At 39.6% G+C, this 43293-nt stretch carries 44 protein-coding genes (1 of these 44 cut by a window edge); 25 read left to right on the top strand and 19 right to left on the bottom strand.

The window, feature by feature from the left end:
• Positions 1-370: 370 nt before the first annotated feature.
• Complete coding sequence (locus CD126_RS01525; RefSeq protein WP_103369925.1) at positions 371-1249, top strand: hypothetical protein; 879 nt, start codon at positions 371-373, stop codon at positions 1247-1249.
• Positions 1250-1267: 18 nt separating this feature from the next.
• Positions 1268-1888, top strand: a complete 621-nt coding sequence (locus CD126_RS01520; protein WP_049406555.1) for a hypothetical protein — start codon at positions 1268-1270, stop codon at positions 1886-1888.
• A gap of 203 nt (positions 1889-2091) precedes the next feature.
• Here the strand turns inward: CD126_RS01520 and CD126_RS01515 are convergent, their stop codons facing one another.
• From CD126_RS01515 to CD126_RS01505, 3 genes are all read right to left on the bottom strand, one after another.
• Positions 2092-2580 (bottom strand): hypothetical protein, encoded by a 489-nt coding sequence (locus CD126_RS01515; protein WP_049406557.1) that lies wholly within the window; start codon positions 2578-2580, stop codon positions 2092-2094.
• A 90-nt stretch (positions 2581-2670) separates the two neighbouring features.
• Complete coding sequence (locus CD126_RS01510) at positions 2671-2898, bottom strand: hypothetical protein (protein ID WP_049406559.1); 228 nt, start codon at positions 2896-2898, stop codon at positions 2671-2673.
• A 78-nt stretch (positions 2899-2976) separates the two neighbouring features.
• A complete protein-coding gene (locus CD126_RS01505; protein ID WP_103369924.1) occupies positions 2977-3891 on the bottom strand; it encodes a hypothetical protein in 915 nt (304 codons plus the stop codon).
• A 415-nt stretch (positions 3892-4306) separates the two neighbouring features.
• Between CD126_RS01505 and CD126_RS01500 the strand changes: the two genes are divergently transcribed.
• The 7 genes from CD126_RS01500 (at position 4307) to CD126_RS01470 (ending at position 11638) form a co-directional block, all read left to right on the top strand.
• Complete coding sequence (locus tag CD126_RS01500; protein WP_049406564.1) at positions 4307-5332, top strand: hemolysin family protein; 1026 nt, start codon at positions 4307-4309, stop codon at positions 5330-5332.
• A gap of 15 nt (positions 5333-5347) precedes the next feature.
• Positions 5348-6418, top strand: a complete 1071-nt coding sequence (locus CD126_RS01495) for an NAD(P)H-dependent flavin oxidoreductase (protein WP_103369923.1) — start codon at positions 5348-5350, stop codon at positions 6416-6418.
• 166 nt (positions 6419-6584) lie between these two features.
• Complete coding sequence (locus CD126_RS01490; RefSeq protein ID WP_103369922.1) at positions 6585-7433, top strand: DUF72 domain-containing protein; 849 nt, start codon at positions 6585-6587, stop codon at positions 7431-7433.
• 12 nt (positions 7434-7445) lie between these two features.
• Positions 7446-8270 (top strand): sulfite exporter TauE/SafE family protein, encoded by an 825-nt coding sequence (locus CD126_RS01485; RefSeq protein ID WP_103369921.1) that lies wholly within the window; start codon positions 7446-7448, stop codon positions 8268-8270.
• A gap of 17 nt (positions 8271-8287) precedes the next feature.
• Positions 8288-9622 (top strand): bifunctional metallophosphatase/5'-nucleotidase, encoded by a 1335-nt coding sequence (locus tag CD126_RS01480; RefSeq protein ID WP_049406572.1) that lies wholly within the window; start codon positions 8288-8290, stop codon positions 9620-9622.
• Between the two features lie 156 nt (positions 9623-9778).
• Positions 9779-10708: a lipoyl synthase gene (gene lipA / locus CD126_RS01475; RefSeq protein ID WP_002472238.1), complete on the top strand. Its 930-nt coding sequence runs from the start codon at positions 9779-9781 to the stop codon at positions 10706-10708.
• Positions 10709-11248: 540 nt separating this feature from the next.
• Positions 11249-11638: a YutD family protein gene (locus tag CD126_RS01470; RefSeq protein WP_049406574.1), complete on the top strand. Its 390-nt coding sequence runs from the start codon at positions 11249-11251 to the stop codon at positions 11636-11638.
• Between the two features lie 129 nt (positions 11639-11767).
• On the opposite strand, the gene CD126_RS01465 is transcribed toward CD126_RS01470, so the two are convergent.
• The gene (locus CD126_RS01465) at positions 11768-12034 is read right to left on the bottom strand and encodes a DUF3055 domain-containing protein (protein ID WP_002472197.1); all 267 of its coding nucleotides are present in this window, start codon (positions 12032-12034) and stop codon (positions 11768-11770) included.
• Between the two features lie 233 nt (positions 12035-12267).
• Between CD126_RS01465 and CD126_RS01460 the strand changes: the two genes are divergently transcribed.
• The 3 genes from CD126_RS01460 to CD126_RS01450 are packed head-to-tail and all read left to right on the top strand — an operon-like array spanning position 12268 to position 14455.
• Positions 12268-12690 (top strand): DUF86 domain-containing protein, encoded by a 423-nt coding sequence (locus CD126_RS01460; RefSeq protein ID WP_002472273.1) that lies wholly within the window; start codon positions 12268-12270, stop codon positions 12688-12690.
• Positions 12691-12705: 15 nt separating this feature from the next.
• Entirely contained in the window at positions 12706-13491 is a 786-nt protein-coding gene (locus tag CD126_RS01455) for a TIGR01457 family HAD-type hydrolase (RefSeq protein ID WP_049406580.1), read from the top strand.
• 1 nt (position 13492) lies between these two features.
• On the top strand, positions 13493-14455 hold the full coding sequence (locus CD126_RS01450) for a 2-hydroxyacid dehydrogenase (protein ID WP_049406582.1): 963 nt from the start codon (positions 13493-13495) through the stop codon (positions 14453-14455).
• A gap of 58 nt (positions 14456-14513) precedes the next feature.
• Here CD126_RS01450 and CD126_RS01445 read toward each other — a convergent pair whose 3' ends face one another.
• Positions 14514-14756: a NifU family protein gene (locus CD126_RS01445; RefSeq protein ID WP_002472275.1), complete on the bottom strand. Its 243-nt coding sequence runs from the start codon at positions 14754-14756 to the stop codon at positions 14514-14516.
• A 104-nt stretch (positions 14757-14860) separates the two neighbouring features.
• Between CD126_RS01445 and CD126_RS01440 the strand changes: the two genes are divergently transcribed.
• Positions 14861-15196, top strand: a complete 336-nt coding sequence (locus CD126_RS01440) for a YuzD family protein (protein WP_049406584.1) — start codon at positions 14861-14863, stop codon at positions 15194-15196.
• 163 nt (positions 15197-15359) lie between these two features.
• Here CD126_RS01440 and CD126_RS01435 read toward each other — a convergent pair whose 3' ends face one another.
• The gene (locus tag CD126_RS01435) at positions 15360-16424 is read right to left on the bottom strand and encodes an NAD(P)/FAD-dependent oxidoreductase (protein ID WP_002472195.1); all 1065 of its coding nucleotides are present in this window, start codon (positions 16422-16424) and stop codon (positions 15360-15362) included.
• 475 nt (positions 16425-16899) lie between these two features.
• Between CD126_RS01435 and CD126_RS01430 the strand changes: the two genes are divergently transcribed.
• The 6 genes from CD126_RS01430 (at position 16900) to CD126_RS01405 (ending at position 23097) form a co-directional block, all read left to right on the top strand.
• Positions 16900-17148, top strand: coding sequence for a YuzB family protein (locus CD126_RS01430; protein ID WP_002472271.1), 249 nt, complete (start codon positions 16900-16902; stop codon positions 17146-17148).
• A gap of 426 nt (positions 17149-17574) precedes the next feature.
• A complete protein-coding gene (locus tag CD126_RS01425) occupies positions 17575-17934 on the top strand; it encodes a HesB/IscA family protein (RefSeq protein WP_002472257.1) in 360 nt (119 codons plus the stop codon).
• 375 nt (positions 17935-18309) lie between these two features.
• Complete coding sequence (locus CD126_RS01420) at positions 18310-19518, top strand: NAD(P)/FAD-dependent oxidoreductase (RefSeq protein WP_049406589.1); 1209 nt, start codon at positions 18310-18312, stop codon at positions 19516-19518.
• An 88-nt stretch (positions 19519-19606) separates the two neighbouring features.
• Positions 19607-21085 carry a M17 family metallopeptidase gene (locus CD126_RS01415; protein ID WP_049406590.1) on the top strand — a complete coding sequence of 493 codons (1479 nt, stop codon included), beginning with the start codon at positions 19607-19609 and terminating at the stop codon, positions 21083-21085.
• Positions 21086-21378: 293 nt separating this feature from the next.
• On the top strand, positions 21379-22695 hold the full coding sequence (locus CD126_RS01410) for a Na+/H+ antiporter family protein (protein ID WP_049406592.1): 1317 nt from the start codon (positions 21379-21381) through the stop codon (positions 22693-22695).
• A gap of 24 nt (positions 22696-22719) precedes the next feature.
• A complete protein-coding gene (locus CD126_RS01405; RefSeq protein WP_049406594.1) occupies positions 22720-23097 on the top strand; it encodes a PaaI family thioesterase in 378 nt (125 codons plus the stop codon).
• Between the two features lie 98 nt (positions 23098-23195).
• On the opposite strand, the gene pbp4 is transcribed toward CD126_RS01405, so the two are convergent.
• The 10 genes from pbp4 to CD126_RS01355 all read right to left on the bottom strand — a co-directional run bounded on the left by pbp4 (position 23196) and on the right by CD126_RS01355 (position 32395).
• A complete protein-coding gene (pbp4, locus tag CD126_RS01400; protein ID WP_103369920.1) occupies positions 23196-24431 on the bottom strand; it encodes a penicillin-binding protein PBP4 in 1236 nt (411 codons plus the stop codon).
• A 201-nt stretch (positions 24432-24632) separates the two neighbouring features.
• Entirely contained in the window at positions 24633-25781 is a 1149-nt protein-coding gene (locus tag CD126_RS01395) for an FAD/NAD(P)-binding protein (RefSeq protein WP_049406599.1), read from the bottom strand.
• A 231-nt stretch (positions 25782-26012) separates the two neighbouring features.
• On the bottom strand, positions 26013-26369 hold the full coding sequence (locus CD126_RS01390; protein ID WP_002472212.1) for a Na+/H+ antiporter subunit G1: 357 nt from the start codon (positions 26367-26369) through the stop codon (positions 26013-26015).
• Positions 26347-26640, bottom strand: coding sequence for a Na+/H+ antiporter Mnh1 subunit F (gene mnhF1 / locus CD126_RS01385; protein WP_002472263.1), 294 nt, complete (start codon positions 26638-26640; stop codon positions 26347-26349). Before mnhF1 ends, CD126_RS01390 begins: the two co-directional genes overlap by 23 nt.
• Positions 26637-27116 carry a Na+/H+ antiporter subunit E gene (locus tag CD126_RS01380; protein ID WP_002472207.1) on the bottom strand — a complete coding sequence of 160 codons (480 nt, stop codon included), beginning with the start codon at positions 27114-27116 and terminating at the stop codon, positions 26637-26639. The genes mnhF1 and CD126_RS01380 overlap by 4 nt, the downstream gene beginning before the upstream one ends.
• Before the next feature lie 2 nt (positions 27117-27118).
• Positions 27119-28615: a Na+/H+ antiporter subunit D gene (locus tag CD126_RS01375; RefSeq protein ID WP_049406601.1), complete on the bottom strand. Its 1497-nt coding sequence runs from the start codon at positions 28613-28615 to the stop codon at positions 27119-27121.
• Positions 28602-28949 carry a Na+/H+ antiporter Mnh1 subunit C gene (gene mnhC1 / locus CD126_RS01370; protein ID WP_002472192.1) on the bottom strand — a complete coding sequence of 116 codons (348 nt, stop codon included), beginning with the start codon at positions 28947-28949 and terminating at the stop codon, positions 28602-28604. Before mnhC1 ends, CD126_RS01375 begins: the two co-directional genes overlap by 14 nt.
• Positions 28949-29389 carry a Na(+)/H(+) antiporter subunit B gene (locus CD126_RS01365; protein WP_002472218.1) on the bottom strand — a complete coding sequence of 147 codons (441 nt, stop codon included), beginning with the start codon at positions 29387-29389 and terminating at the stop codon, positions 28949-28951. Before CD126_RS01365 ends, mnhC1 begins: the two co-directional genes overlap by 1 nt.
• Complete coding sequence (locus tag CD126_RS01360) at positions 29382-31787, bottom strand: Na+/H+ antiporter subunit A (RefSeq protein WP_103369919.1); 2406 nt, start codon at positions 31785-31787, stop codon at positions 29382-29384. The genes CD126_RS01365 and CD126_RS01360 overlap by 8 nt, the downstream gene beginning before the upstream one ends.
• A 224-nt stretch (positions 31788-32011) precedes the next feature.
• Positions 32012-32395: a kinase-associated lipoprotein B gene (locus tag CD126_RS01355; RefSeq protein WP_103369918.1), complete on the bottom strand. Its 384-nt coding sequence runs from the start codon at positions 32393-32395 to the stop codon at positions 32012-32014.
• Positions 32396-32460: 65 nt separating this feature from the next.
• Here CD126_RS01355 and CD126_RS01350 point away from each other — a divergent pair, with 65 nt between their 5' ends.
• From CD126_RS01350 to CD126_RS01325, 6 genes are all read left to right on the top strand, one after another.
• Entirely contained in the window at positions 32461-33057 is a 597-nt protein-coding gene (locus CD126_RS01350) for a peptidylprolyl isomerase (RefSeq protein ID WP_049406607.1), read from the top strand.
• A gap of 253 nt (positions 33058-33310) precedes the next feature.
• The gene (gene ygs / locus CD126_RS01345) at positions 33311-33691 is read left to right on the top strand and encodes a S1 domain-containing post-transcriptional regulator Ygs (RefSeq protein ID WP_049406610.1); all 381 of its coding nucleotides are present in this window, start codon (positions 33311-33313) and stop codon (positions 33689-33691) included.
• A 570-nt stretch (positions 33692-34261) separates the two neighbouring features.
• Positions 34262-35395: an NADH-dependent flavin oxidoreductase gene (locus CD126_RS01340; protein ID WP_103369917.1), complete on the top strand. Its 1134-nt coding sequence runs from the start codon at positions 34262-34264 to the stop codon at positions 35393-35395.
• A 641-nt stretch (positions 35396-36036) separates the two neighbouring features.
• Entirely contained in the window at positions 36037-37581 is a 1545-nt protein-coding gene (pruA, locus tag CD126_RS01335; protein ID WP_103369916.1) for an L-glutamate gamma-semialdehyde dehydrogenase, read from the top strand.
• Between the two features lie 193 nt (positions 37582-37774).
• On the top strand, positions 37775-38968 hold the full coding sequence (locus tag CD126_RS01330) for an ornithine--oxo-acid transaminase (RefSeq protein WP_002472246.1): 1194 nt from the start codon (positions 37775-37777) through the stop codon (positions 38966-38968).
• A gap of 242 nt (positions 38969-39210) precedes the next feature.
• The gene (locus CD126_RS01325) at positions 39211-40455 is read left to right on the top strand and encodes a Glu/Leu/Phe/Val family dehydrogenase (protein ID WP_002472277.1); all 1245 of its coding nucleotides are present in this window, start codon (positions 39211-39213) and stop codon (positions 40453-40455) included.
• 284 nt (positions 40456-40739) lie between these two features.
• Here CD126_RS01325 and argF read toward each other — a convergent pair whose 3' ends face one another.
• The 3 genes in view from argF to CD126_RS01310 are tightly spaced (at most 27 nt apart) and all read right to left on the bottom strand, a layout consistent with a single transcriptional unit that may run on beyond the window.
• Entirely contained in the window at positions 40740-41747 is a 1008-nt protein-coding gene (gene argF, locus CD126_RS01320; protein WP_049406619.1) for an ornithine carbamoyltransferase, read from the bottom strand.
• A gap of 27 nt (positions 41748-41774) precedes the next feature.
• Entirely contained in the window at positions 41775-43148 is a 1374-nt protein-coding gene (gene argH / locus CD126_RS01315) for an argininosuccinate lyase (RefSeq protein WP_103369915.1), read from the bottom strand.
• Positions 43141-43293 carry the end of an argininosuccinate synthase gene (locus CD126_RS01310; RefSeq protein ID WP_002472274.1) on the bottom strand. Its footprint extends 1050 nt past the window's final position, so only the last 153 of its 1203 coding nucleotides appear in the window; its start codon lies off the right edge, out of view — the gene reads right to left on this strand; its stop codon occupies positions 43141-43143. Before CD126_RS01310 ends, argH begins: the two co-directional genes overlap by 8 nt.

Below are 43293 nucleotides of genomic sequence, written 5' to 3'. Positions count from 1 at the left end.
AGATGTGTATAAGAGACAGGTCCTACTCTGCAATATATTACAAAAGATTATTGTCATGTAAGGGTGCATAAGCCTAACACGATAAACTCTAATAATGTTCTTATTGAGTCAAATTTAGATAATTTAAAGTTAGTTTATCCTTATAAGTTTGAACAGATCTCATTAGCATGGTCTGAATTTAGTGAATCATTACTTAAGTAGATTTTTTAACCAGCCGCGTTGCCAAACTTGCAACGTGGCCTTTTTACATACTCAAGAAACGTAAATAAAACGCATTCATTTTACTGAAAATATAGTATAATAATCGCAAAGGATCATACTTTGATTGGGCCACGAAAATATAATACTTTTACTGAAAAGAGATGAGTGAATGAATAAAAAATATATTGTGTCTGGACTCCTCGTCACATCACTACTGCTCGCGGCTTGTGGAAATGATGGCAGTTCAGATAGTAAAGGTCAACACGGTTCGAAGTCAACTAACAACGAGAAGCACGAGAGTCATCACAACGAGAAACATCATGAGAAAAAGAACGTGCATCGCTTTGCGAAGAAGAAAGACAACAGTAACTCAAGTTCTAATTCGCATCAAGAGAATACACAATCGGCTGAGTATTATGCTAAAGTGTGGCTGACAGTATTTGGGCCATCAGATGTTGTTGAGTTCATGCACAGTGACGTTTCCGGTAATAAGATGAATCCGTTCGATGATGTGGATAGCGCATCTTATCCAGACGGTATGCAGCTCATCGTAGCGACTCCACGAGCACGAGGAATTATCCATTATACGAACAACAATGATGGAACGATAACTGTTTATGGTGTGCCGAATCACTTCCAAGATCGCCGTTGGATGGACGATGACTATAGTAGAAAGGAATCACAACGTATTCTGAATAACGGTGAAGTGTTTAAATTGAAGCATCCTTCGCAAGCGCAAATTGATAAGTATGCGGCGTTGTTCACTAATCTGAAGGGTAATGATGGTTATGGTCATTACAAAGCGAAAGATAATGATTCGTCAGATAGTGATACGAAAGTGACGCGTAGTAATGTGATAGATAAAGTAGAGGACTATGAAGGCCATGCTTTAAATACCGATAAGTACATTTTCAAAGAGCCTGAAAAGACTGATGGTGATAATTGGGGCTTCTCATATACGGATAAAGCAGGGAACTTGCGTGGTTCGTATATTATTGATGAAGATGGCAATGTGACGAAATATAATGAGGATGGAGAAGAAATTTAAAGTAAAGGGGATGGGAAGATGAAAGTGAGAACGCTCGTATGTTGTGGGCTGATTTCGGCGACGATATTGTCAGGTTGCGGGTTCAATCATTCAAATGATGAGGATTCTGACACGGCTTCTCACGCTAAGAAGACGGAGAAGCATAGCTCACAGTCGAAGTCAGACCATACATCTAAGGACGATCATGCGACATCTCATGGTAAAAGTGAAAATCATCAAGCGGATTATGATGATAAAGCGCTCATTGCAATGACGCTTCATGCGCGCAATGTCGATCGTTATATGATTACGGCGAAAGAGTTAAAAAGAGGTAAATATGAGTTGCAATATCAAGGGTTAAAAGGTAAGGATAAATATAAATCGATTTCTGAGTTGCAACTACACAAAGCTAATATCGAACATACGCCAGATGGTATGAAAGTGTATGTCGTGCAGCCTAATAAGGGACCTTATCGCTCATATATCGCAGTCAGTCAGAAAGAAATTATCTTATTTGGTAGTCAGAGTCCGTTTAAATTTGAAGATATGCATAAGGGCGGAATAAAATTTAATACCAAGCGTATCGTCCATAAATACCATAAAGCGAAAGATTTAGATGAAATGAAAGATAAGATTAATATTTCTGACCAACCAGAGTGATAGGTCATCGAAAGCAGTGGAAGGTTTAAAGGAAAGATGCTCGCAAGTAACGACTGAGAAGATTTGTAAACAACTTAAAGATAAGTTTAAAAAGCGCAACTCTAAGCTAGTGATAACTTTGAGTTGCGCTTCTTCTTTATAACTTTTTGTTAATCTTTTAGTAGCATTAAAAAATATTTTCGCTAAGATAATAGGGTGTGTACTTAGGCATACTTATTTAAGGCTTTGAGTTCTTCTGATAAAGTACTTACTATACATGCAGGCATAGTATCATCAACATGTTTGAATTGAATGTCATCATCTAGTTTATTATTAATCGAATCAATTACTTCATTAATATTTTGTTTAGAAAGTTTTTTATTATGCCTTTTCGTAGTGTAGTCTTGATATTTATTTAAATCGATTTTAGATATATTAGAACGTTGGTTTTTAGGTACGACGTATCCGTGGTCTTGCTTATAAGCAAAAAATCTAAGTTGAGTTGTTGGCATTTCTTCATTTGTAAGTAAATCTTCTAACATAGATGCGTGCTTTTCACCTAAAATTTCATCATATTCTAAATTAAATTCATCTAGTTCGATAGCAACATTACTAGTCAGCATTTCACCTAAATATAAGTATTGTTCTAAATGTTTCGTGTAAGTAGATTCATCTATGTTTTTAACATTACCAATTTGATTTATATTTTTCATGAAATCGTGATTGACTTCATAGATTTCGGTAAGGATATGATCAAGTTTTTTATAGTCTTTATTCTTTAAATCATTTTTATCAATGTTGTTTTAATACTCTTTATAGTATTTTTCAAGATCTTTCTGATGCTTTTTATCAATAGCTATTACCTCTTTATAAGAGGAGGGAACGTCTTGATTGTTTACAGCCAACTGACTTATAAACCTTTTCGCAGTTGTTGGATAATCAGATTTCTTTTTAATAGGTAATTCGCAGCCGGTAAGAATGATTAAAGTTGTAAGCATCAAAATAGCTATCAGTTTGAAATTTTTGTACATGATATTTACCTCGTTTGAAATCATTTTGGTTTCGTTTTATTTTTGAGCCATTGTTATTATCGTAGGGAGTCGGAAAGATTATTTACCCTGCGCTTCTGCTTGCTTTAATTTTTCTTTATATTCATCTTGATACTCAAACATTTCATCTTCAGCACCAATTGCGGTATAAAGATGTGAATTGACACTGTCTTTAACGTGAGCTATTTTAGAATCTTTATCTAAATGTTTATTTATCTTATCGATTGCTTTGTTCGTTCTATCTGCAGACTTTGTCTCAACAGATTTATCAGTAACAACTTTACTATAACGATCTAAACTCATTTTTGGTAGTTGTTTCAATTGATCTTTAGTTGCCTCTTTGCCTTCACCTTGACGTCCGATAAAGTTGGCCATTGTATTCTGTGGATTATTATTGCCATCGGTAATAATTGTGCTTATATAATCTGATGTCTTTTTATCAAATAAGTCTTCAAAATCAAGAGACTCGTATTTCCCTCCGATGATTAACATTGTGAAATCATAATAGTAGTATTCTTGTAACATTAACTTTCTAATGATTTTTGGATCTAATCCTTTAATGTCACGCAGTTTACTTTCATAATCATGGTTCGCTTTATCGACTTGATAAATATCTTTAATAAATTGATCTATTTGTTTATTTTCAGTATCTTTAATTGGATATTTACCCATACCATCCTTATATTTCTTGTAAGCTTTCTTTAGTTCTTTATCTCGACGTCTAAAGTCCTTGTTATCACCATCAGGGTCATCGATTTTAATATTACTTGCATGGGCACCTCTATACATATCTTCAAAGAATGTTTTAGCGTGCTCACGATAGTCTTTTTCGATTTTTTGTTGCTTTTTCTTATCAGCTTTCTTCTTCGCTTCTTGTTTCTTCTCCTCTTTCACCTTGTCTTCGTGACTTTGACAACCTGTGAGTAATAGAGTTGAGCAAAGTAATGTTGAACCGAGTAACTGTAACTTCTTCATAATATAACCTCCTGTAGAATCTTCGATGTGCTGTGCAATGCTTGTAGATTTATGCTAAGACGAGATACGTTCGCATGCACTTTTAATATTATAAGATATGAATATTCAGTAAAATCACTGTTATGTATATGTAATGACCCACTATCACAATGCATCACACAATTCACACTGACATAGGTTACGATATCACACCCTATTCATGAATGAAATAGTAAATTTATTATAAATTAACTTATCTTTTAACGAAGCGAACCATTAAGCATTCGGTTTTTGAGACTCGCCCTATTTATAAAAGGGTAGATTAAAAATATGGCTATATTGCAGTTCAAGGTATTTTACTTGAAGATGATTTATCCTATAGTATTAACGTAAGATGATTCAACAAATTAGACATACATAAAGGGGTTGTAGATCTATGGTTATATCGATTATCATCTTGTTATTTGCCTCGTTCTTCTTCTCGGGAAGTGAGACGGCGTTAACGGCGGCAAATCGCATGAAGATTCAGACGGCTGCGAATGAGGGTGACTCTAAAGCTCAGAAACTCGTGAATCTGCTGAATAAGCCGAGTGAATTTATAACGACGATTCTCATCGGAAATAATATCGCGAATATCATTCTTCCTACGTTGGTAACGATTCTTGCTGTGCGACTTGGCCTCAATGTAGGTATTGCAACAGCAGTGACGACGGTGGCAATTATCATCATCTCTGAAGTAATTCCGAAGTCTGTCGCGGCGACATATCCTGATCGCATTGCGCGCTTGGTCTTCACACCAATCCAGTTTTTCGTCATTATTTTTAAACCCATAACGAAGATCTTGAACGCGTTAACAGATGGTATCAATCGTTTACTTTCAAGAGGCGAAACGACGTCTCAACATTATTCTAAGGAAGAAATTCGTCAGATGGTGACCATTGCGGGTAGTGAAGGTGCTTTTAACGAGATGGAAAGAAATCGTATTCAAGGTGTGATGGACTTTGGCAAACTAAAGATTACGGATATCAATACGACACCACGAATTAATGTGACAGCCTTTTCCAAAGAGGCGAGTTACGAAGAAGTTTATGACACGGTCATTTCACATCCTTATACACGCTATCCAGTGTATGATGGCGATATCGACAATATTGTCGGCATCTTTCACTCGAAGTATTTGCTCGCTTGGAGCCGTAATTTAGATAAGCAGTTGCTGGACTATACATCTCAACCCCTATTTGTGAATGAACATAACCGAGCTGAATGGGCTTTGCGTAAAATGACAATCACGCGCAAGCATCTCGCTATCGTTCTTGATGAATATGGTGGAACTGAAGCTATCTTGTCACATGAAGATTTAATTGAAGATATGCTTGGTATGGAAATTGAAGATGAAATGGATGAAGAGGAACAACGTAAATTAGAGCGTAACGTTAAGTCGTTTCAAAGAATGAAGAAATAGAAAGAGGGCGTAATGATGAAACTTCAAACGCGTATCACGGAACAATGTGGAATTAAATATCCGATTATTCAAGCCGGTATGGCAGGGAGTACGACACCTGAGCTTGTCGCCACTGTAAGCAATAGTGGTGGTTTAGGTATGATTGGTGCAGGTTATATGACGCCAGAACAGCTTAGTCAAGAGATTATCGAAATTCAAGAACTGACGGATTTGCCGTTCGCAGTGAATTTATTTGTGCCATCAGATGCGATTTATGATCCAGATGAAGTTGAAGAGATGCAAGAACATTTGGCACCGTTACGTGAACGTTACCAAGTGAGTGAACCTGAAGTGGATATGGATGCAGAAGAACGCAATTTCAACAGCGCAATTGAGTTAATGATTGAGAAACAGGTGCCTGTGGTGGCTTTCACGTTCGGTATTCCGTCACAGTCCACGATTCAACGTTTGAAAGAATCAGGTGCGACGCTAGTAGGTACTGCGACGACGGTAGAAGAAGCGGAAGCGCTAGAAAGTGCAGGAATGGATGCGATCGTAGCGCAAGGAAGTGAAGCAGGTGGCCACCGCGGTTCGTTTACCGTAGATGAAGCAGACCAACCGCCATTGATTGGTACGATGTCATTAGTCCCGCAAGTGGTAAATGCAGTCAACGTGCCCGTTATTGCTGCGGGTGGTATGATGGACGGTCGTGGTCTGGTGGCGAGTTTAGCCCTTGGCGCAGAAGCGACGCAATTCGGTACAGCTTTTTTAACTACTGAAGAGAGTGGGGCTTCAGCGCTTAAAAAGCAAGCGATACTCGACAGCAATGAAACACAACCTACGATTACGAATGTCTATAGTGGTAAGTTTGCGCGAGGTATTCGCAATCGCTTTATCTCTCACTTCGCTGACTATCAAGGTGAAATACCTGAATATCCAATTCAGAACCAATTGACGACTGCGATTCGTAAGACAGCTGCACGAGAGGGCGATGCAGAGTATACGCATCTATGGAGTGGTCAATCTCCACGTTTAGCACGCACGATTTCTGCAGCTGAGTTAGTACGACAAATTGTGCAAGAAGCGGAAACAATACTTCAGTCATAGTAGAATATATTAATTATTGAGGACCCTGAGAAGCATGGAGCGTATTTCTACGCAGACTCAGGGTCTTATTTATTCGCTTTTATCCACCTTTTAAGAATTTGTAAAAGCGAATGAATTCAATGAATGGGGTATACGAGATGTGGTATCATGAATGTGGTGATAGTTTATGATTGAAATTGGACTTACAGGTTGGGGCGATCATGATTCATTATATGAAGATGTGCAACGTTCCACGGACAAATTAAAGACTTATGCCAGTCATTTTTCTGTAGTGGAATTAGATGCTACATATTACGCGATACAACCTGAAAGAAATATTAATAAATGGATTAAAGAAACGCCTGAGCGGTTTAAGTTTGTGGTGAAAAGCCATCAAGCGCTGACACTACATGCAGATTATCAAGAGTTTGCAGAGTCGAGACAGGCGTTATTTGATGATTTCAAGAAGATGCTTCAACCTTTGCAGCAACATCAGAAGTTGGCAATGGTGCTCGTTCAATTTCCACCATGGTTTGACTGTAATGCGCGCAATATCCAATATATTCGCTACGTCAGAGAACAACTGAAAGACTATCCGATGTGTGTGGAGTTTCGTCATCAATCGTGGTTTACACCGCAATTTAAAGAAGAGACGTTGTCGTTTCTTACTCAGAACCACATCATCCATTCTGTTTGTGACGAGCCACAAGTCGGTCAAGGAAGTGTGCCTCTCGTCAACCGAGTGACGAGTGATGTCGCGCTCGTACGCTATCATGGCCGTAATACGAGTGGTTGGACGAAACAAGATATGAGTGATCAAACATGGCGTGACGTGCGTTATTTATATAACTATAGTCAGGAAGAACTTGAAGATTTGGCACAGAAAGTGAAGATCTTAGAACAGAAGACATCTAAAGTCTATGTCGTATTTAACAACAATTCGGGTGGACATGCTGCTCAGAATGCTCAGACTTATCAAGAGATACTCGGCATTGAATATGAAGGGTTAGCACCACAACAATTAAAACTTTTCTGAGGAGCGATTTAGATGCTAACAATTATTTGTTTGATATTAATTGGTGCTCTATCAGCGATACTGGGTTCGTTAGTCGGTATCGGTGGTGGTTTGATTATAGTGCCAACCTTAATCTATTTAGGGGTAGAACATGACTTACTGCAAGGCATCACACCCCAGATTGCGATAGGAACATCTTCTGTCATACTCATTGTGACAGGCTTGTCATCAACCTTTGGCTATATGAAATCGAAACAAGTTGATTTCAAAAATGGTTCAATCTTTCTATTTGGACTCTTACCAGGGTCGCTCATTGGTTCAGTATTAAGCCGTTTCTTAACTTTAAATTCATTCGATTTATACTTCGGTATATTCCTAATATTAGTTGCTGTATTGTTGATTATCAGAAATAAAATTAAGCCGATTCAATTGTTTAATAAAGAGAAGTATCGTCGTTCGTATACGGATAACGAAGGTGTAACGTATCATTACAACGTGCCGCCCCTTTTCGCCTTCGTAGCAACATTATTTATCGGAATTCTCACTGGCTTATTTGGTATTGGTGGCGGCGCTTTGATGACACCGTTAATGCTTATCGTTTTCCGTTTTCCACCACACGTGGCAGTCGGTACGAGTATGTTAATGATCTTCTTCTCAAGCTTGATGAGCTCACTAGGCCACATGGTACAAGGACATGTCGCTTGGGGTTACTCACTTGTCTTGATTATTTCAAGTATCATCGGTGCTCAAATAGGTGTGAGAATTAACCGTACCATTAAGTCTGATACGGTCGTACTCTTGCTTAGAACAGTATTACTGATTATGGGTGTTTATTTAATTATCAAATCATTTTTATAAAAAGGAGGGAATGAGAGATGAAGCTCACGATTTATCATACGAATGATATTCACAGTCATCTTCACGAGTATGCGCGCATTGATGCTTATATGAAAGAACATCGGCCTCAGCTTACGCATCCCTCTCTCTATTTAGATATAGGAGATCACGTCGATCTCTCCTTGCCTGTAACAGAAGCAACGGCAGGTTTGAAGAACGTGGAGTTACTGAATAATGCACAATGCGATCTTGCTACGATAGGGAACAATGAGGGCATGACGATTTCTCATGAGGCCTTGAATCATCTATATGATGATGCGAATTTCCCTGTGACGTGTGCAAACGTGTTTGACGAAGAAGGGAAGTTGCCTCGTAACATGGTGTCTTCACATATCCAAACTGTGGAAGATGTCGATATTCTCTTCGTTGCAGCGACGGCACCATTCACGCCATTCTATCGTGCGTTAGACTGGGTAGTTACAGATCCGCTTGAAGCGATTAAAGATGAAATTCATTCCTATGAAGGCCAGTATGATATCTTAATCGTGATGAGTCACGTCGGTATCTTCTTCGATGAGCAATTATGCCAAGAGTTAGCTGAGATTGATTTGATTCTTGGCAGTCACACGCATCATTACTTTGAGCATGGTGAAGAGCAGAATGGTGTATTAATGGCTGCTGCTGGTAAGTATGGTCATTTCCTAGGTGAAGTGACGCTTGATATTGAGCAACGTCAAGTAGTGGGTAAAAGTGCGATCTTGCATCCGCTCGATACCTTGCCAGAAGTCGAAACGAACTTCATTCAAGAAGGACAACGTTTGATGGATACACCTGTACTCGACCATCCGATGTATTTACCACGTACGACGAATCGAATTTCTAAGACTGCTTATATGCTTGCGGAAAGTCTGCAAGAATTTACTCATACAGAAGGTAGTATTATTAATGCAGGATTAATTGTCACTGAAATTAATAAAGATCGAGTGACAGAATACGACATTCATCAAATGCTGCCACACCCAATTAATGCGGTCCGCGTGCGTTTGAAAGGTGACACATTAAAATCCATTATTGATAAGAGTCAGAAACAAGAATATCTTAATGAACATGCGCAAGGACTCGGTTTCCGTGGAGATATCTTTGGTGGCTACGTGCTTTACAATATCGGCTTTATCGAATCGGAAGGTCGTTATTTCATTGGAGAGCGTGAGGTTTATGATGAAGAAACATACTCGCTGGGCACGGTTGATATGTACACTTTCGGTCGTTACTTCCCGATGCTGAAAGGCGAAGCGATTGAGTATATCATGCCAGAATTTCTGCGAGACATTTTCAAGATGAAATTGACAGAAGTAGCTGAAGACGTTGAGTAATATGATGTTTGAGTGGCTTTGACTGAGCAGCGTAAAAGTGAATAAGATTTGAACGATAGCGAGAAATTGTTAAAGTCAAGGTCGCTAATGCGTTTTCATTTATACTTATTTTCGTTATAATAGATAGGAGAACTATACAGGAGGGTGTTCGTTGCTATGGCTACAAAAAATGAGGAAATCCTACGTAAGCCGGATTGGTTAAAGATTAAACTTAACACGAACGAGAACTACACTGGTTTGAAAAAAATGATGCGCGAAAAAAACTTACACACAGTGTGTGAAGAAGCGAAATGTCCTAATATTCATGAATGTTGGGGTGCACGTCGTACAGCAACATTTATGATTCTCGGTGCGGTATGTACACGTGCGTGTCGTTTCTGTGCGGTTAAGACAGGTTTACCTAACGAGTTAGACTTAAACGAGCCTGAACGTGTGGCAGAATCTGTTGAATTAATGAACTTGAAACACGTGGTTATCACAGCGGTTGCTCGTGACGACTTACGCGACCAAGGTTCAAACGTTTATGCAGAAACAGTACGTAAAGTAAGAGCGCGTAATCCATATACAACGATTGAAATTCTTCCATCAGATATGGGTGGGGACTACGAAGCACTTGAAACATTAATGGCTTCTAGACCTGATATTCTTAACCACAACATCGAAACAGTACGTCGTTTAACTCCAAGAGTTCGTGCGCGTGCGACATACGACAGAACGTTAGAATTCTTAAGACGTTCTAAAGAATTACAACCAGACATCCCTACTAAATCTAGTTTCATGCTTGGCTTAGGTGAAACATACGAAGAAATCTACGAAACTATGGATGACTTACGTGCCAATGATGTAGACATCTTAACTATTGGTCAATACTTACAACCTTCACGTAAACACTTGAAAGTTGAAAAATACTACACACCTTTAGAGTTTGGTAAGTTGAGAAAGGTTGCTCTTGAAAAAGGCTTCAAACACTGCCAAGCAGGTCCATTAGTACGTAGTTCTTACCACGCTGACGAACAAGTTAACGAAGCAGCTAAAGAAAAACAACGTATGGGTGAAGAACAACTCAGTGCTGAAACAAATCAATAAGTCGCACAGGAATCAAGGGTAGGACATAGAATCAAAAGCGTATCATATAATGACTACAACCAGTTTATATATAGATGAATAGTATTAAAGAGTTTAGGACATTGTCTAACAATAAATAATGAGATGGTAATAACTTCTAATTTAGTTAAATTTAAAGTCAATTTTCAATGTCGACTCGAGACGCATGATGGAACAAGACCACAATGAAAATCCATTCCTAGAGCTCTCTGAGCGAGAGGAATTAGTTGAGTGTGGTCCCATATGCAAGCGAGAGTCCTCACATTGAAAAATAAATCCATCTTATATATGTCCTGAACTCGTTATTTTAATAAAGAGGAAGAGGTTGAGACAATCGTGTTGAGAACTGATGTGAGATCGAGACGGCATTCTAAATTACTTGCGTCACATCCACATGGAAATGAGTTCTTTAAACTCGTGAGCAATGAGTATTTACGAGTAGCACAGTGAGGTCTCTACCTCTTTTTATAACTTTTAGGACTTAAGAGAAACTGGAAATACATAAAGGATTGAGCAAAGTTTATGATTAATATTGATGATAAATACTTTGAACTAATTGAAGATTATCGTGAAGCTTTCAATGAGGAGCAATTTGCGAAAAGATATTCTGAAATTCTGGATAAATATGATTATGTGGTAGGAGATATCGGTTACGAACAACTGAGATTAAAAGGCTTCTATAAAGATGCCAATAAAAAAGTGGATATGAGTAAACGTTTCTCTACAATTCAGGATTATTTGTTGGAGTATTGTAATTTCGGCTGCCCTTACTTTGTGTTACGACGTATTCCACGTCAGGAGTTGAAACGCTTGTTAGAGCAAAAAGAAACGCATGAACAAGATGTAGATGTATGGGATGATAAATTGAAAGACGTTAAGATTAAGCCTACCATTCAAGATACTGAGAAGTGATAGGGTGGTTGTAAAGGTCATTTAAATCTTTAAGCCCATAGAAAAGCGGGGTAATGGAATCAAATGAATTTCATTGCCCCGTTTTTAAGAAAAATATAATTAAAAAATGTTACATGAATAACAAAAAAATTACTGAATCACTTCATTCAAATAACTTTGAATTTCTTCGCCTTCTGCTTCATTGACGCCTAACGCATAAGCGACATAGCCTTCTTCTTCTAAATCATCCGAGCCGATGAGTCCATAGCGATTATTCTGCATATTTAACACAATCGTCTTACCGTAATGGCGGTCTGTTTGAATTAACATTAAGTCATAGCGACTTTCTTCTCCTACGAAGCCGACAAATTGGACTTGTGCTGGCTCGTTATCATCATATAAATACATATCTATCATTATCTCGTCCTCACTTTCGTAAAAAGTGTGTACATTCATTTTACAATCATAACTATCAATAGAGATAGCGAACTTGGTATCTATTGTAACACGTGCCTTAAGCCTTGTTGATAAGAAATCATTACTCACAATTGGCGTGTATGAATGCGGGTTCAAAATTATGGTATCATGAAAGTAAGTGTGAAGATAAAGTAGTAGATTCAAACTACGAAACTATTTAAGAGGTGAATACCATGTACTTTGTAAATAAACAGAAACTTGAAGATAAATTAAATTATTTACAACAACTTACTGAAGATTATCCGGAGAATAAAGCGAATCGCTATGCCTTTGAACGTATAGCGCAAATGTTGATTGAATCTGCAGTGGATATCGGAAATATGATTATTGACGGCTTTATCTTGCGAGATCCCGGAAATTATCAAGATGTAATTGATATATTAGAGCTTGAAGGTGTCATTTCTAAAGATACGCAACAGGTGGTTAATGAAACAGTGGCTAACCGTAAGCAATTCGTGCACCGCTACGATGAACTCGATACAGAAGCGTTAGTGCCGCTATTCGATCGTGCAGTGCCTGTATATCAAACTTTCGTCAAAGAAGTTCTACAGTTTTTAGAGAATGAGAATGTACCTATTACTGCTTTTGGAAAATAAAGGAGTGAACAGAAGATGAAGCAATATCAAGGTTATTTAATCGATTTAGATGGAACGATGTATCAAGGTAACCAAAAAATTGATGGTGCAGCAGAATTTATTCATTATCTCAATGAACATGAAATTCCACATCTATTCGTGACCAATAATTCTACGAAAGAACCCGAACAAGTGGCAGATAAACTCCATACGATGGGTGTAGAGGCGAACAGTAACGAAGTGGTGACCTCTGCGCTTGCAACTGCAGAATTTATCGCGGATAAAGATCCAGGTGCCACAGTCTATATGCTGGGTGGAAGTGGTCTTCGTACAGCATTGACTGAACACGGATTAAAGTTGAAAGATGACGAGTTCGTCGATTACGTCGTGATTGGATTGGACGAAGCGGTGACGTACGACAAATTAGCTACAGCGACCTTAGCAGTAAGAAATGGTGCGAAGTTTATTTCAACCAATAAAGATGTCTCAATTCCGAAAGAACGTGGCTTCATGCCAGGTAACGGGGCGATTACGAGTGTGGTTTCTGTTTCTACAGGCGTAGATCCGATCTTCATCGGTAAACCTGAGCCCATAATTATGAACAAAGCGTTAGATATTCTTGCTTTAGATAAAAAGAATGTGGCAATGATTGGCGATTTATACGATACGGATATCCTATCTGGCATTAATATTGATATCGACACGATTCACGTTCAAACAGGCGTGACAACGAAAGAAGAACTCGCTGAGAAAGATATTCCACCGACTTATACGTTCGCTGATTTAAATGAAGTGATCGCTGAACTCGAAGGAGCGGATTAAGTTGACTAAGATTGTAGTATCACGACAAATTCCAAATCAATTTATACGTCAGCTTGAGCAATTGGGCGAAGTCATCATGTGGGAAGAAAGTTATGAACCTATGCCACGTGAGCGCTTTTTACAAGAGTTGAAAGATGCGACGGCATGTTTCATTACTTTAAGTGAGCGTATCGATCAAGAGGTGTTTGAAGCAGCACCTCATTTGCAAGTCATCGCTAACATGGCAGTAGGGTACGACAACATTGATTTAGATTTAGCACGCCAGTATGGTGTGACAATCACGAATACACCAGACGTCTTAACTGAAACGACGGCTGAACTCGGTCTAACGTTATTACTTACTGTAGCGAGACGTGTGGTAGAAGCTGAGCACTACGTACAGAATGGCGAATGGCAAAGTTGGGGGCCATATCTATTAGCTGGCAAAGACTTGCATGGATCGACAGTAGGTATCTTTGGTATGGGTGCTATCGGTAAAGCATTCGCACGACGTTTGCAAGGTTTCAACACGACTGTCTTGTATCATAATCGTTCTCGTCACAAAGATGCTGAAACGGAGTTGAATGCGCAATACGTTGATTTCGATACGTTGTTACAGGAATCAGATTACGTCGTGTGTACGGCGCCTTTGACCGATGCGACGCGAGATCAATTTGACGCCACTGCCTTTAGTAAAATGAAAAACGACGCTATCTTTATCAATATTGGACGTGGCGCGATAGTGGATGAAGAAGCGCTTGTGAAGGCATTGAAAGAGGGAGAAATTGGTGGATGTGGTCTGGATGTATTACGCCAAGAGCCGATTAACATGGACCATCCTATCCTTGAACTGCCTCAAGCTGTCGTCTTGCCTCATATCGGTAGTGCATCTGAACAGACGCGCAATGACATGATTCAGCTCTGTATCGATAACATCCGTGGTGTCTTAACTGAGGGCCGAGCGGTCACTGAAGTTAAAAGTTAAGGTAGAACACAAAGAAACCGACACGTGTAGAGTAACGTGCCGGTTTCATCTCTTTATATTAAAATACTTGTTCTACTTCAACGACGCCCGGTACTTCTTCGTGTAAAGCACGTTCAATACCTGCTTTAAGCGTAATTGTTGAACTTGGGCATGTCCCGCAAGCACCGTGTAATTGCAATTTGACAATACCATCTTCTACATCGACGAGTGAACAATCCCCGCCATCACGTAATAAGAAAGGACGTAACTTCTCAATCACTTCTGCGACTTGATCGAACATCGTTGCGTTTTCTGTAGGCATGCGAAATGCCTCCTTTCAAGTATATTATTTCATCTTCTCGTTATTACTTTATTATAATAGATATGGACGAAAAAATCTATCATCTAAAACAAAGGGAGAGGCTTATGAATAAAGTTAGTGTAGTTGTTTACGGCGCAGATGTTGTATGTGCAAGCTGTGTAAATGCGCCAACTTCTAAGAATACGTATGATTGGTTACAACCATTATTACAACGTAAATATCCTGATATTCAGTTTGAATTTACGTATATTGATATTGAGCACGATACAGAGAATCTATCTGATCATGATCAGCACTATATTGAGCAAATTCAAGATGAGGAATTATTCTATCCGCTAGTGACGATGAATGATGAATACGTTGCGGATGGTTATATTCAATTGAAAGATATTAAGCGTTTCATGAAAGCGCGCTTTCCAGAGGCAGCACAAGAAGATTAAGTACTTAATTGGTTGATCGTGTTAGGAACTCTAAGTAAAATGTGAGGGTGTTTCATTTTCAATGTTATGATGCTCGTAGTTTAATATGTAACTATTACTTTAAAAATAAATATTTGAATAGTTAAAGCGGTCTAGGGCAAATCCTAGACCGCTTTTATAGTCATTAACCATTATGATATTTGTAAAGCCAGAGCACACCTGATTTTAAAATAGACGCGAGACGACCCGTAACAGTACGGTCCATAATATAAGCGAAGCCTTGTTTTTCGCCTAATGAACCTAAGAAACCTTGGATTTTAATCTCAGACATCTTCTCAGGTAATGGTTTACCTTGCCATTGTAATTTCATGACATCCGCGATTTGATCACCTTGCGCTTCAGCAAGCTGTGCACTTGGTGCGTGTGGTAATTCCGCACAATCACCTACGACGTAAACATTTTTATAAGTTGGAATTTGATGATATTGGTTCAGAATGACACGACCACTTTTACTAATATCAACAGGTAAGTTACGAACGATGTCCACCGGTTGAATACCCGCTGTCCAAACGACGAGGTCTACATCTTCAGGGATATCATTGTTGAAAATACGACCATCTTCTACACGGTTAATATTAGAATTTGGAACGACTGTTACATCATTCTTCTTGAACCATTTCTCTATGTAACGACTAAGTTTCTCTGGGAAACGTGGTAAGATACGCTCACCGCGATCGTAGAGATAGATATCTAAATCACTGCGACTTTCACGAAGTTCACTCGCGAGTTCAATACCGCTCAAGCCAGCACCTACGATACCAACTTTAGCGCCATTTGGTAACTCACTGATGTGGTGGAAAGTCTCTCTAGATTTAGACAACGTTTGAATACTAAACGTATGCTCTTCTGCACCGGGCACATTGTGATATTTGTCTTCACAACCCAAGCCAATAACGAGTTCGTCATAGTCAATCTTAGTATTGCCGACTGAAACGATTTGATCGTCTAAATCGATTTCCGTGATTTCTCCATAAACCGTATTGATTCGTGGAGAATCTGGGAAGTTCATTCGAATATCTTTATCCGATTTCGTACCTGCTGCTAACTCGTAGAACTCTGGCTTCAGACTATGATACGGCATGCGGTCAACGAGTGTCAGTGAATAGTCCTTAGGTAGGGCATTAGGTAAGATATGCGACATGATACGCATATTCCCATAGCCACCACCGAGTAGTACAAGATTTTTCATGTTCAATACCCCTTTAATCAGAAATTAGATTGTTGTAGATACATCATGTTCAAAGTCTATCGTTAGTCGCTTCCACACTAGACGCTATCTTAGTTCGACAGTATAAATGTTGTGAATCGAGACAAGTCGTTCTAGGATATATGTCGTTGAAGCGGCACAATGACTTTAATGTAGCCCCACACTATCCATGATGTATTACGCGTTATATGTAGTTGATAAGAGACCCTTTGCTTGCTCTTACCGTGTTGGAACGATATGAAATCATACATAGTTTATTATATGCTTTTTAATGTGCTACTACAAATAACTTTATAGGCAATGACTTAATTTTGCAATCGCTTTCTTAACTATTGTGAAAGGGCTTTAGCACTTTTTAGGGAATTGTTGAAAAATTTTTTAGTAGAAATCAGCTTGTGGGCAATCCAGGGGTGTGTTTGTTATAATAAAATAACTGAATCTATAAAGAAGGTGAAATATGTTTCCACTTGTAGAATTTTGTGTATCAAACATGGCCAAAGGCGGAGACTATGTTTATAACAAGTTAGAAGAAGATCCTGAAGTAGATGTTCTAGAGTATGGCTGCCTTCAAAACTGTGGTATTTGTTCGAGTGGATTATATGCCTTAGTCGATGGCGAAGTTGTCGAAGGGAACACGCCAGATGAATTACTTTCAAACATCTACAAGCATATAGAAGAACAACAAGAAGCTTGGGCAATGTTCTAATGCTTCTTGTATAGATAAGTCATATACGAATGTACTTTATCTTGCTTTAAGTGTAATAACAGTCATTAGCGAGTTTCAAAGTGTAGTGCTTAATAAATCATCATCTACGTGAAGTGCAAGGAAGTCGCGATTTTATTACCTCGTAAATGAGTAATGAAAGATTATGAAAAAATTAAAAATGGCTATAAATCAACAGCAAGACACGCGTAGAAAAGCCTGCCGATGAAGTGATTTTACGATCACGTAAATAAACAAGGATATTTGTTTTACGTTAAAATAACGAATGATAAGAGGTAATAAAGAGACAAGATTTAACGAGGAGATAAGAAGACTGAAGCAGCGATTTTACTATAGGTAAATGAGCAATGAAGGATTATTATCGACAAAGTTAAAACTTATTTATTTATTACCAAAGGAGGAGAAAATATGAGTACAGTGACATTGACAAAATCCGCAGCCTACGAAGTCAAAGACATGCTCCAACAAAACGACATGCCTGATGGCTACCTTAAAATCAAAGTTGATGGCGGTGGCTGCACTGGCTTAACATATGGTATGTCTGCAGAAGAGGAACCGGGTGAGAACGACGAAGTACTTGAATTCTACGGTTTGAAAGTACTCGTTGATAATTACGATAAACCTGTGCTTGAAGGCACAACTATTGATTTCAAACAATCCTTGATGGGTGGCGGATTCCAAATTGACAATCCAAATGCCATCGCTTCATGTGGTTGCGGCAGTTCATTCAAGACTGCGAAAGTTTCAGGCACACCTGAAGAGTGCTAAATAGTAGTGGACCGATATATGTGTTAAGGTGTAAGGAGAAAGCCTTTTCATGTATATCGGTTCATTTTATCACTGATATTGTGAAATTTCGCACACATCCCCGATAAGTGCTTGAAATGATACTATAAAAACTATAAGATTATATATGGATGAAAAATGTCTTTTTTATGAATTGTTTGTGAAAACTCGGGTAAAATACAGTGTGATGATTAATAAATTGTGACAAAGGCATCATAGTTTGATGTAAGATGAAAGGTGTTATGTAGCATAGCAACTCAGTCAATTGCTTTGTCACAGTTAACGTATAACGTCTTCATGCTGTCATTTAAAAAGACGTATAAATAAAAAATAATTATGAAAGCTTAGGTGAATAAAATGGCTCAATCTCGTAAAAAAGTATTAGTTTTAGGTGCTGGTTACGCAGGCTTACAAACTGTAACTAAATTACAAAAGCAACTCTCTAAAGAAGACGCAGAAATTACATTAATCAACAAAAATGATTACCACTATGAAGCAACTTGGCTACATGAAGCTTCAGCAGGTACTTTAAGCTACGAAGATGCACTTTACCCAGTTGAAAGTGTATTAGACAAAGATAAAGTTAACTTCGTCAAAGCAGAAGTTAAGAAGATCGATCGCAATGCGCAAAAAGTTGAAACTGACGCTGGCGTATTCGACTACGATATCTTAGTCGTTGGTTTAGGTTTCGAAAGCGAAACATTTGGTATCGACGGCATGAAAGAACATGCTTTCCAAATTGAAAATATCTTAACTTCACGTAAATTATCTCGTCACATCGAAGATAAATTTGCTAACTATGCTTCTTCTAAAGAGAAAGATGATAAAGACATCGCTATCTTAGTTGGTGGTGCAGGATTCACTGGTATCGAATTCTTAGGTGAATTAACTGAACGTATTCCTGAATTATGTAACAAATACGGCGTAGAACAAAGCCGTGTTCACATCACTTGTGTTGAAGCTGCACCTAAGATGCTTCCACAATTCTCTGATGAATTAGTGAACCACGCAGTAAGCTTCTTAGAAGACAAAGGCGTTGAATTCAAGATTGCGACACCTATCGTTGCTGCTAACGAAAAAGGTTTCGTAGTTGAAGTTGACGGTAAGAAAGAACAATTAGAAGCTAACACTGTCGTATGGGCAGCAGGTGTTCGCGGTAACCACATCATGGACGACGCATTCGATGGCGTTAAACGTGGTCGTATCGTAAACAACCAAGACTTAACTATCAAAGGTCATGACGAAATCTTCGTTATCGGTGACTGCTCTGCATTCATCCCAGAAGGTGAAGAACGTCCATTACCAACTACAGCTCAAATCGCTATGCAACAAGGTGAAAACGTTGCTCAAAGCATTTACAACATCTTACACGGCGAACCAACAGTACCATTCAACTACGTAGACCGTGGTACAGTTTGCTCACTTGGTTCACATGACGGTGTAGGTGTCGTTTACGGCAGAGACATTAAAGGTAAAAAAGCTGCATTTATGAAGAAAGTCATCGATACACGTGCAGTATTCAAATTAGGTGGCGTAGGCTTAGCATTCAAAAAAGGTAAATTCTAATAAATCAAAGCTTAATCGCAAGAGGGGCCTGTCATAATGATAGGCTCCTTATTTTTATCAAGAAAGATTTAAAGGGGAAGTATACAAGATGGAAGCACAATTCGTCTCAACACAGGACAAAGCGGAACAAGTTCTTATCGTGGGTTTACCTGCACATCTCAATCAATTAGATGAGATAACAGTCGACGGGCAAGATATAAAGTCAGATTTAGATGAGCTCAAGCACCAACAAATTGTAGGAACGACTGTAGGCCAAATTGGTTCAACATTCTATCAATTTAATGGTCAACCTCATCGTCTTATCACAGTTGGGCTCAGTAATCTCAAAGATTTAACAACGCAAGATTACTTGAAAGCATTCGGTAATTTATTTCAGTACTTACAATCAGAGCGTATTACTCAAGCGTCCCTGTTACTAGAGTCATTCGATAATAAATATTACGAGTCACGTCCCATCGTGGAACTCATCGGTCTTCAAAGTGAACGCGCGACGTATCGCTTTGATAATTACAAATCGGATAAGTCAGCGCCATACAATTTAACGCTAAACATCCATACTGAACAGCATGACGTTGCGAATGAACTTGAAACAGGACAAATCATCGGGGAAGGCATCAATGTTGCTCGTGATTTCAGCAATATGCCACCAAATATATTGACACCTGCTTATTATGCAGAACAGATTAGCCAACATTTTACTTATAAAAGTGTAGAGGTCGACGTCAAAGATGGGTCACAACTGCAACAAGAAGGTTTCGGACTCATTCACGCGGTCGGCAAAGGTTCAGTTAACCCGCCACATCTCGTTACGATGACGTATCAAGGTGGCGCACAAGATCAAGATCCTATCGCACTCGTTGGTAAAGGTGTCACATACGACTCAGGTGGTTACTCTATCAAATCGAAGTTAGGCATGCAGACGATGAAATTTGATATGTGTGGTTCAGCCAATGTCGTGGCGATGATTTCAATTGCCGAGCGTTTACAATTGCCTATTAATCTAGTAGGTGTTGTCGCACTCGCAGAGAACATGATTAGTGAGCAAGCGATGAAACCAGATGATGTCTTTACTGCGCTAAGTGGTGAAACAGTCGAAGTGTTAAACAGTGACGCAGAAGGTCGACTCGTCTTAGGCGATGCAGTCTTCTACGCTAATCAGTTCCAACCGCGCTATATCCTCGATTTCGCGACATTGACAGGTGCAGCAGTGGCAGCACTTGGGGACGATAAAGCAGCAGCCCTACGTAATCAGAGTACAGCACCGCTAGAAGAAATTCTGGCAATCGCTTTAGAGGACGGCGATCCTACATTCGAATTGCCAATCACTCAAGCAGAGAAGGACAAGATACGTCGTTCAGCTGTAGCCGATCTCGTCAATCATACGAATGGCCACGGTAAAGCGCTATTCGCGGCTAGCTTTATTTCGCATTTCGCAGGTAATACGCCGCATATGCATTTCGATATTGCAGGGCCAGCGACGCGTAATACTAAGAACTATAATGGTCCAGCTGGTCCCACAGGTTTCCTTGTGACAACGATTGTGAATTGGTTACGTCAACAAGGTTAAGTGTCGTGGATTTGTGCTCGTAAAAGGGCTTCTAGATAGTCGTTGTAGAATGATTCACTCATTATATAGTTTAATTAAAGATTGAAAGCTCGCTCATCATAATCGATGTTATATCTGAACGCGATGTCGATGAAGCGGGCTTTTTGATGTGCTCGTGGAGATAAGGCAAATCGTATATCACCACGCATTCTCGCAAATATTCTGAAATAATGTTGACATATGAGAAGCGAATTGATAGTATTACACCTATAACGCTTTAGTTCGATAATGTATTAAAGGGAGTGGATGTCAATATGGTTAATGCTGTAGTTGTTGCAGTTATTTTAATGGTTGTCCTGTGTTTATGCAGGTTGAACGTTGTAATTAGTTTATTTATCAGTGCATTAGTCGGTGGACTCGTTGCGGGAATGTCAATTGAGGACATCGTCACAGTGTTTGGTAAAAATATTGTCGATGGTGCAGAGGTCGCTTTGAGCTATGCCTTGCTCGGAGGATTTGCCGCTCTGATTTCATATAGCGGTATTACTGACTATCTCGTCAATAAGATTATTAAAGGGATACGCGCAGAGAATAGTAAATTCTCGCGTGTTACAGTCAAGTTAATTATTACAGTGGTGCTCTTAGCACTCAGTATCATGAGTCAGAACTTGATTCCCGTCCATATTGCATTCATTCCTATCGTGGTTCCGCCACTCATCAGTTTATTTAACGAACTGAATATGGATAGACGTCAAATTGCTTTAATTATCGGTTTCGGTCTATGTTTTCCTTATATTCTGTTGCCGTATGGTTTTGGTCAAATCTTCCACCAAATTATTACGAAAGGGTTTGCGAAAGCAGGTCACTCCATCGATATTAACTTAGTCTGGAAGGCGATGATTATCCCGTCTCTAGGTTATATCGTAGGTTTAATCCTCGGCTTATTCTATTACCGTAAACCACGTAAATACATTCAGAAGAAAGATTTAGATGAAATAGATGACATCGAGATCAAGCCTTATGTGCTAGGTGTGACGATCGTAGCGATTATCGCGACTTTTCTCGTACAAACCTTTACAGATTCAATGATCTTCGGCGCGTTAGCCGGGGTACTCATCTTCTTTATCTCACGTGCTTACAAATGGTCTGAGTTGGATAAAAAGTTCGTCGATGGGATTCAAATCATGGCCTACATTGGCGTAGTCATTCTCAGTGCGAACGGCTTTGCAGGTGTGATGAATAAAACGGGTGATATTTCATCACTTGTACATAGTTTAAGTACGATAGCAGGGGATAATAAATTATTGAGCATCATTGTGATGTATATTATCGGACTCGTCGTTACATTAGGTATTGGATCATCTTTCGCGACGATTCCTATCATCGCAACGTTATTTATTCCTTTAGGTGAGTCACTTGGCTTAAGTACAATGGCACTGATTGCTGTTATCGGTACAGCGAGTGCGCTCGGTGATTCTGGTTCGCCGGCGAGCGATTCAACACTCGGACCGACAGCTGGACTTGATGTAGATGGCCAGCACGATCACATTCGAGATACATGTATACCTAACTTTGTATTCTATAACGTACCTTTAATCATCTTTGGTACAATTGCAGCAATGGTACTGTAAATTTTAAGAAAAGAGGCGTTGAAGATGACGAATATGTTAGAAACTTTAGGGATGAAGATAGAGAAAGAATCCCACGGGCATATCATCGTATCTATGCCTGTGACAGACAAGGTGAAACAACCCTTTGGCTACTTACACGGAGGGGCGAATCTTGCTTTAGGAGAGACAGCATGTTCAATCGGTGCAGCGCATATTGTAGATACGGAACGTTACATTCCGCTTGGTTTAGAAATGAACGCAAATCATATAAGTTCTACTACTGAGGGCGTCGTATATGCAGAAGCGACTATCGTTCACGAAGGTAAGACGACGCAAGTGTGGAATATTGATATCAAAGATGATACGGATCGTTTAATCAGTGTGATGAGAGGTACGATTGCGATTAAACAACGCAAAAGATAACAAACATCAATCGTATATAACAAGCGCCATTCTATCGAATTCAAGATAGAATGGCGCTTTTTCAATAATGAATACCACTTAGCAAATACCAACACGCATTATAATTTTTTATACACTTTTACAGCTATCAAAGCGATGAATCCAACTAGAATACAACCTAGAATTCCCAGTATCACTCTGAAGCTCCCGCTAAAAAAATGAGATGATTCCTCAACTTTCACACTCGGAATATGTTCTTTTCCGATAAATTGACGGTCGTATTTCACATATACATGTTGATCTTTGGATACTTTCAAATGATATTTACTTTTATCTTTAGGTACAACATCGTATAAATCTTTCTTCACATCGTACTTCTTACCGTCAATAGTATGCTCACCTTTAGAGATGACTTTGCGATACGCGTACTTGTGGAAAGCTTCTTGTGTAATAGCATTCGCGATTTTATGACGCGCGTGCTCTGATTGGTCACTCGGATAAGGTTGCACATTGAAGATATTGGCATTCACACGGAGATGATCACGCTTCGTCGTCAAGACTAAGTTATATCCTTCTTTACTTGTACCTGTCTTCAGTCCGTCAACACCCTTCATTTGTTGAGATTGATGGGGGAGAGACAGATTCGTATTATGTAGTTTCTGATGATATTGCGTATCATCTTTTAACTTTGTGATATGCAATACTTCTGGATGTTCGCGCAACAGATGATTTGTGAGTAACGCCATGTCATGGGCGGTAGTATGAGATGTACTTTCATTTTTATAACCTTTAGGCTCATAGGGTTGAACTAAATGGTTATCCGCACCACTAGGGTTAGTAAAATGTGTGTGGTTCATGCCCAGAGCCTTGGCTTTAGCATTCATTCTATCTGTAAATTGTGAGACATCCCCATCGATATGTTCTGCTAATACTAAGGTTGCTGCGTTACTTGAGTTTAAAGTTGCCTGTTTTAATAGTTGTTCCACCGTGTAGGTTTGTCCTTTTTTGAGTGGAAAAGTAGTGAGATTGGGCAGTTCAGACATCTTTTGATATCTGGAAGTAATATTGACTTTATCATTCAAATCCACTTTTTTATCTTTGATGTCATCATAAACTACTAACATGGTCATTAATTTGGTAGTAGAGGCAGGCTCCACTTTTTTATCTTTATTATAGTCATAAAGTATTTGTCCATCCTCTGTGGTCACAACCATACCTTTAGGATTAAACGTTTTATCGAGTTGTACATGTTCTTCTTTCGACTCATCGACAGGCGTTTTTGCCGATACCGAGTTGAAATTAACACTCAAATTACATAAGAAAAATACCATTATAAGTAACGATAATTTTTTCATTGTAGGCTCCTCTTTGTGTAGTTTCTATATGCATGTCATTATATTATCAAAAAAGAGTCCTTTAGTTAAATTAAATTAGTGGTATCGATTAACTTTGTTTTGAAAAAATGTTATTTGAATAAAAAGAAAGTACCCCGTTTTTCACTAATGTACGGTTAGAAAACCACATCTGCTTTTAGTCATCCTTTTACAAAATAAATGCTACGACGATAAAGCAGAAGCACGTTGGAATGCTTGACCAATACGCTGTGCAGCCTCGCGTCCACCCATAATATTACGCGCGAAAGGACCTAACTCTAAATCTGCTAACGCGCCGCTGACGAAAAGGGTAGGCAGCCACTCCAGGTCAGTTGAAGTATGTGGCAAACCGCATTGTGCAACAGGTGCGCCATACTCTATTACGAGATGTTGGAGAAAGGGTGCGTTGAGTACTGCCTTCTCGAATCCTGTAGCTAAGAGAATGTGGTCATAAGGCAAGCTCCCGTTCGGAGTAACAATGTGATGATCTGCTAATCTTAAGTGTTCATTGATGTGAATATGTAACCGGCCTTTGCTTTCTGCTTTCTTCAACTTCAAAAACAGTTCACGTGGCATTGATCCACGATGACGTTCTTGTTGATTTACTCTGTGGCGTTCGTTCAATGATAGCTTTTTGAAATGTGACATGTATTTAGGGCCGAGCCAACCTGGATCTGCATCGAAATCATTCACAGAGATGGGCTTGTTGAGCCAGAGATGTATCGGTGACCGAGATGCTTCGTTCAACAGACGCAGTGTAAGGTGTGCTGCACTCACACCACTACCAATGATGTGCGAAGTAGATTCGGCATCGATGTCATCGAGGTCGAATACGTGGTTAACATCAGGTTGATTGAGGTAGTCTTTCGGAATATAGGGTTGATTCGTACTCCCACTTGCGATGATGACGTAGTGGCTTTCAAGTATACGCTGATCTTCCAATGTGAGCTGCCATCTATTCTTCATAGGGGCAAGGCGTTGTACGGCACCTTTGAAATGACTTTCATTCAATCCGTATTTATGAATCAGGTAGTGCGTATGATCTAAGAACATCGCACGTTGTGGGCGCTGATACCGTCCATAATGTGATTCTGTATACTGATGTGCTTTCGCATAGCGATTGAGGTGGAAAGGGTCAGGATGAACGTGATGAACACAAGGTGAGCGTAAGAAAGGCATTTCTAAACGCTCAGTAAATTTATGAAATTGCGCACATAAATTGTCATGAGGATCGATGAGTCTTAAATCTTTAGCACTTAGTCCCAGTTCACGTAACTTAATCGCAATAGTTACCGCCTGTATTCCGCCCCCGATAATCGTCCACTGTTTCATAGGAAGACCTCCTGTCTTATAAATCGTAATTATTTTGATTTGTAAAATATACCACACATTTTTTAAAAGGACAAATTGAAACAGCATGTCTAAAAGTGGCGAGATAGGGTCAACGCGCAATTGACCCTTTATGCAAATCAAAAAGGGGTGGGGAGGCAAGGATAAGATCAACAATCCATCACAATACAAAAAGCTCGCAGACGGAATCAATCCATCTACGAGCTTCAACTATTAATCTTCGTGACCTTCAATACCTTTGCGTATCTCGTCACGTTTCGTACGATCAGTGTACGGTGTTTTCAATTTATAAGCTGATTGGATAATCAAGTGACTAGATAAAGGGCCAGTTATCAAGATAAATAGGATACCGATAATCAACTGCATGTTGACGGATCCTTCTTTTCCAATAAAGAAGATAAACACGCCAGTAAGCATGAGCATGGCTCCTAATGTCGCTGCTTTACCTGCAGCATGAGCGCGTGAATATACGTCATCGAGTCGCACGATACCTAATGCGGCTAGGGCACTAATAATCGCGCCGAGAACGACTAAGATTAAAGCAACACTAATGAGTATCGTCTTGATCATGCTCAATCACCTTACCTTTATCCATATATTTCGCAAAGACAGCAGTACCTAAGAATGCGAGTATACCTATGAGTAGGATGACGACAACCATGTATTGAACGCCGATTAACATACTAAATAATGCGACGACGGCCATGAGTTGTAGACCTACTGCGTCAATTGCAACGACGCGGTCAGCGAGGGAGGGGCCCAAGATGACGCGAATGAGCATCGCGAGCATGGACAAGACGACGATAACTAATGCGATAATAATAATAACTTTGTAACTCATCGTTCACCCACCTCTCTAACGACTTTCTCAAGTGAGGATTTAATTCCCTCGATTTCTTCTTCTTTCTCACCAAAATCAATGGCGTGAATATAAATTTTCGTGCGATCATCACTTAAACCTACCACAATCGTCCCTGGTGTCAATGTGATGAGATTGGATAGTAGCACGACTTGCCAATCTGTTTTTAAATCTGTGTTATAAGTGAAAAATGCTGGTTCGTTCTTTAATGACGGCTGCAAGACGATGCGTATCACATCGATATTGGCTTTGATTAGCTCAATGAGAAAGACCCATATGAGCTTAATCACTTTATATAACGTGATGATATAGAATCGACCAGGCAAGACACTGCGTAATAGATAAACGAGTAACAAACCGAGTATAAATCCTAGGAGGAAGTTATTGACTGTGTAACTACCTGTGACTAACAACCAGAATAACGAGAGTAATAAATTAATAACCACTTGTACTGCCATAATTACTTATCCCCCAATACACTATCGATATAGACGCTTGGATCATAGAATGATGAGGCCGCTTCTTTAACCACTGGATAGAGCACATCAGCCGATAACGCAAATACGACTGTGCAAACGACGGCAACAATGGCTACCGTTAATAAGCCTCTATAACTTAATTTCGGATTGTACTCGTAACCGTGTGATTCACCAAAGAATCCTTTTAAGAAAATGCGAATCACTGAATAAAGTACGACGAGACTTGAAAGTAACACGACGATACCGCTAACGTAGAAGCCTTTCTCGAAAGTCGCTTGAACGATGTAATATTTACCGTAGAAACCACTGAGCGGTGGAATACCAGCAAGACTTAACGCGGCGATAAAGAATGTCCAACCTAGCACGGGATAGTGTTTGATCAACCCACCGTAACGTTTCAAATCATGCGTTTTAGTAATCTTAGCCATAATACCAATCAAGAAGAAGAGGGAAGCTTTCACAAGCATGTCGTGAATCGTATAGTAAATGGCTCCCATCATACCAGATTGGTTCATCATAGCTACACCTACGAGAATGACGCCGACTGCAATCATGATGTTGTAGAGAATAATCTTCTTCGTATCATAAAAGCTCACTGCGCCGACACAACCGAAGATAATCGTCAATAGTGCTAAGAATAGAATGAGGTAGTACGCAAAGCTTGAAGTATCGTTAAAGAATAAACTACTTGTTCGAGCAATTGCGTAGACACCTACTTTCGTTAACAACGCACCGAAGAACGCAATGATTGCGACAGGTGGAGCATAATAAGCTCCAGGTAACCAAACATACATTGGGAAGGCCCCGGCTTTCGTTGCAAAGACGAAAATGAACATGATGTAGACTATATTTAACAAGCCGCTTTGTTGTGCGGATAGGTGATTTAACTTTTCACTAATATCTGCAAGGTTGAGCGTTCCTACTACTGAGTAAAGAATACCAACTGCGATGACGAAGAACGCTGAACTAGTGACGTTGATTAAGACGTATTTAATCGTCTCGCTGAGTTGAACTTTGGTACCTCCAATGACGAGTAGGATGTAAGATGCGATGAGGAACACTTCAAAGAAGACGAATAAGTTAAAGATATCGCCTGTAATAAAGGCTCCAACGACACCTGTGATCATAAACATAATTGAGAAATAGTAATAGTATGTTTCACGTTCAATCCCTACAGATTTGTAAGAATATAGAATGATAAGCAATGTCACGATTAAACTTGTAATGACGAGTAGGGCACTGAACAAGTCTTGAACGAATACGATACTGTAGGGTGCTTTCCATGAACCTAACTCGAGCTTAATCGGACCATTTCGCCATACATTGATAAAGTTAATAATCGCAAAGATTAATGTAATGAATGTCCCAATAAAAGCGACATAGCGTTTAACAATGGGTCGTTTACCAATAAATATGAGTAGGAGTGCGGTGAATATCGGTATGATTAGTAAACTGACGAGTAAGTTACTCGTGATCATCATCGTACACTCCTTTCATTGATTCAAGATTGTCTGTTCCGAGTTCTTTATAGCTACGAAATGCTAGAACAAGGAAGAATGCAGTCACGGCGAACGAAATAACGATAGCGGTTAAGATGAGTGCTTGTGGAATTGGATCCACGTAAGCTTTCGCACCATGTTCGTAAATGGGCACGCCACCTTTTTTCAAACCACCCATGGTAATTAAGAATAAGTTTGCGGTATGTGTTTGTAACGTTGTGCCGATAATGATGCGTATGATGCTCTTAGATAGAATCAAGTACACGCTCATGGCTGTAAGGATGCCACAAACAAAGATCATTAATATTTCCATCACTCATTCTCCCCAATCGTTAAGATAATCGTCATGACTGTTCCAACGACTGCTAACATGACGCCGAGGTCAAAGAATGTCGCAGTGTGTAGGCCCATGGGTTCTAATACGCCTAATGGAATGTCGAAAGGCTTGTGTGTGAAGAAATTTTTATTGAAAAACCAACTTGCCATAGGTGTGGCAGCACAGAAACACAAACCGATACCGATGAGAATCTTGAAATCCCAAGGATAAATCTTACGCATCGTCTTCACGTCGAAAGCGACAGCGATGATTACCAGCGCACTTGATAGGATGAGACCCCCAACGAAACCGCCTCCTGGAGTATAGTGGCCAGCGAGGAAGAGGGAAATCCCAAACATCACGATAAGGAAGAAGATGAGAATGGCAGAATATTGAAAGATAATATTCTTCTTAGGTTTATGAGATTGTTTATTCATTCTCATGACCTCCTTTCGTTTGACGTTGATGTTTCGCTTTCAACTTAATCATCGTATACACACCGAGCCCAGCAATACCGAGCACTGAAGATTCGAATAATGTATCGGTACCACGGAAGTCGACTAAGATGACGTTAACGATATTTTTACCATGAGCAAGATCGTGAACGTGCGCTTTGTAGAAAGCACCGATAGAGTCAAAGTGACGGTTACCATAAGCAATCAAGCCCAGGATGGTCACTACGGCACCTGTCAGAATTGAGATGATTGCATTGGTTGACTTGAACGTTCGTGACTCATTGTGACGGTTTAAGTTCGGTAGGTGGTAGAAACAGAGCAAGAACAAGGCTGTAGAAATCGTTTCTACTACGAATTGTGTTAATGCTAAGTCAGGCGCGTTAAAGAAGATAAAGAATATCGCGACTGAGTAACCCACCGCACTTGCCATGATGATACTGAACAAGCGTGAACGCGCAAAGAGTATCATCGTAGACGCTGTTAAGATAATTACCACGATGACGAGCTCATACGGGCGTACGGCGCTGACATCTTTAAAGTTCAGTGTAAATGGCGATACGAAAAGCGTCACTGCTGCAATAACTATGAGTGAACCTAAGATCCATAAGAGGTTCGTACGCGTATAGCCAGTCACATAGCTGTTCGTAAAGTTTGCTGAGTAGTTCGGAATATATTTACCTAAACTGTCGTACCATTGATTAAACGTCAACGCTTTAGGTTGAGCTTGTAGTATTTTAACCCAATAAGCAAACGTCAAGATGAGCAGAATACCTACGATGTAAATCACAAGCGTTGAGAAGAACGCCGGTGTAAAGCCGTGGAAGAACTTGAATTCTGCAGTAATACCACTTGAATGTGTAATCGCGTTCGCAGCGGGTTCAATCAATGATGACGTCAACAAGTTCGGTGCGAAACCGAAGACGATGACTAGTACTGCCAAGATAATTGGCGAGATTAACATCAATGGTGATGCTTCATGTGCTTTCTTAGGTAACGCTTCCGGTTGATGTTTGCCTAAGAAGATTTGGCCGATAAAACGTACCGCATAAACGAACGTAAAGATACTACCAACGATCGCAATGATAGGTAAGAGTATGCCTAAAGTATTGAGGCTAAAGATATTCGCTTGTGTTACATGGAGCATGCTTTCAATAAAGCTTTCTTTAGATAAGAAACCATTAAACGGCGGAATACCTGCCATACTTAAAGCCGTGATAATCGTTAAAGTAAATGAAATCGGCATAATTGTCATGAGACCGCCGAGTTTCTTCACATCACGTGTACCTGTGCTGTGATCGATAGCACCTGTAATCATGAACAATGCACCTTTGAATGTCGCATGGTTAATGAGGTGGAAGACAGCTGCTGTGTATGCTGCAACGTACAATGTACTATCTGAACCGTTGAAATGATAACTTACCGCACCAATACCGAGCATCGCCATGATCATACCGAGTTGAGAGACGGTTGAAAAGGCGAGAATACCCTTTAAATCATGTTGCTTTGTGGCATTGAGTGATGCCCAGAATAACGTAATTAATCCGATGAGTGATACAGTCCAAATCCACCCTTCAGATATTGCAAAAATCGGGGTCATTCGTGCGATGAGATAAAGTCCTGCTTTAACCATCGTAGCGGAGTGCAAGTAAGCACTCACGGGTGTAGGTGCTTCCATAGCATCAGGTAACCAAATATAGAATGGTACTTGCGCTGATTTCGTGATTGCTCCGATGATGATGAGTACCATTGCTAGAATAAAGAATGGACTTTGCTGAATATCATCTGCTTTTTCCACTAAACTATGTATACTTGTCGTATTACCTGCTAGCGAAATCAAGATGAGCCCACCAAGTAGGGCAAGTCCACCTAATACAGTAATGATTAATGATTTTTGAGCACCATAAATCGATTTCTGCTTCGTTCTCCAAAATGAGATTAGTAAGAAACTGGAGAATGAAGTTAACTCCCAGAATAGATAAAGAATAATCACATTATCGGAGAGAACTACACCGAGCATGGCTCCCATAAACAAGAGCAAGTAACAATAGAAGTTGCCGAGTTGTTCACTTTTATCTAAATAGCCGATAGAGTAAAGCACAACCAGACTTCCGATTCCTGTAATGAGTAAACTAAATAACAGTCCTAACCCATCCACATGCAAGTCGTAGTTCATACCGAAGCGCGGCATCCAGTTTAAATGTGCTAACACATTATCTCCTGAAGATGTGCGCGAAATGTACGTTAAGAAATAAATAAATAAGACGACCGGTATTGGTAAGACGAACCAACCGAGATGGAGTCGTTTATGAAACCGGTAAATGATTGGTATGATAACAGCAAATATCAAAGGTAGTAAGACTGCTATATGTAACCAACTCATTCTATTCCCTCCTTCAATATCTCTGTCATATCAAATTACGCGTTTAAAACTCATGAATAGTTTGAAATCTTCATGGTAAAGCAATATAAATGCCAACAGTAATCTGACGATGAAGTGTTATAGATATATTATACAATAATGCCTGAATTAAGAAAAACCAGGCTCTAAATCAACATTCAATTCATTACATAAATGAATTATATCGTCACATAATGTGCACTAAGCTATTTAAATTCGCACTTATATTGAATCGTATAATCTTCCTTTAAGTTATCTAATTTCTCTAATGATAAGCGCGCGTGCTCAGTATCACGTGCTTTCAGTTTATCTTCCAAAGCTGTAAGCGCTCGTTGTAATGACTCTTCGTAAGGAAGCGGTTCTTCGTCGAATGGTTTAAGTTGTGAAGGACTCGTGTAGCGCTTTTCAAAGTGACTCAACGCTTTACGTTCATGGAAGAACACACCTTCCGTTTCTTTCGGATTATGCGAGTCTCCTTGTTTCGGATGTTTGATGACTTGTTCGACTTGGACGAGCACTTGATTGTCGTTCTCTTCTACGACACTGACGCCGTACACGCCCGTTTTATGTGCAAAGCGATATAACTTCATATGCGACTCCCTTTCGTTTTATGATAAAATACAGTTATTATCTTAACATGAAATGGAGAATTAAAATGACTGAGTATCCTCAATTAAATAAAGAAATTCATGAAGGCGAAATTAAAGTTGTTATGCAGACGAATAAGGGTGATATGACCTTTAAACTTTTCCCAAATATTGCACCTAAGACAGTGGAGAACTTTGTAACTCACGCGAAAAATGGTTACTACGATGGGATTACTTTCCACCGTGTGATTGAAGACTTCATGGTACAAGGTGGCGACCCGACTGCATCAGGCATGGGTGGTGAAAGTATCTTCGGTGGACCGTTTGAAGATGAGTTCTCTGACAAAGCGTTCAACTTATATGGTGCACTTTCTATGGCGAACGCAGGTCCAAATACGAATGGTTCACAATTCTTTATCGTTCAAGCGAAAGAAGTGCCTGAATCTATGTTGAGTCAATTAGCTGACGGTGGCTGGCCTCAACCTATCGTGAAAGCATACGGTGACAACGGCGGTACACCATGGTTAGATCAACGACACACAGTATTTGGTCAAATCATTGAAGGCGAATCCACATTAGAAGACATCGCACAGACGAAAGTAGGGGCACAAGATAAGCCACTTTATGACGTAGTGATTGAACATATTGATGTGACAGAAGCGTAAATCGTTCAGTTGTAGAGCGTTTGATGTAATAATTGAATAGTTGTAAAAGTGCAGAAGCGGTTGCGCGTTTTTGCACTTTTTCTATGAGTGTAATTCAATTTAGAGTGACACTGCTACCCGATTATTTTGAATTAAAAGGAAACGTATTTAAATTTCTGAAAAAAATCACAATATTTTTAGTCTAATATTAGTTTCTTGATATGGTTTTGTGCTATTATAAAAATGGTACTAAATCGAATAAGGGGTTATTACGTTGAACGCATACTATAAAGCAGGTCAACATATTAAAGTTCGTGTGACTGGAATTCAACCGTATGGCGCATTTGTTGAAACCCCTGATAATACTGAAGGTTTAATTCACATATCCGAAGTGATGGACGATTATGTGCATGACTTGAAGAAATTTTTATCACCTGGACAAGTTGTGAGAGCGAAGATTATTTCTATCGATGAAGAGGGTAAGCTCAACTTGTCATTAAAGGACAATAAATATTTTAAAAATTATGAGCGTAAAAAAGAAAAACGTTCAGTATTAGATGATATTAAAGAAACCGAGAAGTATGGGTTTCAAACAATTAAAGAACGCTTGCCGGTTTGGATTAAACAGTCCAAGAAAGCAATTAAAGAAGAATAATTTAATGCGCAAAGCACTATCACATTTGAGTTGTGGTAGTGCTTTTTTTGGGGGAGACGCACAGAAATCTTAGATTTCGTTGTGCGTCCCCCGCGAGGCTGACTAGGACTTGAGACAGCGCCAGCTATATCAAGTGCAGACAGCTACCGCGAAATTGCGAAGATAGAACAAACAGAAAGAGATATATTCTTTTTCGATAATAAGATAATGGACAGAAATTAGAATAATTTCGTAGTCTTGCTCCCGCGAGGCTAACTAGACTTCATAAAAGCGAAAGCCATTATGAAGTCAGACAGCTACCGCGAAGTTGTAAAGATATGACAGACAGTAAAAGGTTTATTCTTTTTACGATAATAAGATAATGGACAGAAATCTATGATTGTTCCGAAAACATAGTTGAAGTTCCTTCTTAGCAGAGTACAAATGAGCATACAGATGTTTTATAGATAAATCTTAAACTCTGCTCATTTAAATCTAGGACATTTAAGTTATGCAAATCAGTTTAACGGGTAGAGTATATTAGTTAAAATGTATGCGCATGAATATAAATAACGAGATGGAGGTCTCATAATGGATCAAAAGTTTCAACCTTTATTTGAATCATTAACATTCCCTAACAAATCAGAAATACGAAATCGCTTTGTACTTGCACCGCTTACGCATGTCTCTTCAAATGATGATGGCTCAATTTCTGATGTCGAAATTGATTACATGCGTCAACGTTCTAAAGATGTTGGCCTAGCTATCAGTGCAGCAAGTAATGTCAATGACGTAGGGAAAGCCTTCCCAGGACAACCCTCAGTCGCACATGACTCAAATATGGATGGTTTAAAACGTCTCGCGCAAGCAATGAAAGAGAATGGTGCTAAAGCCATTGTTCAAATTCATCATGGCGGGGCACAAGCTTTACCGCAACTCACTCCAGATGGTGATGTCGTAGCACCTTCTGAAATAGATCTGAAAAGCTTCGGTGATCCGAAAGAACACCATGCACGTCCAATTACAGAAGAAGAAATCGAACAGACGATTAAAGACTTTGGAGAAGCGACACGTCGTGTGATTGAAGCAGGATTTGATGGTGTCGAAATTCATGGTGCGAACCACTATCTCATTCATCAATTCGTGTCACCTTATTACAATCGCAGAGACGACCAATGGGGTGAAGATCGCTTACTTTTCCCAATGCGTGTTGTAGACGAAGTAACACAAACAGTTCAACAACATGCAGATGATGACTTTATCGTCGGTTATCGTTTCTCACCTGAGGAAGCTGAATCTCCAGGAATTTCAATGGAAATCACAGAACAACTCGTGAAAGCGCTCGTTGAGAAACCGTTAGATTATCTTCACGCATCATTGATGGATATTGAATCTCCAACACGTGAAGGTAAGTACAAAGATATTCAGCGTGTTGAACTCTTGCATAAATGGATTGACGGTAAGATGCCGCTCATCGGTATCGGTTCAATCTTCACAGCAGAAGATGCGTTGAAAGCGATCCAATCTGGTAATGTTGAGCTCATCGCGTTAGGTAGAGAAATACTCTTAGACTATCGATTTGTTGAGAAGATTAAAGATGGTCGCACAGATGAGATTATTTCACAATATGACCCTGAACGTGAAGATCGCCACAACTTGCCACCAAAATTATGGAAACAGTTTGATGACGGATTCTATCCACTTCCACGTACTGACGGCAAATAATTCATAGGTAAAATATAAAATGTATTCTAGCTACGAGTCTAGGACGTACTTTAAAGTTATTTAATTTTCAATGTATTGACTCTCGCTTGCTTGGGAGAAGTACAGAAATCTATGATTTCGTAGTACTTTCCCCGGAAAGCTGACTAGAGTTCGAGAAAGCGATAGCTTTCTTGAATTCAGACAGCTACTGCGTAGGACCACACTCAACTAATTCTTTTCGCTCAAAGAGCGCAAAGAATGGATTTTCGTTGTGGTCTTAGTTCCATCAAGCATCTCGAGTCGTCATTGAAAATATACTTAAAGCTCATTTTAAGCATGATTTTCATTCATCTTAAACGTTAACTTCTATTAATGTACCAGGCTCGTAGTATTATTTATGGATTCCTATAATTCGTCTGATTTAAAAATTGTCACTCTCAACAAATTTCCGGACGCGACAATTCCAACGCTCCTCATACATTATCTCATTCTCTTTAGCTACATTGACGTCCAATTTCTCTTTCAATTAGCTAATATTTTACCACTCTACCCCCTCCTAAAATTGAATTTCAGACTGCTATAAGTATTCTCTTGTTGTTTTACACGAATCATGTCATTATATATGTAAGGGTTTTCAAAATACAACAGAGGGGGACTCAACTATGATTCCGTACAAACACGAACCTTTTACAGATTTCAGCAACAAAGACAATATCGAAGCGTATCACCAAGCTTTAGCCAAAGTAGAACAAGAGCTTGGACAAACGTACCCTTTGATTATTAATGGCGAACGTATCTTTACTGATGACACGACACGTTCTTACAATCCATCGAATCGCGAAGAGACGATTGGCTATGTGTCGAAAGCCACTCAAGAACACGCGAAACAAGCGGTAGAAGCGGCGAAAGATGCGTTCGAGACTTGGCGTAATGTTGCACCAGAAACACGTGCGAACATTCTCTTCAGAGCTGCTGCGATTACCAGACGCCGTAAGCATGAATTCTCTGCATGGCTCACTAAAGAAGGCGGTAAACCTTGGAAAGAAGCGGATGCGGATACTGCGGAAGCGATTGACTTTATGGAATACTATGGACGTGAAATGTTGCGTTTGAAAGATGGTAAACCTGTTGAAAGTCGTTCGGGTGAATATAATCAATATGATTATTTACCTATCGGCGTGAGCGTCGTTATTTCACCGTGGAACTTTGCGTTAGCGATTATGGCGGGAACTACAGTAGCACCAGTGGTCACTGGTAACACAGTCTTACTCAAACCGTCGTCCAACACACCAGTCGTATCGTATAAATTTATGGAAGTACTTGAAGAAGTAGGATTACCGAAAGGCGTAGTGAACTGGATTCCAGGTTCCTCTGCAGACATCGGTGATTTCCTAGTTGAACATAAAGATGTAGGATTGATTTCATTTACTGGCTCTAAACGTGTAGGCACAGATATTATGCAACGTGCTGCTCAAATTCAAGACGGTCAATATCATATGAAACGTGTCATTGCTGAAATGGGTGGTAAAGACACGATTGTCGTTGATGACGAAGCAAACTTAGATACAGCAACAGATGCAATTATCCACTCAGCATTTGGTTTCTCAGGTCAGAAATGTTCCGCTTGCTCACGTGTCATTGCAGTAGAGGGTATCTATGATGAGTTGCTTGAGCGTGTGGCGGCACGTACTGAGGAATTAACAGTAGGTGACGCGAGTGATTACCGTAACTTTATGGGTCCAGTGATTGACCAGAAATCATTAGATAAGATCAAAGACTATATTGAAATCGGTAAAGAAGAAGGGCGTTTAGTGATTGGCGGCCACACTGAAGAAACAGTAGGTAACTTCGTACATCCGACTGTCTTCGCAGATCTCGCTCATGATTCTCGTGTGATGCAAGAAGAAATCTTCGGACCAGTAGTTGGTTTTGCGAAAGCACAAGATTTCGATCAAGCAATTGAATTTGCTAATGCGACAGAATATGGTTTAACAGGTGCAGTAATTTCAAATAATCGCATGAAACTTGAACAGGCACGTCGTGATTTCAAGGTAGGTAACTTGTATTTTAACAGAGGATGTACCGGTGCAGTCGTAGGTTATCAACCATTTGGTGGCTTTAAAATGTCAGGTACCGATTCGAAAGCAGGCGGCCCAGATTATCTCGTTCTACACATGCAAGGACGAACTGTGTCAGAACACTTATAATATTTTTTGCATTTTTCAAAATTCATGAACCTCAAGCGCGCCAAGCATCAACGGATATTGACTCAATATAATGTTAAATAAGAGTAAACTTATTTTTATAAAATAGTTTCAGTTATGCACTAAATAAGTTATGCTAAGGATAACTAATCAATTAGGATTTATTTCCTAAAAATATATACAAAGGGGAGATATCATGACAAAAACAGAAGAAATCATTGAAAAAACAAATCATTATGGTGCGCATAACTACGTGCCACTACCAATCGTCATTTCTGAAGCTGAAGGGGTATGGGTGAAAGACCCTGAAGGTAATAAATACATGGATATGTTATCTGCGTACTCAGCAGTGAACCAAGGTCATAGACACCCTAAGATTATTCAAGCATTGAAAGATCAAGCTGAGAAAGCAACACTCGTGTCACGTGCATTCCACAGTGATAACTTAGGTGACTGGTATGAAAAGATTTGTAAATTAGCAGGTAAAGAGAAAGCTTTACCAATGAACACAGGTGCTGAAGCGGTAGAAACTGCATTGAAAGCAGCGCGTCGTTGGGCTTATGAGAAGAAACAAATTGAACCAGACAAAGCTGAAATCATCGCGTTCAATGGTAACTTCCACGGTCGTACAATGGCACCAGTTTCACTTTCTTCTGAAAAAGAATATCAACGTGGTTACGGCCCATTATTAGATGGATTCCGCAAAGTAGACTTTGGTGATATCGAACAAGTGAAACAAGCTATCAATGAAAACACTGCAGCTGTGCTTATCGAACCTATCCAAGGTGAAGCAGGTATTAACGTACCACCAGAAGGTTACTTGAAAGAAATCAGAGAACTTTGTGATGAACACAATGTATTATTCATTGCTGACGAAATTCAAGCAGGACTTTGCCGTTCAGGTAAACTCTTCGCTACAGACTGGGATGACGTGAAACCAGATGTTTACATCTTAGGTAAAGCATTAGGTGGCGGTGTACTACCTATTTCAGTCGTGCTCGCTGATGAAGAAGTATTAGGCGTATTCACTCCAGGCTCTCATGGTTCAACATTCGGTGGTAACCCACTCGCTTGTGCGGTATCAATGGCTGCGATCGACGTGCTTATCGATGAAGACTTAGCAGGTCGTTCAAGAGAGTTAGGTGAATACTTCAAAGCTGAATTAGAAAAAATTGATAATCCAGTTATTAAAGAAGTAAGAGGTCGCGGATTATTTATCGGTATCGAATTACACGAAAGTGCAAGACCTTACTGTGAACGCTTAAAAGAAGAAGGTCTCTTATGTAAAGAAACACATGACACTGTTATCCGTTTCGCACCACCACTTATCATTTCTAAAGAAGAATTAGACTTTGCTATCGATAAAGTGAAGAAAGTCTTTGCACAATAATACTTCTGAACAAGAATTCTAGTTATTGAGTTCAAAATAGTATCATTTTCTAACATCAGGCTGTAGCAATGATAAAAATTAAGTGATAAAAATGCCTTTGAAATTGTACTTTTGATGCACGATTTGAGAGGTAGAACAACTTAATTCATTTGTCTACAGTCTGAGTCTTTAAAAAGCTATAACTTATGTTACAATTACCATGAAAGCGAAATCATTGTTACGAAAAAGAGGCGAAATGAATCATGACTGAAAATAATAATTTAGTGACTTCTACGCAACAAATTATTAAAGAAGCATTGCATAAATTAGGTTTTGACGACGGTATGTACGACTTAATTAAAGAACCTTTAAGATTCTTACAAGTCCGTATACCTGTACGCATGGACGATGGCTCTGTAAAGACTTTTACTGGTTATCGTGCACAGCATAATGACGCTGTTGGTCCAACTAAAGGTGGGGTACGTTTCCACCCAGACGTTGACGAAGAAGAAGTTAAAGCACTTTCAATGTGGATGACATTGAAATGTGGGATTGTTGACTTACCATACGGCGGTGGTAAAGGCGGTATCATCTGTGACCCACGTGAAATGAGTATTCATGAGGTTGAACGTCTATCTCGTGGTTACGTACGTGCGATTTCACAATTCGTAGGACCTACGAAAGACATCCCAGCACCAGACGTATTTACAAACTCTCAAATCATGGCATGGATGATGGACGAATATAGTTCACTAGATAAATTTAATTCACCAGGATTCATCACAGGTAAACCAATTGTACTCGGCGGTTCTCAAGGCCGTGACCGTTCAACTGCATTAGGCGTAGTTATCGCAATTGAACAAGCGGCGAAACGTAGAGGTAGAGAAATCAAAGATTCTCGCGTAGTTATCCAAGGTTTCGGTAACGCAGGTAGCTTCTTAGCTAAGTTCTTATATGACTTAGGTGCTAAAATTGTAGGTATTTCAGATGCTTACGGTGCGTTACATGACCCTGAAGGCTTAGATATTGATTATCTACTCGATCGTAGAGACAGCTTCGGTACAGTAACAAACTTATTCGACGACACTATTTCTAATAAAGAATTATTTGAAATTGATTGCGATATCTTAGTTCCAGCAGCAATCGCAAATCAAATTACAGCTGACAATGCAAACGATATTAAAGCGGATATCGTTGTTGAAGCTGCCAATGGTCCAACAACACCTGAAGCAACACGTATCTTAACTGAACGTGATGTATTACTCGTACCAGACGTGTTAGCGAGTGCAGGTGGCGTAACAGTATCTTACTTCGAATGGGTTCAGAATAACCAAGGTTATTACTGGTCAGAAGATGAAGTTAATGAAAAAATGCGTGAAAAATTAACAACTGCATTTGATACGATCTATGAATTGTCTCAAAACCGTAAGATTGATATGCGTTTAGCAGCTTATATCGTTGGTCTTAAACGTACTGCTGAAGCTGCACGTTACCGTGGTTGGGCGTAAGCTTTAACTCAAGATGATAACTTTCAATATATTAAAAAAGGTTCAACTTGAAGAGTGATTTTCAAGTTGAACCTTTTGTCGTATTCAGGTGAAAAAATTAATTTATATTGTTACGTAAGTGTTCGAGAGAGAAGCACAGAAATCTCTGATTTCGTTGTGCTTCCTCCGCAAGGCTGACTAGTACTTGGGACAGCGTCAGCTATCACAAGTACAGACAGCTACTGCGCTTTCTTTAAAATAGCATGAATTGGAAGACATTCATCTACGAAGTCGCGTAATCGAGCTTAGCCCATCGTAGCCAAGATGACAGCTTTAATTGTATGCAAGCGATTCTCAGCTTGATCAAAGACTTTTGAACTGTCGCTATAGAAGACTTGATCTGTAACTTCCATTTCTTCAATACCGTATTTCTGCGCAATTTCTTGACCGTATGTGGTCTCTGTATTATGAAAGGCGGGAAGACAATGTAAGAAGATCGTGTCCTTTTTACCTGTAGCTTGAAGTAACTCCTCGTTAACTTGATAAGCTTGTAACATATCAAGACGCTCTTCGAAATGTTCTTCCTCACCCATAGACACCCAAACGTCAGTGTACAAGACATCAGCCTGTTTCACAGCCGAATGAGGGTCAGTCATAATAGATACTTCAGAACCATGTTGTTCAGCAAATTGACGCGCTAACTCAACAGTCTCTGTGTCGGGCTGGAGTGTAGTAGGAGAACAAATACGAATGTTCACACCTAAGATTGTCGCTGCGATCATTAAAGAGCGTGCTACGTTGTTACGACCATCTCCAAGATAGGTTACAGTGAGGTCTTCTAACGTATTGAAATGCTCTTTAATCGTCATGAAGTCAGCGAGTGATTGCGTAGGGTGCCATTCATTGGTAAGACCATTCCAAATTGGAATATTGGCATACTTCGCGAGTGTTTCGACATTGGTATGCGCAAACCCACGATAGGCAATACCATCAAAGAGACGGCCGAGCACAAGAGCGGTGTCTCTAATGGATTCTTTCTGGCCTAATTGTAGATCGTTCTTATTTAAATATTCCACATTGGCTCCAAGATCGTTTGCTGCTACAGTAAAGGCAGCACGTGTACGCGTTGAACTCTTCTCAAAGATTAAGGCGATATTTTTATTCTGAAGATAATTGTGCGGCTCTCCATCTTGTTTCAGCTGTTTCAAGTCAATCGCCATGTCGATTAAACGATTTAAATCTTCTTGGGTATAATCGCTTTCTTTCAAGAACGATTGGCCGTTTAAGTTAAGGTGAGTTGGAATGTCAGACATCATCATCCCCCTTTCTATAATAGTAAATTACATATTCGCTTTAATATGTTCGAGTTGTTGACGTACTGCTTCTTGACCCGTAGAACCGTAGCTTGTACGACGTTTCACACAACTCTCAGGTCTTAAATAATCATAGATATCGCTTTCGATAGCGGGATGTGCTTGTTGATATTCTTCAAGCGGCACGTCGAGTAAATAGATGCCTTGTTGCGTACATGATAGGACGATTTGACCTACGATTTCATGCGCTTTACGGAATGGTACGTCTTTAGAAACGAGATAGTCGGCAAGTTCTGTTGCGTTTGAAAAGTCGTGCGTGACTTCATCTTGTAAGTGATCGACATTGACTGTCATAGTGCTCAACATACCTTCAAAGATACGTAAACTACCTTTGATAGTGCGCACAGCATCAAATAAGCCTTCTTTATCTTCTTGCATATCTTTATTGTAGGCGAGAGGGAGACCTTTTAAAGTCACTAACATACTCATGAGATGACCTGTCGTTCTACCTACTTTACCTCTGATGAGTTCTGCCATATCTGGATTCTTCTTCTGAGGCATAATCGATGACCCTGTAGAGAATGCATCAGAAAGTGTGACGAATTTCGCTTCTTCACTAGACCAGAAGATGATTTCTTCAGCAAAACGTGAGAGGTGTACCATCGTCAATGAAATATTATGCAACGTTTCTACAATGTAATCACGGTCACTGACAGCATCGAGACTATTTTCATACAATGAACCGAAATCAAGCAGTTCTTGTGTACGGTGACGGTCGATAGGGTAAGTTGTACCGCTCAAGGCCGCTGCACCGAGTGGAGACATATCGATACGTGCTAAACTGTCTTCGAAACGACTATAGTCACGCTGTAACATCCAATAGTACGTCAGGATGTGATGTGCAAATGAGATAGGTTGCGCACGTTGAAGATGTGTATAACCTGGCATAATCGTTTCAACATGCTGATCGGCAATATTAACGATCGTGTGTTGTAATTTACGCACCATCTCCATGATGGCTTGAACTTCTGTCTTTGTATATAAGTGCATATCTGTAGCGATTTGGTCGTTTCTGCTACGTCCCGTATGCAGACGTCCGCCAGCTTCACCAATACGTTGGATGAGCTCGTGTTCAATGTTGAGATGGATGTCTTCAAGACTGACATCCCAAGACATCTTGCCATCATGATAATCTTTCTGTATGCCTTTGAGACCTTCAATGATCGCTTGGCTATCCGCTTCTGTAATAATGCCTTGTTCAGCTAACATTGTGGCATGCGCAATGCTACCTTCGACATCATAGTCAATTAAAGTTTGATCGAAATGGATGGACGCGTTAAACGCATCCACCCATTCCTCAGGTGTTTCACTAAATCTGCCACCCCAAGCTTTCTTACTCATTGCTATAACCTCCGTGCAACATTGAGTTCACTTGTGTTGGTAAGCCGAAGATATCGATAAAGCCAACTGCTGCTTCTTGGTTGAAAGCATCGTCTTTAGTATAAGTTGCTAATTTTTCATTATATAAAGTGTAAGGAGATTGACG

Origin of the sequence: Staphylococcus pettenkoferi (assembly GCF_002902685.1) — a bacterium.
GTDB lineage: Bacteria > Bacillota > Bacilli > Staphylococcales > Staphylococcaceae > Staphylococcus > Staphylococcus pettenkoferi.
The sequence above is the reverse complement of the archived record's forward strand: the minus strand, read 5'-3'. Positions and strand labels throughout refer to the sequence as shown.

What these genes read in the sequence shown, in the direction of transcription:
- CD126_RS01525 (WP_103369925.1), top strand. Translation starts at nt 371, where the DNA reads ATGAATAAAAAATATATTGTGTCTGGACTCCTCGTCACATCACTACTG.
- CD126_RS01520 (WP_049406555.1), top strand. Translation starts at nt 1,268, where the DNA reads ATGAAAGTGAGAACGCTCGTATGTTGTGGGCTGATTTCGGCGACGATA.
- CD126_RS01515 (WP_049406557.1), bottom strand. Translation starts at nt 2,580, where the DNA reads ATGAAAAATATAAATCAAATTGGTAATGTTAAAAACATAGATGAATCT.
- CD126_RS01510 (WP_049406559.1), bottom strand. Translation starts at nt 2,898, where the DNA reads ATGTACAAAAATTTCAAACTGATAGCTATTTTGATGCTTACAACTTTA.
- CD126_RS01505 (WP_103369924.1), bottom strand. Translation starts at nt 3,891, where the DNA reads ATGAAGAAGTTACAGTTACTCGGTTCAACATTACTTTGCTCAACTCTA.
- CD126_RS01500 (WP_049406564.1), top strand. Translation starts at nt 4,307, where the DNA reads ATGGTTATATCGATTATCATCTTGTTATTTGCCTCGTTCTTCTTCTCG.
- CD126_RS01495 (WP_103369923.1), top strand. Translation starts at nt 5,348, where the DNA reads ATGAAACTTCAAACGCGTATCACGGAACAATGTGGAATTAAATATCCG.
- CD126_RS01490 (WP_103369922.1), top strand. Translation starts at nt 6,585, where the DNA reads ATGATTGAAATTGGACTTACAGGTTGGGGCGATCATGATTCATTATAT.
- CD126_RS01485 (WP_103369921.1), top strand. Translation starts at nt 7,446, where the DNA reads ATGCTAACAATTATTTGTTTGATATTAATTGGTGCTCTATCAGCGATA.
- CD126_RS01480 (WP_049406572.1), top strand. Translation starts at nt 8,288, where the DNA reads ATGAAGCTCACGATTTATCATACGAATGATATTCACAGTCATCTTCAC.
- lipA (WP_002472238.1), top strand. Translation starts at nt 9,779, where the DNA reads ATGGCTACAAAAAATGAGGAAATCCTACGTAAGCCGGATTGGTTAAAG.
- CD126_RS01470 (WP_049406574.1), top strand. Translation starts at nt 11,249, where the DNA reads ATGATTAATATTGATGATAAATACTTTGAACTAATTGAAGATTATCGT.
- CD126_RS01465 (WP_002472197.1), bottom strand. Translation starts at nt 12,034, where the DNA reads ATGATAGATATGTATTTATATGATGATAACGAGCCAGCACAAGTCCAA.
- CD126_RS01460 (WP_002472273.1), top strand. Translation starts at nt 12,268, where the DNA reads ATGTACTTTGTAAATAAACAGAAACTTGAAGATAAATTAAATTATTTA.
- CD126_RS01455 (WP_049406580.1), top strand. Translation starts at nt 12,706, where the DNA reads ATGAAGCAATATCAAGGTTATTTAATCGATTTAGATGGAACGATGTAT.
- CD126_RS01445 (WP_002472275.1), bottom strand. Translation starts at nt 14,756, where the DNA reads ATGCCTACAGAAAACGCAACGATGTTCGATCAAGTCGCAGAAGTGATT.
- CD126_RS01440 (WP_049406584.1), top strand. Translation starts at nt 14,861, where the DNA reads ATGAATAAAGTTAGTGTAGTTGTTTACGGCGCAGATGTTGTATGTGCA.
- CD126_RS01435 (WP_002472195.1), bottom strand. Translation starts at nt 16,424, where the DNA reads ATGAAAAATCTTGTACTACTCGGTGGTGGCTATGGGAATATGCGTATC.
- CD126_RS01430 (WP_002472271.1), top strand. Translation starts at nt 16,900, where the DNA reads ATGTTTCCACTTGTAGAATTTTGTGTATCAAACATGGCCAAAGGCGGA.
- CD126_RS01425 (WP_002472257.1), top strand. Translation starts at nt 17,575, where the DNA reads ATGAGTACAGTGACATTGACAAAATCCGCAGCCTACGAAGTCAAAGAC.
- CD126_RS01420 (WP_049406589.1), top strand. Translation starts at nt 18,310, where the DNA reads ATGGCTCAATCTCGTAAAAAAGTATTAGTTTTAGGTGCTGGTTACGCA.
- CD126_RS01415 (WP_049406590.1), top strand. Translation starts at nt 19,607, where the DNA reads ATGGAAGCACAATTCGTCTCAACACAGGACAAAGCGGAACAAGTTCTT.
- CD126_RS01410 (WP_049406592.1), top strand. Translation starts at nt 21,379, where the DNA reads ATGGTTAATGCTGTAGTTGTTGCAGTTATTTTAATGGTTGTCCTGTGT.
- CD126_RS01405 (WP_049406594.1), top strand. Translation starts at nt 22,720, where the DNA reads ATGACGAATATGTTAGAAACTTTAGGGATGAAGATAGAGAAAGAATCC.
- pbp4 (WP_103369920.1), bottom strand. Translation starts at nt 24,431, where the DNA reads ATGAAAAAATTATCGTTACTTATAATGGTATTTTTCTTATGTAATTTG.
- CD126_RS01395 (WP_049406599.1), bottom strand. Translation starts at nt 25,781, where the DNA reads ATGAAACAGTGGACGATTATCGGGGGCGGAATACAGGCGGTAACTATT.
- CD126_RS01390 (WP_002472212.1), bottom strand. Translation starts at nt 26,369, where the DNA reads ATGATCAAGACGATACTCATTAGTGTTGCTTTAATCTTAGTCGTTCTC.
- mnhF1 (WP_002472263.1), bottom strand. Translation starts at nt 26,640, where the DNA reads ATGAGTTACAAAGTTATTATTATTATCGCATTAGTTATCGTCGTCTTG.
- CD126_RS01380 (WP_002472207.1), bottom strand. Translation starts at nt 27,116, where the DNA reads ATGGCAGTACAAGTGGTTATTAATTTATTACTCTCGTTATTCTGGTTG.
- CD126_RS01375 (WP_049406601.1), bottom strand. Translation starts at nt 28,615, where the DNA reads ATGATCACGAGTAACTTACTCGTCAGTTTACTAATCATACCGATATTC.
- mnhC1 (WP_002472192.1), bottom strand. Translation starts at nt 28,949, where the DNA reads ATGGAAATATTAATGATCTTTGTTTGTGGCATCCTTACAGCCATGAGC.
- CD126_RS01365 (WP_002472218.1), bottom strand. Translation starts at nt 29,389, where the DNA reads ATGAATAAACAATCTCATAAACCTAAGAAGAATATTATCTTTCAATAT.
- CD126_RS01360 (WP_103369919.1), bottom strand. Translation starts at nt 31,787, where the DNA reads ATGAGTTGGTTACATATAGCAGTCTTACTACCTTTGATATTTGCTGTT.
- CD126_RS01355 (WP_103369918.1), bottom strand. Translation starts at nt 32,395, where the DNA reads ATGAAGTTATATCGCTTTGCACATAAAACGGGCGTGTACGGCGTCAGT.
- CD126_RS01350 (WP_049406607.1), top strand. Translation starts at nt 32,461, where the DNA reads ATGACTGAGTATCCTCAATTAAATAAAGAAATTCATGAAGGCGAAATT.
- CD126_RS01340 (WP_103369917.1), top strand. Translation starts at nt 34,262, where the DNA reads ATGGATCAAAAGTTTCAACCTTTATTTGAATCATTAACATTCCCTAAC.
- pruA (WP_103369916.1), top strand. Translation starts at nt 36,037, where the DNA reads ATGATTCCGTACAAACACGAACCTTTTACAGATTTCAGCAACAAAGAC.
- CD126_RS01330 (WP_002472246.1), top strand. Translation starts at nt 37,775, where the DNA reads ATGACAAAAACAGAAGAAATCATTGAAAAAACAAATCATTATGGTGCG.
- CD126_RS01325 (WP_002472277.1), top strand. Translation starts at nt 39,211, where the DNA reads ATGACTGAAAATAATAATTTAGTGACTTCTACGCAACAAATTATTAAA.
- argF (WP_049406619.1), bottom strand. Translation starts at nt 41,747, where the DNA reads ATGTCTGACATTCCAACTCACCTTAACTTAAACGGCCAATCGTTCTTG.
- argH (WP_103369915.1), bottom strand. Translation starts at nt 43,148, where the DNA reads ATGAGTAAGAAAGCTTGGGGTGGCAGATTTAGTGAAACACCTGAGGAA.